Source organism: Achromobacter pulmonis, from assembly GCF_021733725.1.
GTDB lineage: Bacteria > Pseudomonadota > Gammaproteobacteria > Burkholderiales > Burkholderiaceae_B > Achromobacter > Achromobacter pulmonis.
On record NZ_JAIFOT010000001.1, the window covers coordinates 570,288 to 626,302 of the forward strand.

A 56,015-nucleotide genomic window follows, 5' to 3' on the forward strand; every position below is an offset into this window, starting at 1 on the left:
CGTTGCCGCCGAACAGCGTCACGCCGGCCTCGCGACAGGCCCGCAACGGCGGCACCGGCCGCGACGGCGGCGCGGTGGTCAGCAGCGCCACGTCCAGCGCGGCCAGGCGCTGCAGCAGCCCATCCAGCCGTTTGGCATCCACGCCGCCCAGGCAGAAGGCGTGGCTGACGACGACACGGCCGCGCATGCCCAAGGCCTGAACCCGATCCAGGATCAGGTCGAGTGAAAACGCGCCCAGTTCGCCCGGTTCGTGCAGATGGATATCGATGGGTTTGCCGTGCTTGTCGGCCAGGCCGAACAGCAGGTCCAGCGATTGCGCCGGGTCGCGGTCGATGGCACAGGGATCGAGCCCGCCCAGCACATCCGCGCCCTGCGCCAACGCCTGGTCCAGCAGCGCGGCGGTGCCCGGCCGCACCAGCAGGCCCGACTGCGGGAACGCCACCGTCTGAATCTCGACCAGGCCAGCCAGGGCCTCGCGCGTGCGGTGCACGCCTTCGAGATGGCGCAGGCCAGCCTCGGTATCGATATCGACATGGCTGCGGATGCGCGTCGTGCCTTCACGCAGGAAAGCCAGCGCCAGCGCGCGTGCATGCGCGGCTGCGTCATGGCCGCTGGCGGCGCGCCAGGCGCGCTCGTTATTGATCCGGTCGGTCAGCGCCGGACCCACCTGGTTCACGTACCAAGGGGAATCCCAGGTGGTTTTGTCAAGATGGGTATGCCCTTCCACCAGGCCGGGCAGCAGCAGCGCCCCGTCACCCGCCTCGCGCGCCACGCCGGCGGGCGCGCCCAGGCCAGGACCGATGCGCTCGATGCGGCCACGGGAGATCAGCACGTCGGCCACCTCGCCGTCGGGCAGACGAACGTTGTTCAACAACAGGTCGGTCATGGGCTTCCTCGGGCGCGGGCCGGCGGCGTCTCGGGCCCCGGCAGCGCCAGATCAGGCTTGCTGGGGCGGTTCGATCCAGAAGAAACGCTCGCCTTGGCGGATCATGTCCGCCACGCCTTCGGCGCTCAGGCGATAGTCGGTGCCCATCAAGGTGGCGCCGCCGTCGTCGTGGATATGGATGACGGCCAGCGGGTCATTGGCCATGGTGTACCAGTAGTAGCCGGGCTTGAGATCGTGCAGGTCAGTATTCATGTTCCGAGTATACAAACAACGCCGCGCCGTATTCAAAAAGACACACTGGTAACCCTTAGCCTGACATGACGGGAGTCACACGTCATACTGTTTCTTGGGAGCTTCCAGTAGCCCGCCACATGTTGGCACGCGTCGACCCGGCCGCAACACCATAGGGATGCAAGGGTCGAACGTGAGGGGAATAACACCGCCATGAAAAGGCAAGCACTCCAATTCAGCGAGCCGCTCAAGCAAGCCATCCTGGATGGCCGAAAAGTGCAGACGCGGCGTATCGTCAAGCCTCAACCCACCAAGGCGACCACCGCCTGGTACGCCGACGCGGCCGATTCCGGCAAATGGGTGGCCATGGGGCCGGCCCAGGACGGCGCCGGTGAATTGCGCAAAACCTCCCCCTGGATCAGTTGCCCATACGGAAAATCGGGTGAAAGCATCGTGCTTGAGGATGAAAACGGCCAGCCTTTCGCCACGGCGGTCATCGTCGGGGTGCGCATCCAGCGGCTGCAGAAGCTGTCCGAGGCCGATGCCCGCGCCGAGGGTACGCAGGCGCTCTACCATGCCTCCGCGCTGCTGCCCGGCGTGCCCTTGCAGACCGCGTTTGCCTTGACCTGGTGCGAACGCTACGGCGCGCATGCGTGGGCCGCCAACCCCTGGGTATGGGTGGTCGAATTCCGCTGCCAGCAGCCGGACGAGACTTAGGTAAACGGGGCGGCCATGGCCGTCCCAGCCTCGCGCCTGGCGCAGGCGTACCGGTATGGCTGACAGAGAAATCGGGCGGCGTGATGGTGACCAGCTGTAACCCTGCGTCCCCACGCCATGCCATCGCACCCTATTTCAGTCGATTTCAGTATGGGGGACGCCAGGGTGGAATTCAGGTTGCGGCGCCGCAGCATGGTATCGACGCCCGGCTGCGCGACCGTTGCGGATTGTCGCTATTGGACGGCCCCCGCTTACGCCTGCCCTGCCGAAAAGACCGAAAATAGCGTCAACGAATACTCAACTTGGCCGCGTCACGCGGCAGGCAGGTGCAAAATGAAAAAATGGCTCATCGCAGGAGCGGGTGTCGCGGGTCTGCTGCTCTCCAGCGTCGCGCTGGCCCGGGTGGATGTCGGTATCTCCATCGGCCTGCCCGGCGTGGTGTACCCGGCGCCGGTCTATGCGGCGCCCGCGCCCGTCTATGTGGCGCCGGCCCCGGTCTACGCGCCCCCGCCCCCGGTCTACTACCGCCCGGCTCCCGTCTACGTGGCGCCTCCGGTGGTGTATCCGGCGCCGGTATATATCCGCGGCGGCGGATATTGGGGCAATCGTGGCCACTGGCGCGGTCCGGACCGCGGTTACCACCACGGCCGTGGCGGCTGGCACCGCTGAGCCGCGCCGGCGCCACTACCCCTCGAAAAAACGAAGGCCACTCCTGGGAGTGGCCTTTTTTTCTGCGGGGCAAGTTCCGGTACCCCGTTGAAAACGAATCAGGCCGCGGGGCCCTGGACGGATTTTTCCGTCGCAACGGCGGGCGGCTGCTGCGGCGCCGGGACGGGTTTACCCGCAGCCCAACGCGACGATTCCTGGACCAGATCAATCCAGCGGCGGGGAGCACTCGACGCCCGCCACCAACCATTATGCGGACGCATGCGCAAACTCCGGTTCACCGTTGAAACGAACACCATTTATTTCTTCAAACAATTGACGGCTTTCCTGTTCCGCTTCATGCAAGCTGGTGAACGGCGCCTGTCCGGGCACGGTCCAGCATTTTTCCGGTGCGGTTCCGCCAACCCGGCGGGTCCATATTTGCACGCGGAAGCCCTGTTCATCGTCCTGAGCCACAGAGCATCTCACACGAAAATCTCCAATCATTCTTGAAGTCATGGACAACTCCTTGTTATATAAGTGAATGAAGCGTGTAGAACGCAGGCGTATTGTGCCGAACTATCCGGCCCTTTTATTGAAAATACACAATTGCTCACATCAAAATCAAGCACTCACGTCGTCAAGATAATGCGGGCAGACGACAGAATTATGTCTCGATCATAAATAAGCCGGGCGTGCCGCCCCATCCGCCGTATGACGGACTTGCGCGATCAGCAAGCAGCGTGCCCAGACCGGACGATGTATGAAAAACGGAGCCCGCGGGCTCCGTTTTTCATTGCCGAACGCCGCCAGGCGTCAGGGTTTCAAGACGGTCAGGCCGCCCATGTAGGGGCGCAGCGCTTCGGGCACCAGGATGCTGCCATCGGCCTGCTGATGGTTTTCCAGTACGGCCACCAGCGCGCGGCCCACGGCCAGGCCGGAACCGTTCAGCGTGTGCACGTATTCCGGCTTGCCCTGGGCGTTACGGAAACGCGCCTGCATGCGGCGGGCCTGGAAGGTTTCGCAGTTGGACACCGACGAGATCTCACGCCAGGTGTTCTGCGCCGGCAGCCAGACCTCCAGATCGTAGGTCTTGGCCGAGCCAAAGCCCATGTCGCCGGTGCACAGCAACACCACGCGGTACGGCAGCTGCAGCAACTGCAGCACGCGCTCGGCGTGGCCGACCATGTCTTCCAGGGCCTCGTAGGATTGGTCGGGCTGCGTGATCTGCACCATTTCGACCTTGTCGAACTGATGCTGGCGAATCATGCCGCGCGTATCGCGCCCACCGCTGCCGGCTTCGGAACGGAAGCACGGCGTGTGCGCGGTGAGCTTGAGCGGCAGGTCGGCGGCGGCCTGGATGGTGTCGCGGGCCACGCTGGTCAGCGTGATTTCCGAGGTGGAGATCAGGTACTGGTCTTCGCGCACGAACGGCTTGCCGTGCTCGTCGAGCTTGGGATCGTCATCGCCGCCGCCCTTGGAGACGGCGAACATGTCGTCCTTGAACTTGGGCAATTGGCCGGTGCCGTAGAGCGTCGAGGCATTGACGATATACGGGGTGTAGCACTCGGTGTAGCCATGCGTGCCGGTCTGCAGGTCCAGCATGAACTGCGCCAGCGCGCGGTGCAGGCGGGCAATGGGGCCGCGCATGAACGAGAAGCGCGCGCCCGACAGCTTGGCGGCCGTGTCGAAATCCAGGCCCAGCGGTTCGCCCAAGGCGACGTGGTCGCGGGCCTCGAACGGCAGCGGCGGCGGGTTGCCGTCGGCGCCGGCCACGGCGGGCAGCCAGCGGCGCACTTCGACGTTGTCGTCGGCGGATTCGCCCAGCGGCACGCTGGCGTGCGGCAGATTCGGCACCGACATCAGCAGTTCGTTGAGCGGCTGCTGCAGGGCGGCCAGCTCTTCTTCCAGTTGCTTCAGGCGCTCGGGCACGGCCTGCGATTCGGCCATGACGGCGCTGGCGTCCTCGCCCTTGGCCTTGAGTTGACCGATCTGCTTGGCCAGCGCGTTGCGGCGGGCTTGCAGGGATTCGGTTTCGGTCTGGACCGCCTTGCGGCGAGACTCCAGCTCGTTGAACCGTTCCGTGTCGAAGGACACGCCACGGCTTTTGAGGCGGTCGACGACGGTTTGCAGGTCTTTGCGCAGCAGTATCGGGTCTAGCATGGTGATATCGGTGAGATTGCGGGGAGCAACGGGCGGCGCCCGTTACCGTTTCTTGGCACGTTCCTGCGCGTCCAGCTCGCGCAGGAATGCCAGCTTCTGCTGGATTTTAGCCTCCAGGCCGCGATCGGTCGGCCGGTAGAAGGAAGGCTTGAGTCCATCGGGGAAATATTGCTCGTCCGCGGCGTAGCCATGCGGCTCATCGTGGGCATAGCGGTAGGCCTTGCCGTGCCCCAGTTGCTTCATCAACTTGGTGGGCGCGTTGCGCAAGTGGATGGGCACGGGCGCGCTGCCGTGTTCGGCGGCGAACTTTCGCGCCTGGTTGTAGGCGTTGTAGACGGCGTTGGACTTGGCCGCGCAGGCCATGTAGACCACTGCCTGGGCCAGCGCCAGCTCGCCCTCGGGCGAACCGAGCCGCTCGTAAATGTCGGCGCCGTTGACCGCCAGGTCGGTGGCGCGGGGGTCGGCCAGGCCGATGTCCTCGACCGCCATGCGCACCAGCCGGCGCGACAGGTACTTGGGATCGGCGCCGCCGTCGATCATGCGGCAGAACCAGTACAGGGCAGCGTCCGGGTTGGAGCCGCGAACCGACTTGTGCAACGCGCTGATCTGGTCGTAGAAGGCGTCGCCGCCCTTGTCGAAACGCCGCAGGTTCTGCGACAGCGAGATCTCGAGCCAGGCCGCGTCCACGGTATCGCGGCCGGCGGCCTGGGCCGATTCGGCCACCACCTCGACCGCGCTGATCAGGCGGCGCGCGTCGCCATCGGCCCAGGCCGCCAGTTGTTCGCGCGCGTCGGCGTCGATGTGGATGCGCGCGCCCTCTTCGTGGCCGTCGTTGAACGCCGCGATGGCGCGGTCGACCAGTTGCTGCAGTTCCTCGGGCGTGAGCGATTGCAGCACGTAGACCCGGGCGCGCGACAATAGCGCCGAATTGACCTCGAACGACGGGTTCTCGGTGGTGGCGCCGATGAAGGTGAACAGCCCGCTTTCGACGTAGGGCAGGAAGGCGTCCTGCTGCGCCTTGTTGAAGCGATGCACCTCGTCGACGAACAGGATGGTGCGGCGGCCCTGCCCCTGCGCCACCTGCGCCACGGTGACGGCATCGCGGATGTCCTTGACGCCGCCCAGGACGGCGGAAATAGCGATGAACTGGGCATCGAAGCCGTCGGCCATGAGGCGCGCCAGCGTGGTCTTGCCCACGCCCGGCGGCCCCCAGAAGATCATGGAATGCGGGCGGCCCGACTCGAACGCCACGCGCAGCGGCTTGTCCGGTCCCAGCAGGTGCGACTGGCCGACCACGTCGGCCAGCGTGCGCGGACGCAGGCGCTCGGCCAGGGGCACGTAAGGCCGATGGGCGGGATCGGCCGCGAAGAGATCATTGCTCATTGGCAGCAGATGAGGGAAGACGGCGAGGAAATCAAGCCAGTATTACAACATGTCCGGCCGCCCTTCGCGCCCGCGGCCCCGGCTGGCAACGGGCGTCCGCGCCCCGCCCGGCGGGCCGGGGCGCAACCCGCGCCTCAGGCCAGTTCCGGCCTGGAAAAACGGCGGTTGGCCAGCACCGGCAACACCTTGCGGGCATGCGCCAGGCGCTCAGGGTCGATGTCGGCGAACACCAGCGCCGGCGCCTCGCCGGCCTGCGCCGTGACCACGCCCAACGGATCGACCACCATGCTGCAACCGATATTGCGTTCGCCGCACTCGCCGGTGGCGGCGACGTAGCATGTGTTTTCCAGCGCGCGCGCCGTCACCAGCACTTCCCAGTGCCTTTCCTTCAACGGGCCACGCACCCAGGCCGCCGGCAACGCCAGCAGATCGGCCCCGTCCAGCGCCAGGCGCCGGGCCAGCTCGGGGAAACGCACGTCGTAGCAGGTCATCAGGCCGACCTTCAGGCCACCGATCTCCAGTAGCGGCGGGATGTCGTTGCCGGGCGTGACGTTGGTCGATTCCTTCATGGTGAAGGCGTCGTACAGGTGCAGTTTGCGGTACTGGGACACAATGCGGCCATCCTGCAACGTGACCAGGGTGTTCCAGACCCGGCCGTCGCCGGCCGGCACGTGCACGCACATCATGGTGGCCAGCGACGAGCCCCGGCTGGCCTCGAGCAGACGCGTCATGAAAGGGCCGTCCAGCGGCTGCGCGGCCTTCAGCACGATCTGGGGATCGGTGATGTCGCGCGCCAGGATGCCCTCGGGCAACACCAGCAGGCCCGCGCCCCCCGCGCTGGCGCGCGCCATGAGGTCGACACAGACCTGGGCGTTTTCTTCCCAGACGCGGCTGACGGCGAACTGGCCCAAAGCAACTTTCAGCATGAATCTTCCTTGTGTGTGGGGCGACGGACGGGCTGCGCCGCGCGGTTTCCTATTGTCGCGCCAACCCGCGGCCGGCAGCGACTACGGGTAACTCCCAACTCCCGCTTGTAAATTTCTTTCAGGATAATAAAAAAAAAACGGATTTACCGTAAATATTTTCCAAAAACGAACCGCCGCCATGCCCCACTCCTCGACCACCGCAGCCCTCCTGGATGCCAACGGCAAAGGCCTGGGCGCCTTTCCCGCCGCCTGTACCAACGCCGACGTGGCCGCGCTGAACTGGAATCTGCTGACCGAGGACGTCAGCCTGCCGGCGGCCGTGCTGTACGAGGCGCGTGTGCGCCACAACCTGCAATGGATGCAGCGTTTCATGGAAGCCTACCGCGTCAAGCTGGCGCCGCACGGCAAGACCACCATGAGCCCGGCGCTGTTCCAGCGCCAGATCGACAACGGCGCCTGGGGCATCACCCTGGCGACCGCGCCGCAGGTGGTGGCGGCCTACCACCACGGCATCCGCCGGGTGCTGATGGCCAACCAGTTGGTCGGCCGCGCCAACATGGCGCTGATCGCCACGTTGCTGCGCGACCCGGCGTTCACCTATTTCTGTATCGTCGACTCGGCCGCCAATGCCGCCCAGTTGGGCCGCTACTTCGGCGAGCAGGGCCTGGTGCTGCCGGTACTGATCGAACTGGGCCCGGCCGGCGGCCGCACCGGGGTGCGCGACGACGCGCAATTGCACGCCGTGGTCGAGGAAATCGGCCGCTGGCCCAGCCTGGCGCTGGCAGGCATCGAGGTCTACGAAGGCGTGCTGCAGGAGGAAAGCGCGATCCGCGCCTTCCTGCGCCGCGCCACCGACGCGCTGCGCCGCCTGGCGACGGCCGGCCGCCTGCGCAAGAACGGCCCCGCCCTGATCTCCGGCGCCGGTTCGGCCTGGTTCGACGTGGTGGCCGAGGAATTCTCGCAACTGGACATCGGCGCGCCGCTGGAAATCGTGCTGCGCCCGGGCTGCTACCTGTCGCACGACGTCGGCGTGTACCGCACCGCGGCCGAACGCATCAACGCCCACAATCCGGTGGCCCACGACATGGAACCGGGCCTGCAGCCGGCCCTGCAGGTCTGGGCTTATGTGCAGTCGCTGCCCGAATCCGGCCGCGCCATCGTGGCCCTGGGCAAACGCGATGCCGCCTTCGACGCCGGCCTGCCGGTGCCGTCGCTGCATTTCCGCCCCGGGCAACGCGCGCCCGGCGCCGCGCCGGCGCACTGGAAGCTGACCGCCATGATGGACCAGCACGCCTTCATGCAGATCGGCGACGCCGACGACATCCAGGTCGGCGACATGATCGCCTTCGACATCTCCCACCCCTGCCTGACGTTCGACAAGTGGCGCCAGGTCCTGCTGGTGGACGAGCAGTACCGCGTCATCGACGTGGCCGACACCTTCTTCTGATTCCGGCGGCGCGGCCTGCCGCGCGGTCCGTTGCAATACCGACAAGCCTCACGCCCGGGGGGGCAAGAAAGTACTCGGGCCTCCGGCGCCTTACCCGCATTCACCGAATCACGCGACACCCTGTTTTTGACCCTCTGGAGAGAGAATCATGAACTTCCGTACCTCCCGGCAAGGCGGCGGGCTGAAAAGCCTGCTCGTGGCCGGCGCGATTGGCTTGACCGCATTGTCGTCCCCCGCCCTCTGTGCCACGCCGGTCAAGGGAGGCACGATTTCGGTGGCCACCATCGGCGAGCCGCCCACCCTCGATCCGATGAGCAGCACCGCCGATCTGGTCGGTATCCTGACGCAGCACTTCTTCGAAACGCTGTACACCTTCGACGCCAAGTGGAACCTGACGCCGCTGCTGGCCGACAAGATGCCCGAGGTGACGCCGGACGGCCTGGTCTACACCATCGCCCTGCGCCAGGGCATCACCTTCCATGACGGTTCCAAGATGGATTCGTCGGACGTGCAGGCCTCGCTCAAGCGCTGGACCGAGACCGCCACGCGCGGCAAGATGGCCGCCAAGGTCATCGCCAGCATCGAAGCGCCCGACGCCAACACCATCCGCATCACCCTCAAGCAGCCCTACGCGCCATTGACCGCACTGCTGGCCATGAACAATGCCGCCGCCGTGATCATGCCCAAGGGCAAGATCGCCCCGGTCCTGACCGAGATCGTCGGCACCGGCCCCTACCAGCTCAAGGCGCGCGTGCCGGACCAGTACATCCAGCTGACCCGCTTCGAAGGCTACAAGCAGCGCGCAGGCGAGCCCGACGGCTACGGCGGCGCACGCAAGCAATACCTGGACGAGATCCGTTTCGTGCCGGTGGCCAACGCCAACACCCGGTCCGAAGCCGCCGCCGCGGGCCAGTTCGACTACGTCGATTCGCTGCCGGTGGAAGCGCTGGACAAGCTCAAGGGCGGCCGCTCCGACCCGATCATGCTCAAGCCGTTCGGCTGGCCGCGCCTGGTGCTCAACACCAAGCAGGGCATCATGTCCAACCTGGCGGTGCGCCAGGCGGTGCAACTGGCCCTGAACGAAGAAGACATGCTGTACGCCGCCTTCGGCAACAAGGACTTCTACAAGCTCAATGGCGACCTCTATCCGGAAGGCTATCCGTGGGCCACGTCGCTGGGCGGCAAGGTCTACAACAAGGGGGATGCCGCGGCGGCCAGGAAACTGCTCGACAGCGCCAACGTGGCCGACAAGAAGGTGCGCATCCTGACCAGCCAGCAATACGAATTCCATTACAAGATGGCGCTGGTGGCGGCGGAATACCTCAAGGCCGCCGGCTTCACCGTCGACATGCAGGTGGTGGACTGGGCCACGCTGACGCAGCGTCGCCAGGACCCGGCCGTGTGGGACATCTTCATCACCCACAGCGTGTTCCTGCCCGAGCCCGCGTTGATCGACTTTCCGTCCAAGGATGCGCCGGGCTGGTGGGACACGCCGCGCCGCGCGCAAGTGATGGACGCCTTCAACCAGGCCCGCACGCAGGAAGAACGCGTCAAGCGCTGGGCTGACGTGCAGCAGGCCGTGTATGACGAAGTGCCGTTCGTGAAGGTCGGCGACTTCAACGCCCAGGCCGCCCGTTCGCCGTCGCTGCAAGGCGTCAAGCCGGCGCCGTGGCCGTTCTTCTGGAACGCCTGGAAAACGCCGAAGTAAGCCGGGGCGCGGGGCCGGGCCGCCTCGGGCCCGCCCCGCCCGAACCACCGCGCCGGCACTGGCGCGCCCATCCTAGGATGCCACTGTGTTGCGTTATCTCTTGAACCGGCTGGTCGGGCTGGTGGCCGTGATGTTCATCGTCGCGACCATCGTGTTCGTCATCATCCGCGTCACGCCCGGCAATCCCGCCGCCGTGATGCTCGGTCCCCAGGCCAGCCAGGCCGACATCGCCGCGCTGGAACACCAGTTGGGTCTGGACCGGCCCCTGCCCGTGCAGTACCTCTCATGGCTGGGCAAGCTGGCGCAGGGCGACCTGGGCCAGTCCATCTTCATGAACAAGCCGGTGCTGTCGGCCCTGGCCGACCGCGCCGAACCGACCCTGCTGCTGACGCTGATGTCGCTGTGCATCGCGACGCTGATTGCGCTGCCGGTGGGCATCCTGTCGGCGGTCAAGCGCGGCACCACGCTGGACCAGTCGGTGTTGTCGTTTTCCATGTTCACCTCCAGCGTGCCGAGCTTCTGGCTCGGGCTGCTGCTGATGCAGGTGTTCTCGGTCAAGCTGGGCTGGCTGCCGGTGTCGGGCTATGGCGGCCCGGATGCCTCGTTCGCCACGCGGGTATCGCACCTGGTGCTGCCGGCGGTGGTGCTGGGACTGGTGAATTCGGCGCTGATCACCCGCTTCATCCGCGCCAGCATGCTGGACGTGCTGCGCGACGACTACGTGCGCACCGCCCGGGCCAAAGGCCTGCCGGAAAGCCGCGTGATCCTCAAGCATGCCGTGCGCAACGCGCTGATCCCGATCCTGACGGTGCTGGGCCTGACCACCGCCCTGCTGATCAGCGGCGCCGTGGTCACCGAGACCGTGTTCGGCCTGCCCGGCGTGGGCAGCCTGGTGGTGTCGGCGGTGCTGCGCCGCGACTACCCCGTCATCCAGGGTGCGCTGCTGATCATCGCGGCCATCTACGTGCTCATCAACCTGTTCATCGACCTGTTGTATCTGCTGGTCGATCCGCGCGTACGCTATTGATGATGAACCCACCCCCGACGCGCCTTCGGCGCCTCCCCCTCAAGGGGACGCCACCGGCGGCCCGGCAAAGCCGGCTCCGCGGTGGCCCCGCTTGGAAGTGTTGCGAACGAAACGACCGAAATGACTAATCCGACTACAGTTGACGCCGGCACGGACCGCTGGCAGGTGCTGCGCCTGCTGGTGGCGCGCAAGACCGTGCTGGTCAGCCTGATCGTGCTGGTCGTGCTGGTGGTCGCGGCGCTGCTGGCGCCGTGGCTCAGCCCCTATGACCCGTTCAAGCTCTCCATCATGAACCGGCTCAAGGCGCCCGGCGCCGCGCACTGGTTCGGCACCGATGATTTCGGCCGCGACGTGTTCAGCCGCGTCATCTACGGCGGCCGGCTGTCGCTGATGGTGGGCTTCTCGGTGGTGATCCTGTCCAGCGTGCTGGGCATCGCGTTGGGGCTGATCGCCGGCTTCTTCCGCTCGGCCGACAAGTTCGTCTCGCGCCTGATCGACGCCATGATGGCCTTTCCCGACATCCTGCTGGCGATCTCGCTGGTGGCGGCGCTGGGGCCGTCGCTGGTGAACGTGGTGATCGCGCTGGGCATTGTCTATACGCCGCGTCTGGCCCGCATCGTGCGCGCCTCGACCCTGGTGATCCGCGAGCTGCCGTTCGTCGAAGCCGCCCGCGCGCTGGGCGTATCGACCTGGCGCATCGTCACCGTGCACGTGCTGCGCAACCTGCTGTCGCCGATCCTGGTGCAAGGCACCTTCATCTTCGCCTACGCGATCCTGGCCGAAGCCGGCCTGTCGTTCCTGGGCGTGGGTGTCTCGCCCGACATTCCCACCTGGGGCACCATGATCAACGCCGGCCAGCAGTACATGGGCTCGGCCGACTGGATCATGATCTTCCCCGGCATCGCCATCGTCCTCTCGGTGCTGTCGCTGCAACTGGTCGGCGACGGCCTGCGCGACGTGCTCGATCCGCGCCTGCGCAAGGAGCTGTAATCATGACCGCAAGCACCCGTGACATCGTGCTGTCGGTGGAAGGCCTGAAGACCTGGTTCCACAGCCGCGACGGCATCGCCAAATCGGTGGACGGCGTCACCTTCGACCTGGCGCGCGGCGAAACGCTGGCCATCGTCGGCGAATCCGGTTCGGGCAAGTCCGTCACCAGCCTGTCCATCATGGGCCTGCTGCCCAAGCCGGCCGGCCGCATCGAAGCGGGCCAGATCCGCTTTCGCGACCGCCGCGGGCAGGAACACGACCTGGCCCATGCCTCGCCGGCCACGCTGCGCCGCATCCGCGGCGCCGAGATCGCCATGATCTTTCAGGAGCCCATGACCAGCCTGAACCCGCTGTACACGGTGGGCGACCAGATCGCCGAGGCCGTGCTGCAGCACGAGGGCGGCTCGCGCGCGGCGGCCATGAAGCGCGCCCGCGACATGCTCGACCGGGTCGAGATCCCGGCGGCCGACCGGCGCGTCAACGAATACCCGCACCAGATGTCCGGCGGCATGCGCCAGCGCGTCATGATCGCCCTGGCGCTGGCCTGCAACCCGGCCGTGCTGATCGCCGACGAACCCACCACGGCGCTGGACGTGACGGTGCAGGCGCAGATCCTGGACCTGCTGCGCCGGCTGCAGGCCGAGATGAACATGAGCATCCTGTTCATCACCCACAACCTGGGCGTGGTGGCCGAGATCGCGCATCGCGTGGCCGTGATGTATGCCGGCCGCGTGGTCGAGGACGCCGGCGTCTACGACCTGTTCGAAAAGCCCACCCATCCGTACACGCGCGGCCTGCTGTCCTGCCTGCCGACCGCCGCGCTGCTGGCCGCCGGCGAGCGCCTGCGCGCCATTCCCGGCAACGTGCCGAGCGTGCTGTCGCTGCCCGCCGGCTGTACCTTCGCGCCGCGCTGCGCGCTGGCCGACGACAACTGCCGCCGCGACGTGCCCGAACTGGTGGCGGTGCAGGACCGGCACCACGCCCGCTGCATCAAGGTGACCCCGCTATGACCGCAAGCCCCCAACCCGCGCGCGCCGCCGAACCCCTGGTGCGCATCGAGGACCTGAAGGTCCACTTCCCCACCTCGCAGGCGCGCAACGCGCCGGTGGTGCGGGCGGTCGACGGCGTCAGCTTCGACGTGCCGCGCAACACCATCGTCGGCCTGGTGGGCGAGTCCGGCTCGGGCAAAACCACCACCGGGCGCGCCCTGCTGCGCCTGTTCGCGCCCACCGCCGGCCGCCTGGTGTTCGACGGCCACGACCTCACCCGCCTGTCTGAAAAAGAGATGCTGCCGTGGCGCCGCCGCATGCAGATCGTGTTCCAGGACCCCTACGCCAGCCTCAACCCGCGCATGACCGTGGCCGAGATCCTGGGCGAGGCGCTCGACACCCATGAGCTGGCCCAGCACCGCCGCGCGGCCCGCATCGGCGAACTGCTCGAGCGCGTCGGGTTGAACGCCGATCACCGCCGCCGCTATCCGCACGAGTTCTCCGGCGGCCAGCGCCAGCGCATCGGCATCGCCCGCGCCCTGGCGGTGGAGCCGGACTTCATCGTGGCGGACGAACCGGTGTCGGCGCTGGACGTGTCGGTGCAGGCGCAGGTGCTGAACCTGCTGCAGGACCTGCAACGCGACCTGGGCCTGACCATGCTGTTCGTGGCCCACGACCTGGCGGTGGTCGACTATCTTTGCGACGAAGTGGTGGTGATGTACCTGGGCCGCGTGATGGAACGCGGCCCCACCCGCGAAGTCTACGCGCGGCCGCGCCATCCCTACACCCGCGCCCTGCTGTCGGCCGCGCCGGTGCCCGATCCGCGCGCGCCGCGTTCGCGTATCCTGCTCAAGGGCGATATTCCCAGCCCGGTCAATCCGCCTTCCGGCTGCGTCTTCCGCACCCGTTGCCCGCACGCCATCGAGGCCTGCGCCATCACCGAAGCGCGCGACGTCAGTGTCGGACCTGGCCACTTCGCGGCCTGTTCGCGCCTCGGCGATCCCGAACTGGCCGTGTAAAGGGCTCCGCCCGCTTCGACCCAGGAATACCACATGAACATCATCCGCGACATCGTCTTCCAGATCCGCAGCCGCCGCGACGACCTGAGCGTCACTGAACGCAAGGTCGCCGACGCCATCCTGGACAACATCATCTGGAGCGCCAGCGCCACGGTGGACCAACTGGCGGCCAAGGCCGGCGTCAGCATCGCCACCATCTCGCGCTTTGCGCGCACCGTGGGCTGCGACGACACCCGCGACCTGAAGATGAAACTGGCACAGGCCAGCACCGTGGGCAGCCGCTTCCTGGACCCGAGCGCGCCGGCCGAGGAAAGCACGTTCTATGCGCGTATCTACGCCGACATCGAAAGCACGCTGCGCGCCCATCTGCCCACCTTCACCGAGCCGCTGTTCGAGGCTGCCGCCGGCATCGTCGATGGCGCCCGCATGGTGTATGTATTCGGCATGGGCGGCGCCTCGGCCGTGCTGGCGCAGGAAGTGCAGTCGCGCCTGGTGCGCCTGGGCTACCCGATCGCGGTCTACAGCGACGCGGTGCTGCTGCGCATGGTGGCCGCAACCCTGGACGAGCGCGATGCCGTGGTGATCCTGTCGGCCTCGGGCCTGACGCCGGAGATCGTCGGCGCGGCGCGCATCGTCAAGCAGTACCGCGCCCGCATCGTCGCCGTCACCGACGCCACCTCGGAACTGGCCAAGCTGGCCGACGTGGTGCTGCCGATACGCACCGACGAAACCGACTTCATCTACAAGCCCTCGGCCTCGCGCTACGCCATGATGCTGGCGATCGATCTGCTGTCGACCGAGCTGGCCATGCTGAACCAAGAAGAAAACCGCGAACGCCTGCGCCGCATCAAGCTGGCGCTGGACGAATACCGCGGCGGCCCGAACCGGCTGCCGCTGGGCGACTGACCCTGGAAACCAAGATGTACGACACCCTCATCGGCAACGTCCGCGTGCTCGACGGCTCGGGCGCTGCCGAATATGCCGCCGACGTGGCGCTGGCCGGCGGCCGCATCGCCGCCATCGGCGACCTGTCCGGCACCGCGGCGCGCCAGGTCATCGACGGCGCCGGCCTGGCGCTGGCGCCCGGCTTCATCGATGTCCACACCCATGACGACACCAACGTCATCCGCACGCCCGGCATGCTGCCCAAGCTGTCGCAGGGCGTGACTACCGTGGTGGTAGGCAATTGCGGCATCAGCGCCGCGCCGGTTGCGCTGCGCGGCGAGCCGCCCGACCCGATGAACCTGCTGGGCCGGCGCGAGGACTTTGCCTACCCGACCTTTGCCGACTACACCCGCGCCATCGAGGCCGCGCAACCCGCCGTGAACGTCGCCGCGCTGGTCGGCCATACCGCCCTGCGCAACAATTACCTGGACCGCCTCGACCGCAGCGCCACGCGCGACGAAGTGATGGCCATGCGCGAACAGCTGCGCGAGGCCCTGGCGCACGGCGCCATCGGCCTGAGCACCGGCCTGGCCTACGGCTCGGCCATCGAGGCCGACACCGCCGAGGTCAAGCTGCTGGCCGAGGTCCTGGATGAGTTCGGCGCGCTCTACACCACCCACCTGCGCTCGGAATTCGCCGCCATCCTCGAAGCCATGCAGGAAGCCTTCGACATCGCCCTGCATGCGCGCGTGCCGGTGGTGGTGTCGCACCTGAAATGCGCCGGGGCCGGCAACTGGGGCCGCACGAAGGAAGTGCTGTTCAAGCTGGAGAACGCCGGCCGCATGCAACACGTGGGCTGCGACTGTTACCCGTACTCGGCCAGCTCGTCCACGCTCGACCTCAAGCAGGTCACCGACGAATTCGATATCGACATCACCTGGTCGGTGCCGCACCCCGAACAGGCCGGCCGCAAACTCGCCGCCATCGCCGCCGACTGGAATGCATCGTTGCTGGAAGCCGCCAGGCGCCTGCAACCAGCCGGCGCGGTCTATCACAACATGCACGAGGACGACGTGCGCCGCGTGCTGTCGAACCGGCTCACCATGGTCGGCTCCGACGGCCTGCCCAACGACCCCATGCCGCACCCGCGCCTGTGGGGCGCCTTCCCGCGTGTGCTCGGCCACTACAGCCGCGACGTCGGCCTGTTCCCGCTGCCCGAGGCCGTCCACAAGATGACAGGCCTGTCCGCCGCCCGCTTCGGCCTGGCCGAGCGCGGCCTGGTGCGCGAAGGCTTTCATGCCGACCTGGTGCTGTTCGACCCCGCCACCGTCATCGACCGCGCCACCTTCGCCGCCCCGGTCCAGACCGCCGCCGGCATCGAAGCCGTCTGGGTCAACGGCGTGCTGTCCTACCGCCACGGCCAACCCACCGGCGACCGCGCCGGCCGCTGGCTGCCCCGCAACGGCGACCTGCGCGCCAGCTTCGCCGCCTCAACCCCTGCCCCCAAGGAGCCCTGACATGAGCAGCACCATCCCCACCCCCGACAACAACGGCATCACCCGCTACGGCGTTGCCGGCGGCACCGGCCAGGGCGGTTCCCACATGCCCTTCGCCCGCGCCGTCGCCGCCGACGGCTGGCTCTACGTCTCGGGCCAGGTGCCCATGGAAAACGGCGAAGTCATCGAAGGCGGCACCGTGGCCCAATGCCACAAGGCCATCCAGCAAGTCCTCGCCATCCTCAAGGAAGCCGGCTACGGCCCCGAGCACGTCGTGCGCTGCGGCGTCTGGCTCGACGACGCGCGCGACTTCCCGTCGTTCAACAAGGTCTTCAAGGAATATTTCGGCGAAAATCCCCCCGCCCGCGCCTGCGTGCAGTCGCCGCTGATGGTGGATGCGAAGGTGGAAATCGACTGTGTGGCGTATAAGCGCCCCCACGCCGCGCCCACTGCGTGAGCTAGCTGCCCCCCGAGGGGGCTGCCCGGCCTTCGGGCGGCCGGGCGGCCGGGCGACCCTCCCAGCCCAAGCCGCTCGCTGCGCGCATCGGGCGACATCGCCCATCAAGCCCCTAGCAAGCGCGCAGCGACCACCACCCCGCCGCAAGACATCACGTATGCCGGAATCGGCCGCCCGCGGGGCGCGCAGGCGGTGAGCGCGCCGTCGATGCGCCCGACGGAATCCGAAGGCAGCCGCCGCAGGCGGCAACGAGGATGAGGATGGGGTAGTCCGGAGCGAACGCTCCGGACCGCAATCGTTGGCGCGCTCACCGCCTGCGCGCCCCGTGACGGGCGGCCTACGAAGCAACCACCGCACCAAGCAAGAAACAAATACTCAAGAACTCAAAGGCAAGCCAGCAAAGACGCCGCTGGACTCCCTACATCTTGACGACATCCACGCCCTTGGGCGCCACAAACCGAAACTCCCCCTCGCCAAGCTTGGGGTTGGGCACGATCCCCGAAAGATCCACCCGCGTCGTCTGCCCGAAAGAATCCAGCAGTTCAACCCGCACCGGCAGATTGTCCTTCATTCCGATATCCACCCGCGAAAACCCGGCATCCGCCGTGCGCGGCTTGGCCCGCAGCCAATCGATGCCATCCTTGGACGGCAACGCCGTCACCACGAACGACTGCTCCAGCGATCCCGACCCGAACAGGATCGCCGCCGGCGACGTGCCGATTGCCGCGTCCACCTTGCGCTCGGTCACCTGCGCCAGATCCGGATCGAACTGGAACACCTGCTTGCCATCGGAAATCACCAATTGCTCATAGGGCTTCTGCACCGCCCACTTGAACTTGCCCGGCCGCTGGAACGAGAACACGCCCGTCTGCGCCGGCTGGGTACGCCCCTGCGTATTGACGGTGTATTGCGAAAACGACCCCGTCGCCGCCGTCACCGTGCTCACGAACGCGCGCAACTGCTCCTGCGCGCTGGCGGCCATGGCCGAAACCGGCGCCAGGGCCGGAACCACGCACAAGGCCAGGGTGGCGGCCAGGCCGCGAAACGTCTTCATCATGCTTCCTCTCGGGCGGCGGCGGGCACCAGGATTTCCCGGTTGCCATTGGACTGCATCGCCGACACGATACCCGATTGCTCCATCTGTTCCAGTAACCGCGCCGCACGGTTGTAACCAATGCGCAGATGGCGCTGCACCAGCGAGATCGAGGCGCGGCGATGCTTGAGCACCACCTCGCAAGCCTGGTCGTACATCGGATCGGACTCGGCGTCGCCGCCGATGCCGGTGACACTGCTGGCGCCTTCGCCGCCGTCACCTTCGAGCCCGCCTTCCAGCAGGCCTTCGACATAGTTCGGCTCGCCCTGCGCCTTCAGGCTTTCCACGACGCGGTGCACTTCATCGTCGCTGACGAAGGCCCCGTGCACGCGCACCGGCAGGCCGGTGCCCGGCGGCATGTAGAGCATGTCGCCCTGGCCCAGCAGGGTTTCCGCGCCCATCTGGTCGAGAATGGTGCGAGAGTCGATCTTGGATGACACCTGGAAGGCGATGCGGGTCGGGATGTTGGCCTTGATCAGGCCGGTGATGACGTCGACGCTGGGACGCTGCGTCGCCAGGATCAGGTGGATGCCCGCCGCGCGCGCCTTCTGCGCCAGGCGGGCGATCAACTCTTCGATCTTCTTGCCCACCACCATCATCAGGTCGGCCAGTTCGTCGATCACGACCACAATGGTGGGCAGCGGCGACAGCGGCTCGGGCTGGTCGGGCGTCAGCGAGAACGGATTCGGGATCGGCTCCTCGCGCTTGATCGCGTCGCGGATCTTGGTGTTGTAGCCGGCCAGGTTGCGCACGCCCATCTTGCTCATCAGGCGATAGCGTTTTTCCATTTCGCCCACGCACCAGTTCAGCGCATTGGCGGCCTGGCGCATGTCCGTGACCACCGGCGCCAGCAGGTGCGGAATGCCTTCGTAGACGCTCATTTCGAGCATCTTCGGGTCGATCAGGATCACACGGGTGTGCGAAGCATCGGCCTTGTACAGCAGCGACAGGATCATGGCGTTGATCCCCACCGACTTGCCCGACCCGGTGGTACCCGCCACCAGCAGGTGCGGCATCTTGGCCAGGTCGGCCACCACCGGATTGCCGGCGATATCCTTGCCCAGCGCCATGGTCACGACCGAATGGCTGGCGTGATAGGTCTGCGACCCCAGGATCTCGGACAGCTTGACCATCTGGCGGCGCGGGTTGGGCAGCTCCAGGCCCATCAGGTTCTTGCCGGGGATGGTTTCCACCACGCGGATGCTGACCAGGCTGAGCGCGCGCGCCAGATCCTTGGCCAGATTGACGATCTGGCTGCCCTTGACGCCGGTGGCCGGCTCGATTTCGTAACGCGTGATGACCGGACCGGCCTGCGCCGCCACCACGGTGACGGACACGCCGAAGTCGGCCAGCTTCTTTTCGATCAGGCGCGAGGTGAATTCGATGGTCTCGGCCGACACGGTTTCCTGGTTGGCCAGCGGCGGATCCAGCAGGCTGATGGCCGGCAGGTCGCCTTCGCCGCCGGGCGGCGCGAAGAACAGCGACTGCTGCTTTTCCTTTTCGACCCGTTCGGACTTGGGCACCACGGTGATTGCCGGCTCGATGCGCACCGGCTGCTCGTGCACCAGCTTTTCCTGCTTGGCCACCACCTGTTCAGTGCGTACGGCCTTGGCGACTTCACCGACCTTGCGGTCTTCGCGCGCGGCATACGAGTTGCGCACCCGGCGCACCAGGCCTTCGAGCCAGGCGCCGACCCGCTCGGACACGGTCAGCCACGAGAACGAGAAGAACAGGCTCAGGCCGATCGCCAGCATCACCAGGAAGGCCAGCGTGCTGCCGGTGAAACCGATGCTGCGGCTCATCAGATCGGCCAGGGTATGGCCGATGACGCCGCCCGCGCCGCTGGCGTTTTCCGAGGCGCCCGGCAGATGGGTGCCGCGGCTGGCCAGACGCAGCGCTTCCATGCCCAGCGAACCGACCAGCAGCAGCAGGAACCCGATGCCCTCTTCCCAGTGGACACGCGGCAACACCTCTGGCTGCTTACCATTTGTAACGCGAAGATGGCTGGCGAGGCGGCGATAACCCGCCCGCACCCGGTGCAGCAGCAGCACCACCCACCACCAGGCGGAAAAACCGAACAGATACAGCAGGATGTCCGCCAGGTAGGCACCCAGCGTCCCACCCTTGTTGTGGATGACCCCGGCGGGGACGGAATGCGACCAGCCCGGGTCGGCCGCGCTCCAGGTGGCCAGCACCAGGGTGAGCCAGGCCGCCAGGGCGGCGAAGAGGATCCAGCGGGCCTCGCGCAGCAACGCGGAAATACGCGTTTGCAGGGGCGAGGGCCCGTTGCGGGTATTGCGCGAGGCGCGCGGAGAAGCAGTCGAGATACGCGGCATGCGGCTCATTATAATTGGGCGTTAACCTAAAGATACCCGCCCATGTCCACGCCTACGCACGCTAAAGTTTTGATACTCGGATCCGGCCCCGCCGGTTACACGGCGGCCGTCTATGCGGCACGCGCCAATCTGAGCCCCGTCCTTGTTACAGGTCTGGCCCAAGGCGGCCAGCTGATGACCACCACCGACGTCGACAACTGGCCGGCCGACGCCGAGGGCGTGCAGGGTCCGGACCTGATGCAGCGCTTCCAGAAGCACGCCGAGCGCTTCAATACCGAAATGCTGTTCGACCACATCGCCAAGGTCGACCTGTCCAAGCGCCCCTTCACCCTGACCGGCGACACCGGCAAGGTCTATACCTGCGACGCCCTGATCATCGCCACCGGTGCCTCGGCCAAGTACCTGGGCCTGCCTTCGGAAGAGGCCTTCATGGGCCGTGGCGTTTCCGGCTGCGCCACCTGCGACGGCTTCTTCTACCGCAACCAGGACGTGGTGGTGGTCGGCGGCGGCAACACCGCCGTCGAGGAAGCCCTGTACCTGTCCAACATCTGCCGCAAGGTCACCCTTATCCACCGTCGCGACAAGTTCCGCGCCGAACCGATCCTGGTCGACAAGCTGATGAGCAAGGTCGAGAACGGCAACATGGAACTGAAGCTGTTCCACACGCTGGACGAAGTGCTGGGCGACGACGGCGGCGTCACCGGCGTGCGCGTGCGCCACGTCGACACCGGCGCCACCGAAGACCTGGCGGTCACCGGCGCCTTCATCGCCATCGGCCACCAGCCCAACACCGAGATCTTCCAGGGCCAGCTCGAAATGAAGGACGGCTACATAGTCACCAAGAGCGGCCTGTCCGGCATGGCCACCATGACCTCGGTCCCGGGCGTGTTCGCCGCCGGCGACGTGCAGGACCACGTCTACCGCCAGGCCATCACCAGCGCCGGCACGGGCTGCATGGCCGCCCTGGACGCACAACGGTGGCTGGAGAATGCGGGGCAATAAGGTCGGCGCGGCCGACCTGAAACGCCTCAAGAAAGACCTGCAGGCCGAGCGGGAGCGCGCCGCCCTCGCCCAGCGGGTGGCCGCGCTCAAGCAAGCCGCGCCGTCCGCCGCGGCCGAAACGGACCCGGCCGATGACATGGCCGCCTTCCGGCGCTCCATGCAATCGGTCACGCCGATCCGCCAGGTCGCGCGCGTCGAGCACAAACCGGCGCCCCCGCCCGCGCCGGCCCTGCGCCGCGCCAATGCGCTGGGCGAGACCAGCGTGCGAGCCGACGCAGGCGTCTCGGACGGCGGCGAAATCACCCATCTGCTGTCCGAAGGCGGCACCGCCTTCGTGCGCGGCGATGCCGCGCCCGACACCGCGCGCAACCTGCGCCGCGGCCAATGGCGCGCCGGCGCCGAACTCGACCTGCACGGCCTGCGCGTGGAACAGGCGCGCCACGCCCTGCTGTCATTCCTGGACGAATGCCAGGAACACGGCATCCGCTGCGTGCGCGTCGTGCATGGCAAGGGCTACGGCTCGCAAGGGCTGGAACCGGTGCTCAAGGACAAGGCCCGCACCTGGCTGGTACAGAAAAACGAGGTGCTGGCGTTTTCGGAGGCGCCCGAACGCGAAGGCGGCGCTGGCGCCCTGCTGGTGCTGCTGCGGCAGTCGGACGGGCCGCGCAAATGAAGTGGCTCTACCTCGGCGTGGCCATCGTCGCCGAAATCTTCGCCACCAGCGCGCTGAAAAGCTCCGACGGCTTTTCGCGCCTGTTGCCGTCGCTCGTGACGGTATTCGGCTACACGATCTCGTTCTATTTTCTATCGCTGACGCTGCGCGAGGTGCCGGTCGGCATCGCCTATGCCATCTGGTCGGGCGTGGGCATCGTGCTGATCTCCATCGTCGGCGCCCTGTTCTTCAAGCAGCACCTGGACACGCCCGCCCTGATCGGCATCGGCCTGATCATCGCCGGCGTGGTGGTGATGAACGTCTTCTCGAAGTCCGTGCCCCATTGATCCGTCAAACCCCGCCCTCGACGGCCTCCTGGCGCCACCGGCTGGCCGCAGGGCTATGTCTGGTCTGGCTAAGTCTGCTGCTGGCCGGCAACGCCTGGGGACAGGAATTCGACCGGGCTGCGCAGCAGTTGCGCTACCAGGCCTGGCTGGCGCTCTTCAAACAGGACATGGACCGGCTGGCGGCCATCCGCCGCCCCTTGTCGGAAGCCGAACTGGACGCCCTCTTCGCCAGCTCGGTCGTGCCAGGTTCGCGCGGCGCGGCGTTCATCCGCCAGGCGTTCACGCAACGCGCCGGCGGCACCACTTATTTTCCGCGGCCCGGCCCGCGCACCGTGCTCATGGCCGTGCTGGACAGCGCCATTCCCGCCGGGCAAGGAGGCCCGTATCCGGAAAGCGACCCCGCCCTGGACGTTACGACACTGACGGTCTGGTACCTGCACGTGGACGTCGGTGACATGACCAACACCTACCTCCTGTCAGGGGAACACTTCAAGCCCTACCGGCTGCCGCCCCCCGGCAAGCTGGAACGCAATGCCTACCCCTTCGTGCTGATGGATCTGCAGGACGCCACACCGCGCCTGGGCGGCATCGGCGCCGAACTCTGGGGCTTGGTCGCCTACTTGCACAATGCCGCGCATTGATTCGTTTCCGCTCCGGCTGGCGCTGACATTGCTGGCCGTCGTGCCCGGACTCGTCCACGCGGCCTGTGAACCGCTCGCCGCGTCCGCGCGGCGCCACACCCAGGTCATCGACATCAGCCTGGATGAGCAGAACACCCTGCTGGCGTTGGATGGCTCGCGCATCCGCTCATGGCTGCCCAGCGTGACCGTCGAAACCGGCACGCGCGCCAGGCCCGTCATCTGGGCCGAACAGGTAGACTGGTCGGTTTACGCCGCCGCCCCGGGCGCCCGTATCGGGGTGACCATGCTGCGCTGGGAAATCCGCGCCGATGGCCGCCCACGCCTGTGCGGCATCGCGCGATACGCCGCCGACACGGTGCGCCGGGTGCGGGCCTCGGGTGACGCTACCCTGCCCCGTCCCGCAGCGGAAACCCGCTACTACTATGACGCGCAGGGCCGCCTGGCGGGCTACGAGGAACGCACGCGCGCATGGAACGGCGTCGCGGGCCGGCCAGCGCGCTACTGCCTGCGCTACGACGAATATGGCTGGTTGGCGGAGGTGGGCGCCAACGACTGCGCGGCCGCCCGGCCCAGCAGCCGTTACGTCCACAACGCCGCCGGCAGGCTGCTGCGCACCATCTCGTACCAGGTCGAATCCGGCGATGCCGTCGCGGTGACGACATTTGACACGCATGGCCGCGCGGCGGCGCGCTATCTGCGGGAAGTCTCGGTACAACCGGACGGCCGTCCCCAGTTGGGTCCGCCCTATCGGGACCGCCCGGGCGAGCACGCCATCATGGTGTTGCCCGGCCCCGCGTGGCGTCCGCCCGCGTTGGAGTCCTATCACTACGACTGGGCCATCGTGCAACCCACCCCGACCGATGACGCCAGCGATGTCTATGCCGCCAAGCGCGACCCGGCCCAGGTGCTCGCCACAGGCAACAGCGGCAACGGCGCTCAGTTCATTCTGAGCGCCGCGCAACGCAAGCGCGTCTGGGAAGCCGCCGGCGAAACGCCGGGCGGGGTGCAATGGCTGTGGGCGCCCGGACAGATCCACACCTTGCTGCAGGCCATGCCCCGGCAGGCCTGGAACACCTGCATCGACCCACACAACCGGCACGCCCACGCCTGCGAAGCGCCTTAGGCGCTCTCCGTCGGCGGCTTCGACGCCCCCGGCTGGCGCAGGTAGTCCACCAGGGCCAGCGTGGCCCGATCCGGCCGCGGGGTCAGCAGCGACACCACAATGATCGTCAGGAACGCCACCGGCGCGCCGAACACGCCGGCAGCGATCGGCTGGATGCCCCACCACAGGTCCACCGGCTCGGTCCGCGAAATCCCCAGCACCCACTCCCGCAGCCAGGGATGCGTATGCGTCATGTATGCGAACGTCGCCAGCAGCCCCGCCGCCATGCCGAGCGTGGCCCCCCATTTGTTGGCGCGGCGCCAGAACACCCCCATGACCAGCGCCGGGAAGAACGACGAGGCCGCGAACGAGAACGCCGCCGACACCATGAACAGAATATCGGCCGGCTTGCGCGCCGCCACCCAGGCCGCGCCGAAGGCCACCACCAGCAACAGGATCTTGGATACCATCACCCGCCGCGCCGCCGACATGCGCGGCGAAACCATCCGGTACCACATGTCGTGCGACAGCGAATTGGACAATGTCAGCAACAGGCCGTCGGCGGTCGACAGCGCCGCCGCCAGGCCGCCCGCCGCCACCAGGCCGGAAATCACATAGGGCAAGCCGCCGATCTCGGGCATGGCCAGCACCACCACGTCGGCGCCGATGCTGATCTCGCTGAGCTGCACCACGCCATCGCGGTTGATGTCGGTCACGTCCAGCAGGTTGCTGTCGACCGCGCTCCAGGCATGCACCCAGTTCGGCAGACTGAGGAAATTCGACCCCACCACCTGGGTATAGACCTCGTACTTCACCAACAGCGCCAGGGCGGGCGCCATGAAATACAGCAATAGGATGAACAGCAACGACCAGCACACCGAACGGCGCGCCTCGACCACCGACGACGTCGTATATGAACGCATCAGGATGTGCGGCATGCCGGCAGTGCCCAGCATCAGGCACAGCACCAGCGCCAGGAAGTTGATGCGCATGTTGCGCCGCTCTTCCGGATCGGCCGATGGAAAAGGCTCCGCATGCGGCGTCAGCGGCGCGGCGCGCGCCTCGAAAGTGGACTTGGCCTGCGACCAGGCGATACGGGCGTCCTCCACCGTCGGCGGAAACGTCGCCAGTTCGCGCTCGACCGAGCGGATCTCGACCATGGGCGCATCGCTGGCATTGAGCTGGGCCAGGCGGCTACGCAGTTTGTCCTTTTCCAGCGCCCAGGATTCCGGCAGGTCGCGCACCCGCTGCGCCATCTCATCGGCGTGCTGCTGCCACAACCGGCGCACCTCGATCTCGGCCGGATCGTTCTGCAGATAGACCTCTTTTTCCGTCACCTGCTGCAGCACCACCCCGGCCGACAGCTGCGGCACCGGCATGTCGGTATGCTTGATCGACAGCCACACCACGGGCACCAGATAGGCAATGACCAGGATGATGTACTGCCCCACCTGGGTCCAGGTAACGGCGCGCATGCCCCCCAGGAAAGAACAGACCAGCATGCCGCCCAACGCCACGAAGATGCCCAGCTCGAACGAAATGCCGGTCATGCGCGTGGTGATGATGCCCACGCCGTAGATCTGCGCCACCAGATAGGTGAACGAGCAGAGGATGGCGCAGGCCACGCCCGCCAGCCGCGGCAGATTGCCGCCATAGCGCGCGCCCATGAAATCGGGAATGGTGTACTGGCCGAAGCGGCGCAGGTACGGCGCCAGCAGCATCGACACCAGCACGTAGCCGCCGGTCCAGCCCATGATGTACGCCAGCCCGCCGTAGCCCGTCAGGTAGAGCGTGCCGGCCACGCCGATGAAGGACGCCACCGACATCCAGTCGGCAGCGGTCGCCATGCCGTTGTAGATGGCCGGCACGCGCCGGCCGGCGACGTAGTATTCGACCTGGTCCGAAGTGCGGCAGACGATACCGATGCCCGCATACAGGCTTACCGTGACCAGCAGGAACACATAGCCGATCCAGTTGCGCGGCAGGCCCAGGATCTCGGCCAGCGCCATCAGCAGGATCATCAGCGCGAATCCGGCCGTATACAGCACGTAGATGCGGCGCAGCCGGATGCGGAATTCCTGCGGGGTATCTCCGCCGAACGGCATCAGCGATTCCCCCTGGCCTCTTCGGCGCGCCGGTCGGCGCGGTTCATGAGCCGGGCGTAGATGCAGATGATGATCAGGTAGGCCAGCGGCGCGCCATAGGCCGCCATCCAGAACGAGAACGGCCAGCCGATGAAGTCGAACGACAGGTCGCGAGCGAAATAGGATGGAATGAATGTCAGCGCCGCCCACACGACCACCAGCAATGCGATCAGCCGCACGTTGCGGCGCCAATAGCGGGACGGGGAGGAAGATTCGGAGGAAACGCGGGATTCCGGCATAGCTGGCGTGAGCGAAACCTGAGGAATATCGCGAAACGCGGCGCTTGAAAAGCCTGGCGGGACGAAATTCGGGCTTTTTATGCGACAACGGCTGGCACTGCCTGGTGCCAGCCGTTGTGCGTTTTGCTTTTTTTGAGTACTGCTACTTTTTTTATGTACCGGTGCCGCCGGTAATTGCCCATGCAGGGCTTTGTCTCCTCACCTGCATGGGAAGAGATTCTGCACCAGATGCGGGAATGTCACACTAGGGGAATGCCCTAATTCGGCGCATTCATTTACTTATTACTCGCACCATATTGGTGCGTTTTGGTGTTTCCATTCTAAATACTGGGATTTTCCCCATCAAATCCCGACTTCCAGACTGCCGCGGCCCGCACCGGCACGCCCGATTTTGAGCCCGGCTCAAGAATCGGCCGCCGCCGCGCCCGCTTCCGGGCACGCGCCGCGCCCGCTTTCCGGGCAGCCCTGCCGCGCCATGGCGGCGCATGCGCTGGCCGCAATGATAGTCGCGCGTCTTTACGTTCTGTTTACATCGGCACGCCAAAGCTATACCCCGTTTTTACCCCCCGCTCCGTAACCTGCCGGTGTCCTGATTGGTCATTACGCCCGCGCGGTCCGCATCCTTTTTGCCGCGCCGGCCCATCGTTCGCAGGGAGCGTCGCTCCCGGGAGGAAAAACGTGGATGTCATCTATATCGCGATCTTCGCCGCCATGGCCGGGCTGACCTGCGCCCTGGTCCGGTTCTGCGAAGCCTTGTCTGCAGGAACACAATCATGAGCGCGCTTTACTGGCTAAGCGGCGTCACGGCCGCGCTGCTTTTTGTGTACCTGTTGATCGCCCTGTTCAAACCGGAGAAGTTCTGATGACTGCCGAATTCATCGGATTGCTGGTCCTGTACCTGGCGGTCCTGCTTGCCATAGCGCCTTTTCTCGGGCGTTACATCCGCATCGTCATGGAAGACCGGCAATCCCGGCTGACCGCCTGGGGCCGCCCGCTCGAACGTGGCATCTACCGGCTGGCGGGCATCGACCCGCAGGCCGAAATGGGCTGGAAACGCTACGCCCTGGCCGTGCTGGCCTTGAATATCCTGGGCGTCATAGCGGTCTACGCCCTGCAGCGCCTGCAAGGCCTGCTGCCGCTGAACCCGGCGGGCATGGGCGCGGTCTCACCCGACTCCTCGATCAATACCGCCATCAGCTTCGTCACCAATACCAATTGGCAGGGCTACGGCGGCGAATCGACCATGAGCTACCTGACGCAGATGCTGGCCATGACGGTGCAGAACTTCGTCTCGGCCGCCACTGGCATCTCGGTCCTGTTCGCGCTGATCCGCGGACTGGCGCGCCACGGCTCGGCCACGCTGGGCAATTTCTGGACAGACCTGGTGCGCTGCACGCTGTACCTGCTGTTGCCGCTGTCGCTGGTGCTGGCGCTGGCGCTGGTCAGCCAAGGCGTGATCCAGAACTTCAACCCCTACCAGGAAGCGCAGACGCTCGAAGCCCTGCACTACGAACAGCCACGCGTTGACGCGCAGGGGCAGCCGGTGCTGGATGCCAGCGGCCAGGCCGTCACCGACCCGGTCATCGCCCGGACGCAGACGCTGGCGATGGGGCCGGTCGCCTCGCAGGAAGCCATCAAGATGCTGGGCACCAATGGTGGCGGCTTCTTCAATGCCAACTCGGCTCACCCGTTCGAAAACCCGACTGCGCTGTCGAACTTTCTGGAAATGCTGGCGATCCTCGTGATCCCCGCCTCGCTCTGCTTCGCTTTCGGCGAGATGGTGGGCAACCGGCGCCAGGGCATCGCCATCCTCGCGGCCATGACACTGCTGTTCGCGGCGTTCGCGCTGAGCACCGCCTATTTCGAACAGCAGCCCAATCCGATGGCCGCCCAAGCCGGCGTCAACAACGCGATGAGCGCGCTCGCGCCCGGCGGCAATATGGAAGGCAAGGAAACCCGCTTCGGCATCGCCGCCACCTCGCTGTTCGCCACCATCACCACGGCGGCCTCCTGCGGCGCGGTCAACGGCATGCATGACTCGTTGAATCCGCTGGGCGGGCTGTCGCCGATGCTGCTGATGCAACTGGGCGAAGTGGTCTACGGGGGGGTCGGCTCGGGGCTGTACGGCATGCTGGCGTTCGCCATCCTGGGCGTGTTCATCGCCGGCCTGATGGTCGGCCGCACGCCCGAGTACCTGGGCAAGAAGATCGAGGCCCATGACATGAAGATGGTGTCGATCGTGATCCTGGCGACGCCGCTGCTGGTGTTGGGCGGCACGGCGCTGGCAGTATCGGCGGCGGCCGGCCAGGCAGGCGTGCTCAATCCCGGCGCCCACGGCTTCTCCGAGATCCTGTACGGGCTGTCCTCGGCCGCCAACAACAACGGCAGCGCCTTCGCCGGCCTGTCGGCCAATAGCCCCTTCTACAACGTACTGCTCGGCGCCGCCATGTGGTTCGGCCGCTTCGCCGTGATCGTCGCGGTGTTGGCGCTGGCCGGTTCGCTGGCCCCCAAGCGTCGCCTGCCCGCCGGCCCCGGCGGCATGCCGACGACCGGTCCTCTGTTCGTGGTGCTGCTCATCGGCGCGGTGCTTCTGGTGGGCGCCCTGACCTATGTGCCCGCGCTGGCCCTGGGCCCGGTCGCGGAACACCTGCAACCCTGAACACAACAGGCTAGGAAAGAAAATGGCCAAGATTGAAATGTCTACCCAAGGCGCCGGCGGCGCGACCGCCCGCATACCCGCGGCTGTGCCGCCGGAACGCAAATTCAGCATGTGGTCCGGCGCCCTGGTCGGCCCCGCGCTGCTGGACAGCCTTCGCAAGCTCTCGCCCGCGGCCCAGCTCAAGAACCCGGTGATGTTCGTGGTTTATGTGGGCAGCATCCTGACCACGATCCTGTGGCTCATGGCGCTAGGTGGCCACGCCGAGGCCCCTGCAGGCTTCACCCTCGCGATCACGATATGGCTCTGGTTCACCGTGCTGTTCGCCAATTTTGCCGAGGCGCTGGCCGAGGGCCGCGGCAAGCAGCAGGCAGCGACCCTGCGCGGCCTGCGCACCACCATCGAGGCCCGCCTGCTCAAGGGCTTTCGCGAGGAGGACGCAAGCCATGCCGAATCGGCGCAATGGCGCAGCCGCGCCGTCAGCCAGCCTTCCGGCCTGCTGCGCCGCCATGACGTGGTGCTGGTCGAGGCCGGCGACACGATCCCGGGCGATGGCCAGGTCATCGCCGGCGTCGCCTCGGTGGACGAAAGCGCCATCACCGGGGAGTCCGCCCCGGTGATCCGCGAGTCCGGCGGCGACTTCTCGTCGGTCACCGGCGGCACCCGGGTGCTGTCCGACTGGATCTTCGTGCGCATCGCCGCCGATCCGGGCGAGAGCTTCCTGGACCGCATGATCGCCATGGTCGAAGGCGCCAAGCGCCAGAAGACCCCCAACGAACTGGCGCTGACCATCCTGCTGGTCGGCCTGACGGTGGTGTTCCTGCTGGTGGTCACGACCCTGATGCCGTTCTCGATCTACGCGGTCACGAGCGCCGGCGGCGGTGCCGTCATCACCATCACCGTGCTGGTGGCGCTGCTGGTGTGCCTGATCCCCACCACCATCGGCGGCCTACTGTCGGCCATTGGCGTAGCGGGCATGAGCCGCATGATGGGCGCCAACGTGATCGCCACCTCGGGCCGCGCGGTGGAAGCCGCCGGCGACGTCGACGTGCTGCTGCTGGACAAGACCGGCACCATCACTTTCGGCAACCGCCAGGCCTCCACCTTCCTGCCCGCGCCCGGCGTGTCGCCGCGCGAACTGGCCGACGCGGCGCGCCTGGCCTCGCTGGCCGACGAGACGCCCGAGGGCCGTAGCATCGTGGCGCTGGCCGACAAGGCCATCCACGCCCCGGCCCTGCACGCCTCGGACGCCGAGTACGTGCCGTTCAGCGCGCAGACCCGCATGAGCGGCGTCAACCTGAAGGACCGCCTCATCCGCAAGGGCGCGGTCGACGCGGTGTGCGCCTGGCTGGCCGAGCAGGATGCGACCGTGCCGGAGCAAGTGTTGCGGCTGGCCGAGGATGTCGCGCGCCGCGGCAGCACGCCCCTGCTGGTCAGCGACGGTAACCGCGCCCTGGGCGTGGTCGAGCTCAAGGACATCGTCAAGCCCGGCATCCAGTCGCGCTTCGCCGAATTGCGCCGCATGGGTATCAAGACCGTGATGATCACCGGCGACAACAAACTCACCGCCGCATCGATTGCGGCCGAGGCCGGTGTCGACGACTTCCTGGCCGAGGCGACACCGCAAGCCAAGCTCAAGCTGATCCGCGACTACCAGGGCGAAGGCCGCCTGGTGGCGATGACCGGCGACGGCACCAACGACGCGCCGGCGCTGGCCCAGGCCGACGTCGCGGTGGCGATGAATTCCGGAACGCAAGCCGCCAAGGAAGCCGGCAACATGGTGGACCTGGATTCCAACCCCACCAAGCTCATCGAGATCGTCGAGATCGGCAAGCAGATGCTGATGACGCGCGGCGCGCTCACCACCTTCAGCATCGCCAACGATGTGGCCAAGTACTTCGCCATCATCCCGGCGGCATTCGCCACGGTGTACCCGCAGTTGAATGTGCTGAACATCATGGGCCTGACCACGCCGGCCTCGGCCATCCTGTCGGCCGTGATCTTCAACGCGCTCATCATCATCGTGCTGATCCCGCTGGCGCTCAAGGGCGTGCGCTACCGGCCGCTGGGCGCCTCGATCCTGCTGCGCCGCAATCTGCTGATCTACGGACTGGGCGGTTTGCTGGTGCCATTCGCCGGCATCAAGCTGGTCGACATGGTGCTGACCGCCCTGGGCTGGGCCTGACCCCTACCCGCTAACGAAAAAGGAACGCCACATGAAACCCACCCTTCCCCTGCCGCGCCAAGGCGGCATCCTGCGCCCCGCGCTGGTGGTCTTTGTCGCCCTCTCCCTGGTTACAGGCCTGGCCTATCCCTTCCTGACCACCGGCATCGCCGCCGCCGTGTTCCCGCACGAGGCCTCCGGTTCGCTGATCCGGCAAGGCGACAAGGTGATCGGCTCGGAGTGGATCGGCCAGTCGTTCAGCGCGCCCCAATACTTCTGGGGCCGCCCGTCGGCAACGTCGCCGATGCCCTATAACGGCGCCAACTCAGGCGGCTCCAACCTGGGGCCGCGCAATCCGGCCCTGGCCCAGGCGATCCAGGCGCGGATCGCCGCCCTGAAGGCCGCCGATCCGGACAACCCCACACCCGTGCCAGTGGACCTGGTCACGGCGTCCGGCAGCGGCCTGGATCCCCACATCAGCCCGGCGGCAGCGGCATACCAGGCCGCGCGCGTGGCCCGCGCCCGCCACCTGACCCGCGCCCAGGTCGACGCCCTGATCCAGGCCAACACCAGCAGACCGTGGCTGGGCGTGCTGGGCGAGCCGGTCGTCAACGTGCTCAAGCTCAACCTGGCGCTGGATCAGCAGGCGCCGGTGAAATGAAGCGCCAGCGTATAGTATTGCCAGCCGTTATCTCCCTCTATTTGCGCGTTCATGGCTGACACTGCTGGCGAGCGTCCCGATCCGGACGCGCTCTTGAAAGACCTCGACGAGGCCGCGCGCCAGGCGGTGCGCGGCAAGTTGCGGGTCTACTTCGGCGCCTCGGCCGGTGTCGGCAAGACCTACGCCATGCTGGTGGCGGCGCGCGCCCAGGCCGCGCAAGGCGCCCGTGTGCTCGCCGGCATCGTCGAAACCCACGGCCGACGCGAGACCTCCGCCCTGCTCGACGGGCTGGCGGTCCTGCCGCTGAAAGACGTCGCCTACCGCGGCCACGTGCTCAAGGAGTTCGACCTGGACGGCGCCCTTGCCGCCCATCCCGACCTGGTGCTGGTCGACGAACTGGCCCACTCCAACGCGCCCGGCTCGCGCCACGCCAAGCGCTGGCAGGATATCCAGGAGCTGCTGGCGGTGGGCATCGACGTCTGGACCACGCTCAACGTGCAGCATCTGGACAGCCTGAACGAGGCCGTCGGCAGCATCACCGGCGTGCGGGTCTGGGAGACCGTGCCCGACGAGATCTTCGACGCCGCCGACGAAGTCATCCTGGTGGACCTGTCGGCCGACGAACTGCTGCGCCGCCTCAAAGAGGGCAAAGTCTACCTGCCCGAGCAGGCGCGCCACGCCACCCGCAACTTCTTCCGCAAGGGCAACCTGATCGCGCTGCGCGAACTGGCCCTGCGCCGCACCGCCGAGCACGTCGACGATGACGTGCAGGCCTACCGCCGCGACCGCGCCATCGAACCGGTCTGGCGCACGCGCGAAGCGGTCGTGGCCTGCGTCGGCCCCGATGCCGACGCGGACTACGTGATCCGCAGCGCCCACCGCCTCAGCCAGCAACTTGAATGCGACCTGCATGTGGTCACCATTGACGCGCCGCGCGCTGCGCCGCCGCCGCAAGCCGAACGGGAGCGACTGCAACGCAGCCTGGCGCTGGCCGATTCGCTCGGCGCGCGCTGTGAAACCCTGGCCGGCGGCGACATGGTCGACGCGGTGGTGCGCTACGTGCGTCGCCACAACATCACCAAGGCCATCGTCGGCCGCACCCGCGCCAGCGGCCTGCAACGGCTGCGCCTGTCGCTGTCGGCATTGCTGACTGCGGCCATCAGCCCCGGCTGGCTGTGGCGCCGCCACAGCTTCGCCGACATGCTGGCCGCCGGCTGTCCGGAGATCGACGTCATCCGCCTGGGCGCGCCGCCGCTGCCCGCGGCCAGCGGGCCGGGCCGCGATCCGCTGACGCTGGGCCGCCGCGGCCGCCTGCCGGCCGATGAACGCGGCCCGTTGGCGCTGGCCGGCTATGCCTGGGCGCTGTGCTATTGCGGAGCTGCCACTGCGCTGTCGGCGCTGGCGTTCCCCGCGCTGCACCAGACCAACATCGTCATGCTGTTCCTGCTGGCGGTGGTCGCGGTGGCGCTGCGCCACGGTCGCGGCCCGGCCGCGCTGGCTTCGGTCGTCAGCGTGGGGCTGTTCGACTTCTTCTTCGTGCAGCCGCTGGCCTCCTTCGCGGTCTCGGACGTGCAATACTTGCTGACCTTCAGCGTGCTGTTGGCCGTGGGTCTGCTGATCGGCCAGCTCACCGCCGGCCTGCGATTGCAGGCCCAGGCCTCCGCCAAGCGCGAGGCCGACGCGCGCAGCCTGTACGAATTCGCGCGCGAGCTGTCGTCCGCGCTGCTGCCCGAGCAGATCGTCGCATCCGCCGGCGCCTTCGTCCATGCCACTTTCGGTGCGCGCTGCGCGCTCTACATCCTGGGCCTGGACGACCGCCTCAAGCTGGCCTCGCCGGCCGCCGAAGACATGCCGCCGCTGGAATCGGCGCTGGCCCAGTGGGTCTACGACCATGGCCAACCGGCAGGCGCCGGCACCGCCACGCTGTCCAACAGCGAGTTGCTTTACTTGCCGCTGAAGGCGCCGATGCGCACCCGCGGCGTGCTGGCGTTGGCCGCGCCGCGCCGCGGCCTGTTCTCGCAGCCCGACTCACGCCGCCAGATCGAGACCTACGCCACGCTCATCGCCATCGCCCTGGAACGCCTGCACTATGTGGAAGTGGCGCAGCAGGCGCTGGTCAGCATGGAATCCGAGAAGCTGCGCAACTCGCTGCTGGCGGCGGTATCGCACGACCTGCGTACGCCGCTCACCAGCCTGGTCGGCATGACCGACACGCTCATGCGACGCCAGGACACGCTGCCGGGCGACGTCCAGGACACCATCCGCGCCATGCGCGACCAGGCGCAGCGCATGCACGCGCTGGTCGCCAACCTGCTCGACATGGCGCGGCTGCAGAGCCGCGACACGCCGCTGCGGCGCGAGTGGCAATCGATCGAGGAACTGGTCGGCGCCTCGCTGGCCGCCATGCGCGAACCGCTCGCGGCACATCGCGTTGCGGTCGACCGCCTGTCCGGCCTGCCGCTGGTCGAATGCGACGGCGTGCTGATCGAACGGGTGCTGTGCAACCTGCTGGAGAATGCCGCCAAGTACACCCCGGCCGGCAGCGCCATCCGCGTGCACGCCATGGCGCGGGACGGCGAGCTGCGCGTGGCGGTGTGCGACAACGGCCCCGGCGTCGCGCCCGGCGCCGAGCGCCGCATCTTCGAGAAATTCACCCGGGGCGAACGCGAGTCCGCCACACCCGGCGTCGGCCTCGGCCTGGCGGTGTGCGAGGCCATCGTCAGCGCCCACCACGGCCGCATCTGGGTCGAGCATGCGCCGGGAGAACCCAATGGCGCGCAGTTCGTCTTCACCCTGCCCCTGGGCAGCCCGCCTCCGATCCAACCCGAAATCGCCTGAACCATGTTCGACTTTCAGCCCACCGTTCTCATCATCGAGGATGACGCCAATATCCGCCGCTTCGTGCGCCAGGCCCTGGAGAGCGAAGGCTGCGCCGTGTTCGAGGCCGACACCGTCAAGCGCGGCCTGATCGAGGCCGGTACGCGCCAACCCGATGCCGTGGTGCTGGACCTGGGCCTGCCGGATGAAGACGGCATGACCCTGATCCGCGAACTGCGCGGCTGGACCGAAGTGCCGGTGCTGGTGCTGTCGGCGCGCACCGCCGAGACCGACAAGGTGGCCGCGCTCGACGCGGGCGCCGATGACTACCTGACCAAGCCGTTCGGCGTCAGCGAACTGCTGGCGCGGCTGCGGGTGCTGCTGCGCCGTCATGCCCGCGGCGGCGCCGGCAGCGCCGCCGAGATCCGCTTCGGCGAGGTGCGCGTGGATTTCGCCAAGCGCGTGGTCGAACGCGGCGGCCAGCATGTGCATCTGACCGCCATGGAATACCGGCTGCTGGCCGCGCTGCTGGCGCATCGCGGCAAGGTCATGACGCACCGCGAACTGCTGCGCGAGGTCTGGGGCCCGTCGCATGTGGAAAGCAATCATTACCTGCGCATTTACATGGGCCACCTGCGGCAGAAGCTCGAGGCGGATCCGGCGCAACCGGTCTACCTGCTGACCGAGATTGGCGTGGGCTACCGCTTCGCGGGGTGAAGCCCGACGCGCAAGCAGGCGCGACATGCGGCGCCGTTGATGCGCCTTTTACGCGGGCCGAGCCACTCTTGTCTCGCCGTTTATGCCGCTTCTCCTATTGTGGCGATCCCGTCCAACACAGGAGAATTCCATGTCCCGCAACACCCTGGCCGCGCTTGCGCTGCTGGCCCTGGCCGCCCCCGGCCACGCGGCCGACGCCCCCGCGACGGTCGGCGAACCCGCCCCCGAGTATTCGCTGAGCGCCAACGTCACCCTGGCCAGCCAGTACCGCTACCGCGGCCTGATGCAGACCAACAACCAGCCCGCGATCCAAGGCGGCTTCGATTTCACCCACGCCAGCGGCCTGTACCTGGGCAACTGGAACTCCAGCATCAGCTGGCTCAACGACGGCAACAGCAAGGTCTCAGCGCCAGTGGAAATGGACTTCTACGGCGGCTACAAGGGCAATCTGGCGCCGAACGTGCCGTTCGACCTGGGCGTGCTGCAGTACTACTACCCCGGCGACTACCCATCGGGCTACACCCGTCCGGACACCACCGAGCTGTATGCCGGCCTGGGCTACGGTCCGGTGCTGTTCAAATACTCGATCGCCATGACCAACCTGTTCGGCTTTGCCGCCAGCAAGTACAGCCAGTACTTCGATCTGAGCGGCAACTTCGACACCGGCTTCTGGGACCTGACGGTCAATGCCCACGTCGGCCACCAGACGGTGCGCAACGTCACCGACGGCGCCTACACCGACTGGAAACTGGGGCTGACCAAGGACTTCGGCCAGGGCCTGACGATCTCCCTCGCCTACCTCGACACCAACGCCGACCGTGCCGTCTACACCAACAGCCGTGGCCGCTACATGGGCCGTGCCACCGGCCAGCTGTCGCTGACCAGGACATTCTGAGGCGCCCGGGCGTTGACGCGCTTTTTACGCGTCGCGCCCGCATTTTTTGGCGGGTTTTACGGTCCGCTTTCTATAGTGGAATCGTCATCAACCAACCGGATACGCGCAAGCCCGCCTGCGCCCCGCCACCCCCCATGATTCCCCGCCAAGAACGCAGCACGCACGCCTCGTTTGACCGCCCCGCCCAGGCCCTCGCGCCGCGGCCAGCGGAGAGGGTCTCCCTGACCGTCAGAATCGACACGCTGGACGCCTTGAAAGTCAGGCTGGCCCTGCACCGTGAGTTGGGCGAACGGATCGGCGTCTACGTGTTGTCGGTGGATCACGCTCATGGCCAGAGCGTCCTGCAGTTGCACTGCGACCGCGAACAGGTCGACGCCCTGATGCACGCGGTGATGTGCGGCCTGCCCCAGGCCGAATTCGGCCCGCTGCGCCCCGCGGGCGCCATCACGGTGCAGTAAGCCATGGATACCCCGCTCACTTCCGCTTTCGAGGGCCTCTGGCTGCCGATGGTCACGCCGATGCGCGGCGGCTACGTCGATGGCGAAGCCGCCCAGGCGCTGGCGCGCTACTACCGCAACGCCGGCATCGCCGGCCTGGTGCTGTTCGGTTCCACCGGCGAAGGCAACCTGCTGTCCATTCCCGAGAAGATCGAGATGATCGAGGCCATCCGCCGCGATCCACACGCCCTGCCGCTGGTGTTCGGCGCGGGCGGCGTCGACACGCGCGGCGTGGCCGCCGCCATCCGCCGCCTGGACAAGTACGCGCCCGCCGGCTACCTGGTGCCGCCGCCCTACTACCTGGGCCCGTCGCAGCAAGGCATCCTGTGGCACTACCGACAGATCGCCTGGGCCACCGAACGCCCCATCATCCTCTACAACATTCCCAAGCGCGCTGGCGTCACCATGACGGTCGAAACCATGGAATCGCTGGCGCTGCTGCCCAATTTCCGCGCCGTCAAGGAATGCAATCCCCCGGTGCTGATGGCGCTGAACGCGCGCGGCCACCTCGCGGCGCTCTGCGGCGAGGACATGGCGCTGCTCGACCATTTCCTGGCCGGCGGACGGGGCGCCATTCCCGCCGCCGCGCATCTGTTTCCTGAACGCTTCGTCGAAGTCATGCAATTGGCGCGCGACGGCCGCGCCGATGCCGCGCGCGATCTGTTCGAACCGCTGCGCGGCCTGATCCGCCTGCTGTTCGCCGAGCCCAATCCGGCGCCGATCAAGCGCGCGCTGGCCCTGCAGGGCCTCATCGCCGACGAATTGCGCCTGCCCATGACCAGCGCCAGCCGCGAATTGACCGCGCGCCTGCAACGCGCCATGAGCGTGGCACAGGGTTCTCCTAGTAGGCTGCAGACAGCTTGAACACGGCCACCGCGCGCGCCAGGTCGTCGGCCTGGTCGTGCAGGGTGGAGGCCGACGCCGCGAACTCCTCGACCAGCGCCGCATTCTGCTGCGTCACGCCGTCCAGATGCGTCACCGCCTGATTGATCTGCTCGATGCCCACGCTCTGCTCGGCCGAGGCCGTGGCGATCTCACCCATCAAGGGCGCGCTGGTCGCGGCCGACTGCAACACACTGCCCATGGTGGCACTGGCCTGCTCCACCCGTTGGCTGCCACGCGCGACGGAATCCGAGGACGCCTCGATCAGCGTCTTGATTTCCTTGGCGGCGGTGGCCGAACGCTGCGCCAATGCCCGCACTTCTCCGGCCACCACCGCGAACCCGCGGCCCTGTTCGCCCGCGCGCGCGGCCTCCACAGCCGCATTGAGCGCCAGGATATTGGTCTGGAACGCGATCTCGTCGATCAGGCGGATGATCTCGTCAATCCGCTGCGAGCTTTGCGATATCTCGCGCATCGCATCGATCGCGTGCTGGGTTTCCTCGCTGCCCTGGCGCGCCAGCTGCGCCGACTGCCCCGCCAACGAACTGACTTCGCGCACGTGTTCCGCGCTCTGCCTGGCGGTGGCGGTGATCTGCTCAACGCTGGCCGCGGTCTGTTCCAACGCCGCCGCCTGCTTCTCGGTGCGGTCATGCAGGTCCATGCTGCCCGCTGCGATCTGGCGTGAGGCTGCGGCGATCGAGCCGGTGGAATGAACGATGCTGCGCACCGCCACGTCCAGGCGCTCCTGCATCAGCGCCATGGCGCCGAACAGCCGGCCGATCTCGCCCCGGTGATGGCGTGAGATGACGCTCGACAGATCCCCCCGCGCCACCCGCTCACACACCTCGACCGCCTCGTCCAGCGGACGGATGATATGGGAGCGGAAAAAACGCAGCGCCGCCGCCAACAACACCGCCAGCAGTCCCACCGTCACCCCTCCCTGGCGCCACAGCGTGGCACTGAAGGCCGCATCGACGTCGTCCACATACAACCCGGTGAACAGCAACCAGCCCCATTCCGCATCGTAGACCGCATAGCTGATCTTGGGCAGGGCAGCATCCGCCCCCGGCCGCGGGAAGCGGTATTCAATGAAGCCGCCCCCCTGCTTGCCACGGTCGTACAGTTCCTCGAAGATCGGCAGGCCGTCGCTGTCCTTGACCGCGCGCACATGGGTGCCCACAAGCTTGGCATCGGGATGCACCAGCAGCGCATAGCGGTCATCGAACACCCCGACGTAGCCATCCGCGCCATAGCGCAACTGCGCCAGGCGCTGCGCCACATTGCGCTTGGCCTGCTCAACCGACAAGCCTTCGTCGACAGCGCGTTGCTTGCCGTTGCGCACGATACCGGCCGCCAGGTCCAGTACATGGCGCAGTTCCGTCTTGCGGTCGACCAGCATCTCGCCACGCCGCTCCCATGCTTCCCAGCCTCCCAACGCGAGCACGGCGGCGCCAACGGCGAACACGAACCACAGTAGCTCCCTGCGCAAGCTTGAATTCTTCATAGACCCTCTTCGTCCTGTCCTTCCGCGCTCGCAACCAAAGACTGCGGAATGTGACTATTTATATGTTGCGTCCGAGCAGCATACGAGGGTGCAGCAGGGGTTTTCACCGACGAGGGCAGGCTGGCTTGATCTACGTCAATCGCATTCGGCATTTGTTGCGCAACGCGCGCGCGCGAAAAAAAGCAAGGCCATACAAGCCTCGCTTTTTTTGCGGACAAGCCGCCCGCGCAGGCGGCGATGCCGTCTAGCGCCGCGCCGCCAGATGCTGCTGCGCCAGTCCGGTGCGAGCCGAGGTCAGCGCATACAGCACCACCACGGTCAACGCATAGATCGGCACGCTGCGCATGTTACGGAACATCATTTCCGACAGGCTGAAGACGAAGTAGCCCAGGCAGAACAGCATGCCGATCTGCGAGCCGACATGCACCACCGGGTCGTTGCTGGCGGAACGGCGCCAGAAAATCGCCGCCGGAATCAGATACAGCGCCAGGATGCTGAGCAGGCCCAGCAGGCCATAACCGGCCAACGCCCCCAGCATATCGTTGTGGGGCTCGCCATAACCAACCGCCACCTCTTCCGTCACGATGCCCTGCTTCTGCAGCTTCACCAGTTCGGACCGGAAGTGCGGCACGCCGACACCGACCAGCGGGCTTTGTTTGAACATCAGCCACGAGGCTTCCCACAGCTGGATGCGGATTCCCACCGAGGTATCGCGATCATGTTGCTCGTAGCGGTTCAGGTCCGACACCACCCCTTTCCAGCGGCTTTCCTTCGAATGCCAGGACACGGCGGCCACCACCGCCATCACCATGACCAGACCGCCCAGGAACAACAGTTTGCTGCGCAGGCGCCACTGGCGCTTGGTCAGCAGATAGACCAGGCCGAACACCAGCAGCAAGGCCCAACTGCTGCGCGTCTGCGATACCCAGACGCCATAGATGCTGAGGGGCACCGCGGCAATCTTCAGCCCCGCCTCGAGACGAGGCCAGGGCGACAACCGCCAGGGTAGCGTCAGGAGCGCTCCCAGGCCGAAAAGAATCGTCAGGTCGGCAAAGGCCACGGCGTTATAGCGCCCGCCAAAATCGGAAACCGCGCCACGGCCCAGACTCGGGGAATGCACGATGTAGATCAGCATCAGCGAACCGGCGAAGGCACCGAACAGGAAGCTCCATTGCACATGCTGCAGCCAGTTGCGGGGCACCCGCAGCAACAGCCAGCAGACCGGCACCGCCAGGGCGAATCGCAGCAGCTTCTCGATTTCAGAAGAACTCCACACCCCCAGGTAGGTGCTGCTGACGAGCATCGCCAGCAGCGGCGCCATCAGTGCCACGGCCATCGGCCACAGTTCGCGCAACGCAAAGGGTTCGCCGGAGCGCACCAGGTTCATCGCCATCGCCGTCAATGCGATCACAGCCGTCAGGTAGAGGATGGCGGGTCCGCCCACGGCGCTGGTCAGGGCCAGAGCGGGGATCAGCAACGTCAGGAATGCGACGCTGCGCAAGCAATTAATGGACATGATAGGTTCAGCTCAGCCTTTGCGACGACCGGTCGGCACATCTAGGGATAGGAATTGGCCAGCGCACAGGCAGCAACGGTTTGCGCGGAATCGAGCAACCATTCACCGCGGCACCGCTGTCCGGAGTCAAGAACGGACGGCCTTGGAGGCCGCCATGGATTTTTTATAGTCGCGCGTCAACCCTTCGAACGCCGCCATGACGCTGCCCGGTCGCAACCACTCGCGCCACAGCCGGTCACGCCAACGGCCGCCCGGGATGTAGGCGGGATAGGCGATGCGCGACATCGACCAGCCCGGCCGCCAGGCCTTGGTACGGGTCGGGCGGCCCGTCAAGGTCAAGGTTGGCACCCCGACGCTGGAAGCCAGGTGGCCAATGCCGGACTCGTTGCCGATGAACCAACCGCACTCATGGATGAACGCGGCCACATCAGCCAATGATGGTGACTGCTGGATGGGCAGGCCCGCATCCGTCAGGCAGGCCCATTCGGCCCGCTCGTGCGGCGCCAGAATGAAAACCGGCTCATACCCTTGTCGCTGCAGGCGCAGGCCAAGCTCGACAAAATGCCGGGGCGCCCAGCACCGCTGGGCGCCCGTGGACGACGGATGCACCGCCACCCGGGCTTCGAACACACGATGACGCCCCGCCACCGGGGGCCGCAGGCCGATATCGGTGCCAGACAAAGGCAGTTCCAATACATCGCGGCAGTAATCACTGATCTGGTTGAGCTTGACGAAGCCCTTGCCCGTAATGACCACGTGCGCGTCGTAATAGAAATAGGATGCGGCAACGTCGTGCAGGGCGTATGGCCAGCCTATATGCATCTGCGCCGCGCAATCATAGCCGGCCAGCGCCTGCGCGGCCTGCTCCTTCGGCAGCGACGGCCGGATGTCCATACCCGGGAACCAGGTCCTCAGGCCATAGGCAAAATCGCCAAAAACGGTGACCTCGCGCCCATGCGCAGCCAGATTGTGCGCCATCGTCATCATCAACAGCGTGTCGCCCAGCCTGGGCGCCATCAGTAGCGCGATGCGCTTGGCTTCGCGCAAGCCACGCACAGAAGCCGAGGCATCGTAAGGCGGCATATCGGGGGCGGGTTGTGCCATATCAAAGAAAAATACGCGGGCTGAAGGGATTACCGTATTACAAGCGCTGTAATTATACTGTCACAATAATCACAAATTATTTCTTTTTGTCATACCCCGACGCATAAAGCGCGCACAGTTGCGCAGGCCAGACCGGAAAGAACATGCGGGCCCTGAAAAAACCCGCAGGCCAGAGGGCTTGCGGGTTTTCAGGTGGCACGCCGACAAGGAAAGATCCCGTCACATGTTTTCGATCATGACCTGGCCGAAGCCCGAGCATGACACCTGCGTCGCCCCTTCGAGCAGGCGGGCGAAGTCGTACGTCACCTTCTTGGACAGGATCGATTTCTCCATGCTGGAGATGATCAGATCGGCCGCCTCGGTCCAACCCATGTGGCGCAGCATCATTTCCGCCGACAGGATCTCGGACCCCGGGTTCACATAGTCCTTGCCCGCGTACTTGGGCGCCGTGCCGTGCGTGGCCTCGAACATGGCGACCGAGTCGGACAGGTTAGCGCCCGGGGCGATGCCGATGCCGCCCACCTGCGCGGCCAGCGCGTCGGAGATGTAGTCGCCGTTCAGGTTCAACGTGGCGATCACGTCGTATTCGGCCGGGCGCAACAGGATCTGCTGCAGGAACGCGTCGGCGATGACGTCCTTGACGATGATCTCACGGCCGGTCTTGGGATTCTTGAACTTGCACCACGGGCCGCCGTCGATCAGTTGCGCGCCGAATTCCTTCTGCAGCAGCGCGTAGCCCCAGTCGCGGAAGCCGCCCTCCGTGAACTTCATGATGTTGCCCTTGTGCACCAGGGTCAGCGAGGTACGGTCGTTGTCGATGACGTACTGCGCCGCCTTGCGCACCAGGCGCTCGGTGCCTTCGCGCGACACCGGCTTGATGCCAATGGACGAGGTGTTGGGAAAACGGATCTTCTTGACGCCGAGCTTGGTCTGCAGGAACTGGATCAGTTCCTTGGCCTGCTCGCTCTCGGCCATGTATTCGATACCGGCGTAGATGTCTTCCGAATTCTCGCGGAAGATCACCATGTTGGTCTTTTCGGGTTCGCGCACCGGCGAAGGCACGCCCTTGAAATAGGCCACCGGGCGCAGGCAGACGTACAGGTCCAGTTGCTGGCGCAGCGCCACGTTCAGCGAACGGATGCCGCCGCCGACCGGGGTGGTCAGAGGGCCCTTGATCGACACCACGTAGTCCTTGACGACCTCCAGGGTCTCGTCGGGCAGCCAGACGTCCGGGCCATAGACCTTGGTGGCCTTCTCGCCGGCATAGACTTCCATCCAGTGGATCTTGCGCTTGCCGCCGTAGGCCTTTTGCACCGCGGCATCGACGACCTTGATCATCACGGGGGTGATGTCCGCGCCCGTGCCGTCGCCCTCGATGTAGGGCACGATGGGCTGATCAGGCACATTCAGCGAGAAATCAGCATTGACCGTGATCTTCTGGCCCCCAGCGGGCACCTTGATATGTTGATAGGACATGAATGCTCCATTTGCTCCGGGTGGTTTTTCTGCACGCGCGCCGCATCGGCTGGCGTGAGCGCCGCGGGCCGCGTGGCCCTGGCCGAACGCCCACTGGATGGCGGATAGCAACCAATTCTATATCGCATTGGCGCCGGCGGGCGGGCGACGTGCCGGCGGGCGGTAAAATAAAGGCCTCTCTGGCCAGCCTGGCAACCGTCTGACAATGTTCAACCCTTCCCGCGACCAAGTCCGCGAATTCTTCATCGAAACCTGGCGCAAGCACCGCGCCAACGAAGTCCTGACCCCGCTGGAGGCCATGGCCCTGGACTGGATCATCGAGCACCAGGAATACCATGCCGACCTGGAAAGCCCCGAGGCCATGAGCGCCGAATACGCGGTGGAGAAAGGCCGCACCAACCCATTCCTGCACCTGTCGATGCACCTGGCCATCGCCGAGCAGTTGTCCATCGACCACCCGCCAGGCATCCGCAACGCCTACCAGCGCCTGGTGGCGCGCAGCGATGCGCACCAGGCGGCGCACGAGATCATGGAATGCCTGGGCCGGGTGGTCTGGGAAGCCCAACGCCTGGGCACGCCGCTGGACAGCGATACCTACATCGACCTGATCCGCCAGCGCGCCGAGCGCTAGGCCGTTGCCGCGCCCCATGAAAAACCCTCGGTCACCCGAGGGTTTTTTGCGTTTGCGCCGGGGCGCGCGGCCTTATTTGCGCACGCCCAGGTCGCTCGGCAACGAGGACAGCCAGGCCGCCACATTGCCGATGTCCTGGTCGGACAGTTGAGTGGCGAAAGCGCCCATGATGGGATTCTTGCGCACGTTGGCCGTGGCCGCGCTGCCCGAGGCGCCACGGCGGTAGGCCTTGAGCGCATGCACCAGGTAGTCGGCGTGCTGGCCGGCCAGCGTCGGATAGGCCGGGTCCACCGCCGTCTTGGCGTCGGCGCCATGGCAGGAGGCGCAATTGAATTTGTCGAACACGGCCTTGCCGGCCGCCAGGTCCTGGGCCTGGGCAGTCGCGCCCGAAATGGCCAACGTCGCGCCCGCGAGGGCAAGCATGATGCGGTTCATGTGATTGCCCCCTGTCATTTCAGATTCGAGTAGTACGCGGCCAGATCGGCGATGTCCTGGTCGGACAGGCTGCCGGCAATGGCGTCCATCGTGGGATGGCTGCGCGCGCCTTTCTTGTACTCGTTGAGGGCGGTCTCGATGTATTTGGCGTTCTGGCCGGCGATCATCGGGACGTGGTACAGCTCGGGGAAGGTCGCCTTGTAGCCTTCGATGCCGTGGCAACCGATGCACATGGAGACCTTGTCACGGGCATTCTGGACGTTGCCGACCGGCGCCGCGTCCGCAGCGGCTGCCTGGCCGGCGATCGCACAGGAGGCCAAGGTCAGCAGAGAAACCGTGTACTTCAGAGAGAATCGCAACTTCATTGGGATGGCTCTTCTTGGTATGGCTTGAGGACTAGGGCCTGCTCACACGGAAAGGCCCCCGGCAAACACGTTGCGGGTCGAACCCCACTGCAAAACCGCCTGATTGTACGATAATTGTCTAGGATTAATACCCGAAAATGGCCTTGATCTCCCTCAACTCCGAGAAGCCCACCGATCCATGTCCGCTGCCCAGACCGCTCCTTCCGCACCGCAAACACGCTTCGATGGCACCGATCGTTACGTCGCCACCGATGACCTCAAGCTTGCCGTCAACGCCGCGTTGACGCTGCAACGCCCGCTGCTGATCAAGGGTGAACCCGGCACCGGCAAGACCATGCTGGCCGAGGAAGTGGCGCGCGCGCTGGGCCGCCCTTTGCTGCAGTGGCACATCAAGTCGACCACCAAGGCGCATCAGGGTCTGTACGAATACGACGCGGTGTCGCGCCTGCGCGACTCGCAGCTCGGCGACGAGAAAGTGCGCGACATCCGCAACTACATCGTGCAAGGCACGCTGTGGCAGGCGTTCGAGGCCGAGCAGCCAGTGGTGGTGCTGATCGACGAGATCGACAAGGCCGACATCGAATTCCCCAACGATCTGCTGCGCGAACTCGACCGCATGGAATTCCATGTCTACGAAACGCGCCAGACCATCGCCGCGCGCCACCGCCCGCTGGTCATCATCACCTCCAACAACGAGAAGGACCTGCCCGACGCCTTCCTGCGCCGCTGCTTCTTCCACTACATCCGCTTCCCCGATCGCGACACCATGCGCGACATCGTCGCGGTGCACTTCCCCGAACTCAAGCAGGACGTGCTGCGCGCGGCGCTCGACACTTTCTTCGCCCTGCGCGATGCGCCTGGCCTGAAGAAAAAGCCGTCCACCTCGGAACTGCTGGACTGGTTGCGCCTGCTGCTGGCCGAAGACGTCAGCGCGGCGCAGATCGACGCCCACACCGCCACCGCGGTGCCGCTGATGGCGGGCGCCCTGCTCAAGAACGAGCAGGACGTGCACTTGCTGGAACGGCTCGCCGCCATGACCCGCGGCACCCAGCGCCGCTGACGCGCCCCCAACGGCGGCCGCCATGCTGATCGACTTTTTCTACCACTTGCGGGCCCACAAACTGCCGGTTTCGGTGCAGGAATATCTGACACTGGTGGACGCGCTGCGCCAGGACCTGATGACGCCCACGCTGGACGACTTCTACTTCCTGGCGCGCACTGCGCTGGTCAAGGACGAATCGCTCTACGACCGCTATGACAAGGCCTTCGGCGCCTACTACAAGGGCATCGAGGCGGCGCTGCCGGCCGGCAAGGACATCCCGCTGGACTGGCTCATCAAGCAGTTCGAGAAAAGCCTGACGCCGGAAGAAAAAGCCGCCATCGAGAAGCACGGCTGGGACAAGCTGATGGCGCTCTTCAAGGAGCGCATGGAAGAGCAGAAGGAGCGCCACGCCGGCGGCAGCAAATGGATCGGCACCGGCGGCACCTCGCCCTTCGGCAACGGCGGCTACCACCCCGAAGGCATCCGCGTCGGCGGCCAGTCGGCCGGCAACCGCAGCGCGGTCAAGGTCTGGGACATGCGCCAGTTCAAGGACTACGACGACCAGGTCGAACTCGGCACGCGCAACTTCAAGATCGCGCTGCGTCGCCTGCGGCGCTTCGCGCGCGAAGGCGCCGAACTCGAGCTGGACCTGGATGACACCATCGCCAGCACCGCGCGCAACGCCGGCCACCTGGACCTGCGCATGGTCCCGGAGCGCCACAACACGGTCAAGGTGCTGATGCTGCTGGACGTCGGCGGCAGCATGGACGACCACATCGGCCGCGTCGAGGAACTGTTCTCCGCGGCGCGCAGCGAGTTCCGCAACCTCGAGGTCTACTACTTCCACAATTGCCCCTACGAGAGCCTGTGGCAGAGCAACCGGCGGCGTCAGAACGAACGCTTCGACACCTGGGACGTGCTGCGTAAATACAACCCCGACTGGCGCCTGATCATTGTCGGCGATGCCACCATGAGCCCCTACGAGATCCTGCAGCCGGGCGGCTCGGTCGAGCACTACAACAAGGAACCCGGCGCGCAGTGGATGCGCCGGCTGCTGGATGCCTGGCCCAAGTCCGTGTGGCTCAATCCCGAGCCCACCGCGTCGTGGCAGTACCGCCAGTCCATCGCGCTGATGCGCGACATCATGCAGGACCGCATGTACCCGGTGACGGTCGCGGGGCTGGAGCAGGCGATGCGGGTGCTGTCCAAGTAACCTGCCGGCCGCTCTCCGCGGTGTCGCGCCTCAGCCATCCACCGGCTGCGCCGGCGTGTCCAGCGTCAGCTGATAGAACGCCAGGTCGAGCCAGCGGCCGAACTTGAAACCGGCCTCGCGAATGGTGCCGGCGTGCACGAAACCCAGCTTCTCATGCAGCCGTATGCTGCCCTGGTTGGCCGCGTCGATACCGCCGATCATCACATGCACCTGGTTGGCGCGGGCGCGCCCGATCAGCACGCGCATCAATGCCTCGCCCAATCCCTGCCCGCGAAAACGGCCGTCGACATAGACGGAATGCTCGACCGAATACTTGTAGGCAGGCCAGGCGCGGAACGTGCCATAGCTGGCGAATGCCATCAACTCGCCCGCCGCGTTTTCGAAACCCACCACCGGGAATCCGCCACCGGCCTTGGCCTGGAACCAGCCCTGCATCGCCTCGCGCGGCCGCGGCTTGTAGTCATACAACGCGGTCGAGGTGAGGATGGCCTCGTTGAAAATGGCCAGAATCTGGTCCGCGTGGCGCTCGTGCGTGCAATCGACCAGGATGGCGCCCTGAGGGGCGCCCGTGTCAGCGTGCGTAGTCATGCCGCGGATTGTAGCGAGCCGCGGCAATGCCGCGACAAAAAAAACCGGCGTAATCGCCGGTTCAGTGAAGGGACTGCCGCTTCTGGCCACTCTCAGGCGGCGCGGCTCTCGACTGATCGGTGGGGGATCCCGGCCATGCCGCGTACGCCAGGGCACTGGCGCCAGCACAATTCGTCGGCGTCCATGTCCAGGTCAAACAGGTCGTTGGCCGCGGGCCAGGGATGTTCGCGGGCCTGCGCGCCCTCCATTTCGAGCACGTGCCCGGCAAAGCCGCGCGGCGAACCGCCGCACTCCGCGAAGTAGCGCTGCGCGCGCAGATCCACCACGTAGGTGGTCATGTCATGGGTCAGTATGGCCACGAATTGGCCGTCATCACTGGCATAGGCGTACTGGAATTGTCCTTTGATGCGGTCGCCGCTCATGGGGCTGCCGGTCAACTGGGACAAGGCACGCGTGACGATCTCGGTCAGCATGGGTCGTTCCTCCGAAAGATGCGCCGGCAGGATGCCGGCGGCGAAGGCGCGAACAACAAGCACCGTCGTCGCCCGCGGGGCGGGGACGCGCGTTCCGGCATGCTGCCGATGCGGCCCGGCGGGGCGGCGGCTGGCGTTGGACGGGAAACCTGTAGACGGCTGTCGCGCGTCCCGTCGACAACAGCAACTACGTTCTGCAAAGCTTACACCCGCGCCCGCTCCGATCTCAAATCGGCCGCGCCACGCCAGGATGTTGCGCCGCAACACGCCGGCATGACAGGGGCTGCCGGTACTTATGCCGCTGCAAACGGCTCCGAGCCTGGGCCTGCGTCACCATTTTTCCGCGCCCGCCAGGCCTCGCGCGCCAGCCGATACAACACATGCGTCTTCAACGGATGGCCGTCCGGCACCGCCGGATGCTCGAAGCGCTGTGCATCTTCGCGCATGCCCAGGCGCCGCATCACCGCGCGCGATGGCTCGTTTTCCGGCACCGTGAACGCCACGATCTCGGGCACGCCAACCTGCTCGAACCCCACCCGCAACGCCGCCTGCGCGGCTTCGCTGGCATAGCCCCTGCCCCAGTAGGGCGCCGCCAGGCGCCAGCCGATTTCCACGCCGGGCGCGAACGGCAGCGTCGGCGCCAGCGCCTTGATCCCGACGAATCCGATGAACGGCGCGACGCCCGGCGCTTCGACGGCCCAGAATCCCCAACCGTATTCGTCGATGCCCGCGGCCAACCGGTCGGCCAACGCGTCGCTTTGCGCCGCGCTCATCGGCAGAAGGTAGCGGGTCACGCCCGCATCCGTATTCATGGCGGCGAACGGCTTGCGGTCGGCAGCCAGCCACTGTCGCAGCACCAGCCGGGGAGTCTCGATTTCAAGGGATAGCGACATGCGCGGTTTTCCAGACAGAATGACGGAGCGGCGTGCGGGGGCCCAAGGCCCTGAACCATTCACACCGTATACACTCCAACGGATTCTGCCATGCCAAAGGAATAGTCCGCCATGCGCCTGTCCATATCGAAGCTGCCGCGCCCTCTGGGCGCGCTGCTGTTCACATCCTTCCTGGCCTTCCAGGCCGGAGCCGCCAGCCTGCCGGATGGCGTCACGGAGGCCGCCTCGATTGAAGGCATTACCGAATACCGCCTCAGCAACGGCCTGCGGGTCCTGCTGGTGCCCGATGAATCCAAGCCGTCGACCACGGTCAACATGACCTACCTGGTCGGCTCGCGCAACGAGAATTACGGCCAGACCGGCATGGCCCACCTGCTTGAACACATGCTGTTCAAGGGCACCTCCACCACCCGCAATGCGATGGGCGAGTTCTCGCGCCGCGGCCTGCAGGCCAACGGCTCGACCTCCAGCGACCGCACCAATTATTTCGCCAGCTTCGCCGCCAACCCCGACACCCTCAAGTGGTACCTTGGCTGGCAGGCCGATGCCATGGTCAACTCCCTGATCGCCAAGGAAGACCTCGATTCCGAAATGACCGTGGTGCGCAACGAGATGGAAAGCGGCGAAAACAGCCCCTTCCGCATCCTCATGCAGAAGATGCAGGCCGCCGCCTACCAATGGCACAGCTACGGCAAGAACACCATCGGCGCCCGTTCCGACGTCGAAAACGTCGACATCGGCCAGTTGCGCGCCTTCTACCACGAGTACTACCAGCCCGACAACGCGGTGCTGATCGTGGCCGGCAAGTTCGATCCGCAGGCCACCCTGGCTGACATCGAAGCCACCCTGGGTAAGCTGCCCAAGCCGGACCGCAAGCTGCCGCCTGAATACACCATCGAGCCGGCCCAGGACGGCGAGCGCAGCGTCACCCTGCGCCGCGCCGGCGGCACGCCGCTGGTCGCGGCGATGTACCACATCCCCGCCGCCGGCAGCCCCGACTTCGTGCCTTTCGACCTGGCCACCACCATCCTGGCCGATACGCCGTCGGGCCGCCTCTATCATGCGCTGGTGCCGACCAAGCTGGCCTCGGGCGTGTTCGGTTTCACCATGGAGAACCTGGACCCGGGCCTGGCGATGTTCGCGGCGCAATTGACGCCGGGCAAGAACCAGGACGCCGCCATGAAGGCCCTGACCAACACGCTGGAAAGCCTGGGCAAGAAGCCCTTCACCCAGCAGGAGCTTGACCGGGCCCGCAGCAAGTGGCTGACCTCCTGGGAGCAGACCTACAGCGATCCCGAACAGGTCGGCGTGGCGCTGTCCGAGGCCATCGCCGCCGGCGACTGGCGCCTGTTCTTCCTGCAGCGCGACCGCGCTCGCAAGGCCACGCTGGCCGAAGTGCAGCAGGCCGCCACCACCTACCTGATCCAGAGCAACCGCATCGAAGGCCGCTACATCCCCACCGACAAGCCGGTGCGCACGCCGCAGATGCAGCGCGCCGATCTCACCGAGGTCTTCAAGGACTACAAGGGAGACCCCGATTTCAAGGCCGCCTCCGCCTTCGACCCTTCGCCGCAGAACATCGACCGCCTGACTCAGCGCAAGACGCTCGACCTGCCCAATGGCCCGGTACAACTGGCCCTGCTGCCCAAGGCCACCCGCGGTAACCGCGTGCAGGCGCAGATGCTGATCCAGTTCGGCAACGAAAAAGACCTGCTCGGCCAGCGCGTCAACGCCAGCGCCGTGGCCGACCTGCTGATGCGCGGCACCGCCAAGCTGTCGCGTCAGGACATCCAGGACCGCCTGGACCAGTTGCAGGCCGAATTGGGCTTCAGCGGCGGCGGCACTACGCTCAAGATCGCCATGTCCACCAAGCGCGAGAACCTGCCCGAGCTGACCCGCCTGGCGCTGGACATCGTGCGCAACGCCAACTTCCCCAAGGAACAGATCGAGGAATACCAACGCCAACTCGAAACCTCGATCCAGAACGCCATGACCGAACCGCAGGCCCTGGCCGCGCGCGCCCTGGCTCGCCAGGACAATCCGTGGCCGGCCAACGATCTGCGCTATGTGCCGACGTTCGAGGAGTCGCTGGCCGGCATCCGCGCCTTGAACCGCGAGGCGCTGGCCAAGTTCCACGCCAAGTTCTACGGCGCGGGCAAGATCGAATACACCGCGGTGGGAGATTTCGAGCCCGGCGCGGTGGAAAAGGCCATTGCGGATGGCCTGGCCGGCTGGAAGCGCGCCCCCGCCTATACCCGCGTCGCCAACCCCTACCGCGACATCCCGGCCAAGCAGTTCGACATCGAGACGCCCGACAAGGCCAATGCGTTCTACATCTCGCGCATGCCGCTGAAGCTGCAGGACACGGATGCCGACTATCCGGCGCTGTACCTGGCCAACTATCTGTTCGGCGCCTCGGAGACCTCGCGCCTGTGGAACCGCGTACGTGAAACCGAAGGCCTGTCCTACAACGTGCGCAGCTCGTTGTCGGTCTCGTCGTTCGAACCCAGCGCCAGCTGGACCATGTACGCCATCTACGCGCCGCAGAACCGCGAACGCCTGGAAAAGGCCATCGGCGAAGAACTCGCCCGCGTGCTCAAGGACGGTTTCAGCGATAAGGAAATCTCGGATGGCATCACCGCGTTGCTGAACTACCGCAACCTGGCGCGCGCCCAGGACGACGTGCTGGCAGGCACGTGGCTCGACTATCTGCAGCGCGGCCGCAGCTTCGAATGGTCGGCCGAGATGGACCGGAAGATCAGCGCGCTCACGCCCGCGGCAGTCAACGCGGCGCTGCGCAAGTACCTGCGGCCCGACGGCTTCAGTACCGCCGTCGCCGGTGACTTCAAGAAAAAAGCGCCCTGACGCGCCGCGTCCTCCCGCTGTTCCGACCCCTGCTGCGGCAGGGGTTTTTTTTCGCCTGCCGCGCATGCCGGCGACAGAAAAAGGGGCCGACCATCACCAAGACCATGCCATAAACGGGGAAATTTCTTATCCAAATTTTTATTGCATGCTTATTTGGAAAGATGTTTTCAGAATATACGGGTTTATCCCAGGTGAAATGCCGCGCACAATTCATTCATCGGGAACAAACAACGAACCACGACGGCAAGCCGCCAGATGCGGCCCCGCCCCACAACATATTGGAGGTCATTATGAAAACCCTGACGACTACCCTGCTGATTTCCCTAGCCCTGGCGGGAGCCGGCGCCCAGGCCGCCGGTGTCGAACAAGCCAAGTCGAGCGCCCAAGTGGCGACCGAACTGCAACAGGCCAAGATCAACGGTCAATACACCTTCGGCGAACTGGACTACCCGCCCGCCCTGCCCCAGACCACCAGCCTGAGCTCGCAGGACGTGCAAGCCCAGCTGCAACAGGCCAAGGCCAGCGGCGAATACACCTTCGGCGAACTGGACTACCCGCCCGTCGCCGCGGCTCCGGCCAGCGCCAAGTCGCGCGCTGAAGTCCAGCAGGAGCTGGCCCAGGCCAAGGCCAGCGGCCAATACACCTTCGGCGAACTCGAGTATCCCCCGATCACCCGGTGAGCTGCTTGCTGTAGCCCGGCCGGCCTCGGGCGGCATCGTGGCCCGAGGTCGGTTTTTTCGGCCACAGCGGCAAAACAGGCGCGTGGATAAGGCCGCACCACGCGGTTGTTGTAGCAGTACCCGCAGTAGCAGTATGAAGTGGCAGTACCTGTAGTAGCAGTACGAAGTCTGAAGTAGCAGTACCTGCAGTGAAACCGCGGCGCAAGCCGCGGTTTTTTTTGCCCTGGCGCAGGAACGCCCACGGACAACGGCCCAGCACCCGGAAGTCTCCGGATGCTGGGCCGTGATGCGCCTCGCGGGGCGGCGATCAGCTCATGCGATTCAGCTGAAGAACTCCTTGACGCGATCGGTCCACGACTTGCTTTGCGGCGAGTGGCGGTCGCCCCCGTCGTTCAGCGAGGCCTCGAACTGGCGCAGGATGTGCTTCTGGTCGTCGCTCAGGCGCACCGGCGTCTCGACCACCACATGGCAGTACAGGTCGCCCGGGTAGCTGCCGCGCACGCCGCGGATGCCCTTGCCGCGCAGGCGGAAGGTCTTGCCCGACTGCGTGCCCTCGGGAATCGAGATCTCGGCCTTGCCGCCCAGCGTCGGCACCTGCAGCTCGCCGCCCAGCGCCGCCGTGGTGAACGGGATGGTCAGCTCGCAGTGCAGGTCATCGCCATCGCGCTGGAAGATCTTGTGCTGCTTGATGTGGATTTCCACATACAGATCGCCCGGCGGACCGCCATTGATGCCCGGTTCGCCGTTGCCGCTGGAGCGGATGCGCATGCCGTCATCGATGCCGGCCGGAATCTTGACCTGCAGGGTCTTGTTGCGGCGGATGCGGCCGACGCCATCGCAGGCCGTGCAGGGATCGGTGATTTCCTTGCCATTGCCATGGCAGGTCGGGCAGGTCTGCTGGACGCTGAAGAAGCCCTGCTGCATGCGCACCGCGCCGGAACCGCCGCAGGTGCGGCAGGTCTTGGGCGAGGTGCCGGGTTTGGCGCCGGACCCGTGGCAGGTGTCGCAGTGTTCCCAGCTGGGGACGCGGATCTCGGTGTCGAAGCCGGCGGCCGCCTGCTCCAGCGTGATTTCCAGCGCATATTTGAGATCGGCGCCGCGGTACACCTGCGGGCCGCCGCCCCCGCGACGGCCACCGCCGCCGCCGAATATCTCGCCAAAAATGTCGCCGAACGCATCGGCGAAACCGCCGCCCATGCCACCGCCCATGCCGGCGGCGTTGGGGTCGACGCCCGCGTGGCCGTAGCGGTCGTATGCGGCGCGCTTCTGTTCATCGCCCAGGACCTCGTAGGCTTCCTTGGCTTCCTTGAACTTCTCTTCGGCTTCTTTGCTGTCCGGATTGCGGTCCGGATGGTATTTCATGGCCAGCTTTCGATAGGCCTTCTTGAGTTCGTCATCCGAAGCGTTTTTCGCCACGCCCAGGATGTCGTAATAGTCGCGTTTTGCCATGATCGGTGGGCCCGGGAAGGAGCCTTCTTTTCAGTGCTACAGAATGAGTTCGCCCGGTAGGCGGATTTCTCCGGCTACCGGGCGGCAGAGGCAGGTCAGCGCCCGGCCATTATTGGTCGCGCTTGACTTCCTTGAAGTCGGCGTCGACGACGTTGTCGTCCACCGGCTTCGCGTTGTCGGCGGCCTGCTGCTGGCCGGCGGCTTGCTGCGCCTGCATGTCGGCGTACATCTTTTCGCCGAGTTTCTGCGAAGCGGTCGACAAGGCTTCGACCTTGGCGTCGATGGCCGCCTTGTCGCCGTCCTTCAGCGTGTCCTCGAGCTCCTTGATGGCCGCTTCGATGCCTTCCTTCTCGGACGCCTCGAGCTTGTCGCCGTATTCGGTCAGCGACTTGCGGGTGGCGTGCACCAGCGCATCGGCCTGGTTACGGGCCTGGGCCAGCTCGGCAACGCGGTGATCTTCCTCGGCGTTGGCCTCGGCATCCTTGACCATGCGCTGGATCTCGTCTTCCGACAGACCCGAGTTGGCCTTGATGGTGATCTTGTTTTCCTTGCCGGTGCCCTTGTCCTTGGCCGACACGTGCAGGATGCCGTTGGCGTCGATGTCGAACGTGACTTCGATCTGCGGCATGCCACGCGGCGACGGCGGGATCCCTTCGAGGTTGAACTCGCCCAGGGCCTTGTTGCCCGCGGCGATTTCACGCTCACCCTGGAAGACCTTGATCGTCACGGCCGGCTGGTTGTCGTCGGCGGTCGAGAAGGTCTGCGAGAACCGGGTCGGAATGGTCGTGTTCTTCTGGATCATCTTGGTCATCACGCCGCCCAGGGTTTCGATACCCAGGGACAGGGGGGTGACGTCCAGCAGCAGCACGTCCTTGCGGTCGCCCGACAGCACGGAACCCTGGATGGCGGCGCCCGCGGCGACGGCTTCGTCGGGGTTCACATCCTTGCGCGGCTCCTTGCCGAAGAATTCCTTCACCTTTTCCTGGACCTTGGGCATGCGGGTCATGCCGCCGACCAGGATCACGTCGTCGATGTCGGAAACCTTCACGCCGGCGTCCTTGATGGCCACGCGGCAGGGCTCGATGGTGCGCTCGATCAGTTCCTCGACCAGCGCTTCCAGCTTGGCGCGCGTGATCTTCAGGTTCAGGTGCTTCGGACCCGAGGCATCAGCCGTGATGTACGGCAGGTTGATCTCGGTCTGCTGGCTCGAGGACAGCTCGATCTTGGCCTTTTCGGCGGCTTCCTTCAGGCGCTGCAAGGCCAGCACGTCCTTGGACAGGTCGACGCCCTGTTCCTTCTTGAACTCGCCGATGATGTAGTCGATGATGCGCTGGTCGAAGTCTTCGCCGCCCAGGAAGGTGTCGCCGTTGGTCGACAGCACTTCGAACTGCTTTTCGCCATCGACGTCGGCGATTTCGATGATGGACACGTCGAACGTGCCGCCGCCCAGGTCATAGACGGCGATCTTGCGGTCGCCCTTTTCGGTCTTGTCCAGGCCGAAGGCCAACGCGGCCGCGGTCGGCTCGTTGATGATGCGCTTGACTTCGAGGCCGGCGATGCGGCCGGCGTCCTTGGTGGCCTGGCGCTGGCTGTCGTTGAAGTAGGCCGGCACCGTGATGACGGCTTCGGTCACTTCCTCGCCCAGGTAGTCCTCGGCGGTTTTCTTCATCTTGCGCAGCACGTCGGCCGACACTTGGGGAGGCGCCATCTTCTTGCCGCGCACTTCCACCCAGGCGTCACCGTTGTCGGCCTTGACGATGGCATAGGGCATCAGGTTGATGTCCTTCTGCACCGCCTTTTCCTCGAACTTGCGGCCGATCAGGCGCTTCACCGCGTACAGGGTGTTCTTGGGGTTGGTCACCGCCTGGCGCTTGGCGGGCGCGCCCACCAGCGTTTCACCGTCGTCCATGTAAGCGACGATCGAGGGGGTGGTCCGGGCGCCTTCGGCGTTTTCAATGATCTTGACC

General features: G+C 66.3%; 51 protein-coding genes (2 of these 51 cut by a window edge). 30 read left to right on the forward strand and 21 right to left on the reverse strand.

Annotated elements, in window-relative coordinates; translation table 11 throughout:
• Together K2W61_RS02600 and K2W61_RS02605 are read right to left on the reverse strand one after the other, a co-directional pair.
• Window positions 1-886 carry the 5' portion of an amidohydrolase family protein gene (locus K2W61_RS02600; RefSeq protein ID WP_236755022.1) on the reverse strand. The gene continues 350 nt to the left of window position 1, outside the view, so 886 of the gene's 1,236 nt are visible here — the first part of the coding sequence; its start codon is at window positions 884-886; the stop codon falls past the left edge of the window.
• 51 nt (window positions 887-937) lie between these two features.
• Complete coding sequence (locus K2W61_RS02605; protein WP_175131103.1) at window positions 938-1,138, reverse strand: hypothetical protein; 201 nt, start codon at window positions 1,136-1,138, stop codon at window positions 938-940.
• A gap of 192 nt (window positions 1,139-1,330) precedes the next feature.
• Between K2W61_RS02605 and K2W61_RS02610 the strand changes: the two genes are divergently transcribed.
• A complete protein-coding gene (locus K2W61_RS02610) occupies window positions 1,331-1,834 on the forward strand; it encodes an ASCH domain-containing protein (RefSeq protein WP_236755023.1) in 504 nt (167 codons plus the stop codon).
• Window positions 1,835-2,167: 333 nt separating this feature from the next.
• On the forward strand, window positions 2,168-2,503 hold the full coding sequence (locus K2W61_RS02615) for a virulence factor (protein ID WP_175131327.1): 336 nt from the start codon (window positions 2,168-2,170) through the stop codon (window positions 2,501-2,503).
• A 246-nt stretch (window positions 2,504-2,749) separates the two neighbouring features.
• Here the strand turns inward: K2W61_RS02615 and K2W61_RS02620 are convergent, their stop codons facing one another.
• The 4 genes from K2W61_RS02620 to K2W61_RS02635 all read right to left on the reverse strand — a co-directional run bounded on the left by K2W61_RS02620 (window position 2,750) and on the right by K2W61_RS02635 (window position 6,951).
• A complete protein-coding gene (locus tag K2W61_RS02620; protein ID WP_175131326.1) occupies window positions 2,750-2,998 on the reverse strand; it encodes a hypothetical protein in 249 nt (82 codons plus the stop codon).
• A 297-nt stretch (window positions 2,999-3,295) separates the two neighbouring features.
• The gene (gene serS, locus K2W61_RS02625; RefSeq protein WP_236755024.1) at window positions 3,296-4,642 is read right to left on the reverse strand and encodes a serine--tRNA ligase; all 1,347 of its coding nucleotides are present in this window, start codon (window positions 4,640-4,642) and stop codon (window positions 3,296-3,298) included.
• A gap of 42 nt (window positions 4,643-4,684) precedes the next feature.
• Window positions 4,685-6,025 (reverse strand): replication-associated recombination protein A, encoded by a 1,341-nt coding sequence (locus K2W61_RS02630; protein ID WP_026382308.1) that lies wholly within the window; start codon window positions 6,023-6,025, stop codon window positions 4,685-4,687.
• A gap of 134 nt (window positions 6,026-6,159) precedes the next feature.
• A complete protein-coding gene (locus K2W61_RS02635; RefSeq protein ID WP_175140931.1) occupies window positions 6,160-6,951 on the reverse strand; it encodes a deaminated glutathione amidase in 792 nt (263 codons plus the stop codon).
• Between the two features lie 178 nt (window positions 6,952-7,129).
• Here K2W61_RS02635 and K2W61_RS02640 point away from each other — a divergent pair, with 178 nt between their 5' ends.
• The 9 genes from K2W61_RS02640 (at window position 7,130) to K2W61_RS02680 (ending at window position 16,969) form a co-directional block, all read left to right on the forward strand.
• Window positions 7,130-8,398, forward strand: a complete 1,269-nt coding sequence (locus K2W61_RS02640; RefSeq protein ID WP_236755025.1) for an amino acid deaminase — start codon at window positions 7,130-7,132, stop codon at window positions 8,396-8,398.
• 148 nt (window positions 8,399-8,546) lie between these two features.
• Entirely contained in the window at window positions 8,547-10,106 is a 1,560-nt protein-coding gene (locus tag K2W61_RS02645) for an ABC transporter substrate-binding protein (protein WP_175131322.1), read from the forward strand.
• Window positions 10,107-10,191: 85 nt separating this feature from the next.
• Complete coding sequence (locus K2W61_RS02650; RefSeq protein WP_175131321.1) at window positions 10,192-11,133, forward strand: ABC transporter permease; 942 nt, start codon at window positions 10,192-10,194, stop codon at window positions 11,131-11,133.
• Between the two features lie 120 nt (window positions 11,134-11,253).
• Window positions 11,254-12,123, forward strand: coding sequence for an ABC transporter permease (locus tag K2W61_RS02655; RefSeq protein ID WP_175140934.1), 870 nt, complete (start codon window positions 11,254-11,256; stop codon window positions 12,121-12,123).
• Window positions 12,124-12,125: 2 nt separating this feature from the next.
• Window positions 12,126-13,133, forward strand: coding sequence for an ABC transporter ATP-binding protein (locus K2W61_RS02660; protein ID WP_175131319.1), 1,008 nt, complete (start codon window positions 12,126-12,128; stop codon window positions 13,131-13,133).
• Window positions 13,130-14,131, forward strand: a complete 1,002-nt coding sequence (locus K2W61_RS02665; RefSeq protein WP_175131318.1) for an ABC transporter ATP-binding protein — start codon at window positions 13,130-13,132, stop codon at window positions 14,129-14,131. The genes K2W61_RS02660 and K2W61_RS02665 overlap by 4 nt, the downstream gene beginning before the upstream one ends.
• 33 nt (window positions 14,132-14,164) lie before the next feature.
• On the forward strand, window positions 14,165-15,037 hold the full coding sequence (locus K2W61_RS02670; RefSeq protein ID WP_175131317.1) for a MurR/RpiR family transcriptional regulator: 873 nt from the start codon (window positions 14,165-14,167) through the stop codon (window positions 15,035-15,037).
• Between the two features lie 14 nt (window positions 15,038-15,051).
• On the forward strand, window positions 15,052-16,533 hold the full coding sequence (locus tag K2W61_RS02675) for an N-acyl-D-amino-acid deacylase family protein (RefSeq protein WP_175131316.1): 1,482 nt from the start codon (window positions 15,052-15,054) through the stop codon (window positions 16,531-16,533).
• 1 nt (window position 16,534) lies between these two features.
• On the forward strand, window positions 16,535-16,969 hold the full coding sequence (locus K2W61_RS02680; protein WP_175131315.1) for a RidA family protein: 435 nt from the start codon (window positions 16,535-16,537) through the stop codon (window positions 16,967-16,969).
• Window positions 16,970-17,387: 418 nt separating this feature from the next.
• Here K2W61_RS02680 and lolA read toward each other — a convergent pair whose 3' ends face one another.
• On the reverse strand, window positions 17,388-18,023 hold the full coding sequence (lolA, locus tag K2W61_RS02685) for an outer membrane lipoprotein chaperone LolA (protein ID WP_175131402.1): 636 nt from the start codon (window positions 18,021-18,023) through the stop codon (window positions 17,388-17,390).
• On the reverse strand, window positions 18,023-20,398 hold the full coding sequence (locus tag K2W61_RS02690; RefSeq protein WP_175131314.1) for a DNA translocase FtsK: 2,376 nt from the start codon (window positions 20,396-20,398) through the stop codon (window positions 18,023-18,025). Before K2W61_RS02690 ends, lolA begins: the two co-directional genes overlap by 1 nt.
• A gap of 42 nt (window positions 20,399-20,440) precedes the next feature.
• Here K2W61_RS02690 and trxB point away from each other — a divergent pair, with 42 nt between their 5' ends.
• From trxB to K2W61_RS02715, 5 genes are read left to right on the forward strand one after another with little or no spacing between them, the layout of a single operon-like run.
• Window positions 20,441-21,400, forward strand: a complete 960-nt coding sequence (gene trxB, locus K2W61_RS02695; protein WP_175131313.1) for a thioredoxin-disulfide reductase — start codon at window positions 20,441-20,443, stop codon at window positions 21,398-21,400.
• Window positions 21,387-22,073 carry a Smr/MutS family protein gene (locus K2W61_RS02700; RefSeq protein WP_175140936.1) on the forward strand — a complete coding sequence of 229 codons (687 nt, stop codon included), beginning with the start codon at window positions 21,387-21,389 and terminating at the stop codon, window positions 22,071-22,073. Before trxB ends, K2W61_RS02700 begins: the two co-directional genes overlap by 14 nt.
• The gene (locus K2W61_RS02705) at window positions 22,070-22,399 is read left to right on the forward strand and encodes a DMT family transporter (RefSeq protein ID WP_175131311.1); all 330 of its coding nucleotides are present in this window, start codon (window positions 22,070-22,072) and stop codon (window positions 22,397-22,399) included. The genes K2W61_RS02700 and K2W61_RS02705 overlap by 4 nt, the downstream gene beginning before the upstream one ends.
• Window positions 22,396-23,040 (forward strand): hypothetical protein, encoded by a 645-nt coding sequence (locus K2W61_RS02710; RefSeq protein WP_236755026.1) that lies wholly within the window; start codon window positions 22,396-22,398, stop codon window positions 23,038-23,040. The genes K2W61_RS02705 and K2W61_RS02710 overlap by 4 nt, the downstream gene beginning before the upstream one ends.
• Entirely contained in the window at window positions 23,027-24,163 is a 1,137-nt protein-coding gene (locus K2W61_RS02715) for a hypothetical protein (protein ID WP_175131309.1), read from the forward strand. The genes K2W61_RS02710 and K2W61_RS02715 overlap by 14 nt, the downstream gene beginning before the upstream one ends.
• Here K2W61_RS02715 and K2W61_RS02720 read toward each other — a convergent pair.
• Complete coding sequence (locus tag K2W61_RS02720) at window positions 24,160-26,247, reverse strand: sodium:solute symporter family protein (RefSeq protein ID WP_175131308.1); 2,088 nt, start codon at window positions 26,245-26,247, stop codon at window positions 24,160-24,162. The genes K2W61_RS02715 and K2W61_RS02720 overlap by 4 nt on opposite strands.
• Entirely contained in the window at window positions 26,247-26,525 is a 279-nt protein-coding gene (locus tag K2W61_RS02725) for a DUF4212 domain-containing protein (RefSeq protein ID WP_175131307.1), read from the reverse strand. Before K2W61_RS02725 ends, K2W61_RS02720 begins: the two co-directional genes overlap by 1 nt.
• 773 nt (window positions 26,526-27,298) lie before the next feature.
• On the opposite strand from K2W61_RS02725, the gene kdpF reads away from it, so the two are divergent.
• The 9 genes from kdpF to K2W61_RS02770 all read left to right on the forward strand — a co-directional run bounded on the left by kdpF (window position 27,299) and on the right by K2W61_RS02770 (window position 37,796).
• A complete protein-coding gene (gene kdpF, locus K2W61_RS02730) occupies window positions 27,299-27,388 on the forward strand; it encodes a K(+)-transporting ATPase subunit F (protein ID WP_175131306.1) in 90 nt (29 codons plus the stop codon).
• Entirely contained in the window at window positions 27,388-29,184 is a 1,797-nt protein-coding gene (kdpA, locus tag K2W61_RS02735) for a potassium-transporting ATPase subunit KdpA (RefSeq protein ID WP_175131305.1), read from the forward strand. The genes kdpF and kdpA overlap by 1 nt, the downstream gene beginning before the upstream one ends.
• A gap of 22 nt (window positions 29,185-29,206) precedes the next feature.
• Window positions 29,207-31,366, forward strand: a complete 2,160-nt coding sequence (gene kdpB / locus K2W61_RS02740) for a potassium-transporting ATPase subunit KdpB (RefSeq protein WP_236755027.1) — start codon at window positions 29,207-29,209, stop codon at window positions 31,364-31,366.
• Between the two features lie 31 nt (window positions 31,367-31,397).
• Entirely contained in the window at window positions 31,398-32,006 is a 609-nt protein-coding gene (kdpC, locus tag K2W61_RS02745) for a potassium-transporting ATPase subunit KdpC (protein ID WP_236755028.1), read from the forward strand.
• Window positions 32,007-32,057: 51 nt separating this feature from the next.
• Window positions 32,058-34,844 carry a sensor histidine kinase gene (locus K2W61_RS02750; protein ID WP_175131302.1) on the forward strand — a complete coding sequence of 929 codons (2,787 nt, stop codon included), beginning with the start codon at window positions 32,058-32,060 and terminating at the stop codon, window positions 34,842-34,844.
• A 3-nt stretch (window positions 34,845-34,847) separates the two neighbouring features.
• Window positions 34,848-35,540, forward strand: coding sequence for a two-component system response regulator KdpE (kdpE, locus tag K2W61_RS02755; RefSeq protein ID WP_175131301.1), 693 nt, complete (start codon window positions 34,848-34,850; stop codon window positions 35,538-35,540).
• Window positions 35,541-35,670: 130 nt separating this feature from the next.
• Window positions 35,671-36,435: a TorF family putative porin gene (locus tag K2W61_RS02760; RefSeq protein WP_236755029.1), complete on the forward strand. Its 765-nt coding sequence runs from the start codon at window positions 35,671-35,673 to the stop codon at window positions 36,433-36,435.
• A gap of 134 nt (window positions 36,436-36,569) precedes the next feature.
• Window positions 36,570-36,893 carry a hypothetical protein gene (locus K2W61_RS02765; RefSeq protein WP_236755030.1) on the forward strand — a complete coding sequence of 108 codons (324 nt, stop codon included), beginning with the start codon at window positions 36,570-36,572 and terminating at the stop codon, window positions 36,891-36,893.
• Between the two features lie 3 nt (window positions 36,894-36,896).
• Window positions 36,897-37,796 (forward strand): 4-hydroxy-tetrahydrodipicolinate synthase family protein, encoded by a 900-nt coding sequence (locus K2W61_RS02770; protein ID WP_236755031.1) that lies wholly within the window; start codon window positions 36,897-36,899, stop codon window positions 37,794-37,796.
• Here the strand turns inward: K2W61_RS02770 and K2W61_RS02775 are convergent.
• From K2W61_RS02775 to icd, 4 genes are all read right to left on the reverse strand, one after another.
• The gene (locus K2W61_RS02775) at window positions 37,774-39,318 is read right to left on the reverse strand and encodes a methyl-accepting chemotaxis protein (RefSeq protein ID WP_175131298.1); all 1,545 of its coding nucleotides are present in this window, start codon (window positions 39,316-39,318) and stop codon (window positions 37,774-37,776) included. The genes K2W61_RS02770 and K2W61_RS02775 overlap by 23 nt on opposite strands.
• Window positions 39,319-39,562: 244 nt before the next feature.
• Window positions 39,563-40,834 carry an O-antigen ligase family protein gene (locus K2W61_RS02780; protein WP_175131297.1) on the reverse strand — a complete coding sequence of 424 codons (1,272 nt, stop codon included), beginning with the start codon at window positions 40,832-40,834 and terminating at the stop codon, window positions 39,563-39,565.
• A 126-nt stretch (window positions 40,835-40,960) separates the two neighbouring features.
• The gene (locus tag K2W61_RS02785; RefSeq protein ID WP_175131296.1) at window positions 40,961-41,938 is read right to left on the reverse strand and encodes a glycosyltransferase family 9 protein; all 978 of its coding nucleotides are present in this window, start codon (window positions 41,936-41,938) and stop codon (window positions 40,961-40,963) included.
• 219 nt (window positions 41,939-42,157) lie between these two features.
• Complete coding sequence (gene icd / locus K2W61_RS02790; protein ID WP_049071757.1) at window positions 42,158-43,414, reverse strand: NADP-dependent isocitrate dehydrogenase; 1,257 nt, start codon at window positions 43,412-43,414, stop codon at window positions 42,158-42,160.
• 205 nt (window positions 43,415-43,619) lie between these two features.
• Here icd and K2W61_RS02795 point away from each other — a divergent pair, with 205 nt between their 5' ends.
• Complete coding sequence (locus K2W61_RS02795; protein ID WP_175131295.1) at window positions 43,620-44,045, forward strand: DUF1841 family protein; 426 nt, start codon at window positions 43,620-43,622, stop codon at window positions 44,043-44,045.
• Window positions 44,046-44,117: 72 nt separating this feature from the next.
• Here K2W61_RS02795 and K2W61_RS02800 read toward each other — a convergent pair whose 3' ends face one another.
• Together K2W61_RS02800 and K2W61_RS02805 are read right to left on the reverse strand one after the other, a co-directional pair.
• The gene (locus K2W61_RS02800; RefSeq protein ID WP_175131294.1) at window positions 44,118-44,480 is read right to left on the reverse strand and encodes a c-type cytochrome; all 363 of its coding nucleotides are present in this window, start codon (window positions 44,478-44,480) and stop codon (window positions 44,118-44,120) included.
• 14 nt (window positions 44,481-44,494) lie between these two features.
• Complete coding sequence (locus tag K2W61_RS02805; RefSeq protein WP_049071752.1) at window positions 44,495-44,845, reverse strand: c-type cytochrome; 351 nt, start codon at window positions 44,843-44,845, stop codon at window positions 44,495-44,497.
• A gap of 178 nt (window positions 44,846-45,023) precedes the next feature.
• Between K2W61_RS02805 and K2W61_RS02810 the strand changes: the two genes are divergently transcribed.
• Window positions 45,024-45,905, forward strand: a complete 882-nt coding sequence (locus K2W61_RS02810; RefSeq protein ID WP_175131293.1) for an AAA family ATPase — start codon at window positions 45,024-45,026, stop codon at window positions 45,903-45,905.
• Window positions 45,906-45,927: 22 nt separating this feature from the next.
• Window positions 45,928-47,100: a vWA domain-containing protein gene (locus tag K2W61_RS02815; protein WP_175131292.1), complete on the forward strand. Its 1,173-nt coding sequence runs from the start codon at window positions 45,928-45,930 to the stop codon at window positions 47,098-47,100.
• Window positions 47,101-47,130: 30 nt separating this feature from the next.
• Here K2W61_RS02815 and K2W61_RS02820 read toward each other — a convergent pair whose 3' ends face one another.
• The 3 genes from K2W61_RS02820 to K2W61_RS02830 form a co-directional block, all read right to left on the reverse strand.
• Complete coding sequence (locus K2W61_RS02820; protein WP_175131291.1) at window positions 47,131-47,688, reverse strand: GNAT family N-acetyltransferase; 558 nt, start codon at window positions 47,686-47,688, stop codon at window positions 47,131-47,133.
• Window positions 47,689-47,780: 92 nt separating this feature from the next.
• Window positions 47,781-48,161: a hypothetical protein gene (locus tag K2W61_RS02825; protein ID WP_175131290.1), complete on the reverse strand. Its 381-nt coding sequence runs from the start codon at window positions 48,159-48,161 to the stop codon at window positions 47,781-47,783.
• 293 nt (window positions 48,162-48,454) lie between these two features.
• Window positions 48,455-49,054, reverse strand: a complete 600-nt coding sequence (locus K2W61_RS02830; protein WP_236755032.1) for a GNAT family N-acetyltransferase — start codon at window positions 49,052-49,054, stop codon at window positions 48,455-48,457.
• Window positions 49,055-49,165: 111 nt separating this feature from the next.
• Between K2W61_RS02830 and K2W61_RS02835 the strand changes: the two genes are divergently transcribed.
• Together K2W61_RS02835 and K2W61_RS02840 are read left to right on the forward strand one after the other, a co-directional pair.
• On the forward strand, window positions 49,166-51,919 hold the full coding sequence (locus tag K2W61_RS02835; protein WP_175131288.1) for a M16 family metallopeptidase: 2,754 nt from the start codon (window positions 49,166-49,168) through the stop codon (window positions 51,917-51,919).
• Window positions 51,920-52,209: 290 nt separating this feature from the next.
• Complete coding sequence (locus K2W61_RS02840; RefSeq protein ID WP_175131287.1) at window positions 52,210-52,599, forward strand: DUF4148 domain-containing protein; 390 nt, start codon at window positions 52,210-52,212, stop codon at window positions 52,597-52,599.
• Window positions 52,600-52,920: 321 nt separating this feature from the next.
• Here the strand turns inward: K2W61_RS02840 and dnaJ are convergent, their stop codons facing one another.
• On the reverse strand, window positions 52,921-54,048 hold the full coding sequence (dnaJ, locus tag K2W61_RS02845) for a molecular chaperone DnaJ (protein WP_175131286.1): 1,128 nt from the start codon (window positions 54,046-54,048) through the stop codon (window positions 52,921-52,923).
• 109 nt (window positions 54,049-54,157) lie between these two features.
• Window positions 54,158-56,015 carry the 3' portion of a molecular chaperone DnaK gene (gene dnaK, locus K2W61_RS02850; RefSeq protein ID WP_175131285.1) on the reverse strand. 68 nt of this gene lie beyond the right edge of the window, so the window shows 1,858 of its 1,926 coding nt (coding positions 69-1,926); its start codon lies off the right edge, out of view; its stop codon occupies window positions 54,158-54,160.

What these genes read in the sequence shown, in the direction of transcription:
- K2W61_RS02620 (WP_175131326.1), bottom strand. Translation starts at nt 2,998, where the DNA reads ATGACTTCAAGAATGATTGGAGATTTTCGTGTGAGATGCTCTGTGGCT.
- K2W61_RS02630 (WP_026382308.1), bottom strand. Translation starts at nt 6,025, where the DNA reads ATGAGCAATGATCTCTTCGCGGCCGATCCCGCCCATCGGCCTTACGTG.
- dnaJ (WP_175131286.1), bottom strand. Translation starts at nt 54,048, where the DNA reads ATGGCAAAACGCGACTATTACGACATCCTGGGCGTGGCGAAAAACGCT.
- K2W61_RS02820 (WP_175131291.1), bottom strand. Translation starts at nt 47,688, where the DNA reads ATGACTACGCACGCTGACACGGGCGCCCCTCAGGGCGCCATCCTGGTC.
- K2W61_RS02750 (WP_175131302.1), top strand. Translation starts at nt 32,058, where the DNA reads ATGGCTGACACTGCTGGCGAGCGTCCCGATCCGGACGCGCTCTTGAAA.
- K2W61_RS02640 (WP_236755025.1), top strand. Translation starts at nt 7,130, where the DNA reads ATGCCCCACTCCTCGACCACCGCAGCCCTCCTGGATGCCAACGGCAAA.
- K2W61_RS02660 (WP_175131319.1), top strand. Translation starts at nt 12,126, where the DNA reads ATGACCGCAAGCACCCGTGACATCGTGCTGTCGGTGGAAGGCCTGAAG.
- icd (WP_049071757.1), bottom strand. Translation starts at nt 43,414, where the DNA reads ATGTCCTATCAACATATCAAGGTGCCCGCTGGGGGCCAGAAGATCACG.
- K2W61_RS02785 (WP_175131296.1), bottom strand. Translation starts at nt 41,938, where the DNA reads ATGGCACAACCCGCCCCCGATATGCCGCCTTACGATGCCTCGGCTTCT.
- kdpF (WP_175131306.1), top strand. Translation starts at nt 27,299, where the DNA reads ATGAGCGCGCTTTACTGGCTAAGCGGCGTCACGGCCGCGCTGCTTTTT.
- K2W61_RS02675 (WP_175131316.1), top strand. Translation starts at nt 15,052, where the DNA reads ATGTACGACACCCTCATCGGCAACGTCCGCGTGCTCGACGGCTCGGGC.
- kdpB (WP_236755027.1), top strand. Translation starts at nt 29,207, where the DNA reads ATGGCCAAGATTGAAATGTCTACCCAAGGCGCCGGCGGCGCGACCGCC.
- K2W61_RS02690 (WP_175131314.1), bottom strand. Translation starts at nt 20,398, where the DNA reads ATGCCGCGTATCTCGACTGCTTCTCCGCGCGCCTCGCGCAATACCCGC.
- K2W61_RS02805 (WP_049071752.1), bottom strand. Translation starts at nt 44,845, where the DNA reads ATGAAGTTGCGATTCTCTCTGAAGTACACGGTTTCTCTGCTGACCTTG.
- K2W61_RS02715 (WP_175131309.1), top strand. Translation starts at nt 23,027, where the DNA reads ATGCCGCGCATTGATTCGTTTCCGCTCCGGCTGGCGCTGACATTGCTG.
- K2W61_RS02610 (WP_236755023.1), top strand. Translation starts at nt 1,331, where the DNA reads ATGAAAAGGCAAGCACTCCAATTCAGCGAGCCGCTCAAGCAAGCCATC.
- K2W61_RS02840 (WP_175131287.1), top strand. Translation starts at nt 52,210, where the DNA reads ATGAAAACCCTGACGACTACCCTGCTGATTTCCCTAGCCCTGGCGGGA.
- K2W61_RS02700 (WP_175140936.1), top strand. Translation starts at nt 21,387, where the DNA reads ATGCGGGGCAATAAGGTCGGCGCGGCCGACCTGAAACGCCTCAAGAAA.
- kdpE (WP_175131301.1), top strand. Translation starts at nt 34,848, where the DNA reads ATGTTCGACTTTCAGCCCACCGTTCTCATCATCGAGGATGACGCCAAT.
- K2W61_RS02615 (WP_175131327.1), top strand. Translation starts at nt 2,168, where the DNA reads ATGAAAAAATGGCTCATCGCAGGAGCGGGTGTCGCGGGTCTGCTGCTC.
- K2W61_RS02705 (WP_175131311.1), top strand. Translation starts at nt 22,070, where the DNA reads ATGAAGTGGCTCTACCTCGGCGTGGCCATCGTCGCCGAAATCTTCGCC.
- K2W61_RS02780 (WP_175131297.1), bottom strand. Translation starts at nt 40,834, where the DNA reads ATGTCCATTAATTGCTTGCGCAGCGTCGCATTCCTGACGTTGCTGATC.
- trxB (WP_175131313.1), top strand. Translation starts at nt 20,441, where the DNA reads ATGTCCACGCCTACGCACGCTAAAGTTTTGATACTCGGATCCGGCCCC.
- kdpA (WP_175131305.1), top strand. Translation starts at nt 27,388, where the DNA reads ATGACTGCCGAATTCATCGGATTGCTGGTCCTGTACCTGGCGGTCCTG.
- K2W61_RS02720 (WP_175131308.1), bottom strand. Translation starts at nt 26,247, where the DNA reads ATGCCGTTCGGCGGAGATACCCCGCAGGAATTCCGCATCCGGCTGCGC.
- K2W61_RS02815 (WP_175131292.1), top strand. Translation starts at nt 45,928, where the DNA reads ATGCTGATCGACTTTTTCTACCACTTGCGGGCCCACAAACTGCCGGTT.
- K2W61_RS02725 (WP_175131307.1), bottom strand. Translation starts at nt 26,525, where the DNA reads ATGCCGGAATCCCGCGTTTCCTCCGAATCTTCCTCCCCGTCCCGCTAT.
- serS (WP_236755024.1), bottom strand. Translation starts at nt 4,642, where the DNA reads ATGCTAGACCCGATACTGCTGCGCAAAGACCTGCAAACCGTCGTCGAC.
- K2W61_RS02680 (WP_175131315.1), top strand. Translation starts at nt 16,535, where the DNA reads ATGAGCAGCACCATCCCCACCCCCGACAACAACGGCATCACCCGCTAC.
- K2W61_RS02835 (WP_175131288.1), top strand. Translation starts at nt 49,166, where the DNA reads ATGCGCCTGTCCATATCGAAGCTGCCGCGCCCTCTGGGCGCGCTGCTG.
- K2W61_RS02635 (WP_175140931.1), bottom strand. Translation starts at nt 6,951, where the DNA reads ATGCTGAAAGTTGCTTTGGGCCAGTTCGCCGTCAGCCGCGTCTGGGAA.
- K2W61_RS02670 (WP_175131317.1), top strand. Translation starts at nt 14,165, where the DNA reads ATGAACATCATCCGCGACATCGTCTTCCAGATCCGCAGCCGCCGCGAC.
- K2W61_RS02830 (WP_236755032.1), bottom strand. Translation starts at nt 49,054, where the DNA reads ATGTCGCTATCCCTTGAAATCGAGACTCCCCGGCTGGTGCTGCGACAG.
- K2W61_RS02825 (WP_175131290.1), bottom strand. Translation starts at nt 48,161, where the DNA reads ATGCTGACCGAGATCGTCACGCGTGCCTTGTCCCAGTTGACCGGCAGC.
- kdpC (WP_236755028.1), top strand. Translation starts at nt 31,398, where the DNA reads ATGAAACCCACCCTTCCCCTGCCGCGCCAAGGCGGCATCCTGCGCCCC.
- K2W61_RS02770 (WP_236755031.1), top strand. Translation starts at nt 36,897, where the DNA reads ATGGATACCCCGCTCACTTCCGCTTTCGAGGGCCTCTGGCTGCCGATG.
- K2W61_RS02810 (WP_175131293.1), top strand. Translation starts at nt 45,024, where the DNA reads ATGTCCGCTGCCCAGACCGCTCCTTCCGCACCGCAAACACGCTTCGAT.
- K2W61_RS02800 (WP_175131294.1), bottom strand. Translation starts at nt 44,480, where the DNA reads ATGAACCGCATCATGCTTGCCCTCGCGGGCGCGACGTTGGCCATTTCG.
- K2W61_RS02775 (WP_175131298.1), bottom strand. Translation starts at nt 39,318, where the DNA reads ATGAAGAATTCAAGCTTGCGCAGGGAGCTACTGTGGTTCGTGTTCGCC.
- K2W61_RS02605 (WP_175131103.1), bottom strand. Translation starts at nt 1,138, where the DNA reads ATGAATACTGACCTGCACGATCTCAAGCCCGGCTACTACTGGTACACC.
- K2W61_RS02795 (WP_175131295.1), top strand. Translation starts at nt 43,620, where the DNA reads ATGTTCAACCCTTCCCGCGACCAAGTCCGCGAATTCTTCATCGAAACC.
- K2W61_RS02655 (WP_175140934.1), top strand. Translation starts at nt 11,254, where the DNA reads ATGACTAATCCGACTACAGTTGACGCCGGCACGGACCGCTGGCAGGTG.
- K2W61_RS02760 (WP_236755029.1), top strand. Translation starts at nt 35,671, where the DNA reads ATGTCCCGCAACACCCTGGCCGCGCTTGCGCTGCTGGCCCTGGCCGCC.
- lolA (WP_175131402.1), bottom strand. Translation starts at nt 18,023, where the DNA reads ATGAAGACGTTTCGCGGCCTGGCCGCCACCCTGGCCTTGTGCGTGGTT.
- K2W61_RS02645 (WP_175131322.1), top strand. Translation starts at nt 8,547, where the DNA reads ATGAACTTCCGTACCTCCCGGCAAGGCGGCGGGCTGAAAAGCCTGCTC.
- K2W61_RS02765 (WP_236755030.1), top strand. Translation starts at nt 36,570, where the DNA reads ATGATTCCCCGCCAAGAACGCAGCACGCACGCCTCGTTTGACCGCCCC.
- K2W61_RS02665 (WP_175131318.1), top strand. Translation starts at nt 13,130, where the DNA reads ATGACCGCAAGCCCCCAACCCGCGCGCGCCGCCGAACCCCTGGTGCGC.